The sequence below is a fragment of the Streptomyces sp. NPDC104831 genome, from assembly GCF_055583025.1.
Map to the genome: position 1 here is coordinate 56,998 of NZ_JBVJOT010000030.1, position 51,063 is coordinate 108,060.

Genomic DNA, 51,063 nt, shown 5'->3' on the forward strand with positions numbered 1-51,063 from the left:
ACGCCTGCCTCGCCGCGCACGGGCGTACCCCCGCCCGGCTGCTCGCCGACCACGGCGTCCTCGGGCCGCGCACCACCGGGGTGCACAACACCCACCTGACCGAGGAGGACGTCGCCCTGCTCGGCGGCTCGGGCACCGGCACCTGCATGTGCCCCACCACCGAGCGGGACCTGGCCGACGGCATCGGCCCGGCCGCCGCCCTCCAGCGGGCCGGCTCCCCGCTCTCCCTCGGCTCCGACAGCCACGCCGTGATCGACCTGTTCGAAGAGGCGCGCGCGATGGAGCTGAACGAGCGGCTGCGCACCCGCACCCGGGGCCACTGGACGGCCGCCGCCCTGCTGCGGGCCGCCACCGCCGACGGCCACGCCGCCCTCGGCTGGGACGACGCCGGCACCCTGGAGCCCGGCGCGCTCGCCGACTGGACGACGATCGCCCTGGACTCGGTCAGAACGGCGGGACCGCTGCCCCGGCTGGGCGCCGAGACGGCCGTGTTCGCGGCGACCGCGGCGGACGTGCGGCACACCGTCGTGGGCGGCCGGCAGGTCGTGCGCGACGGGGCGCACACGCTCGTCCCCGACGTGCCGCGAGCCCTCGCGCGCGCCGTCCAGGCCCTCCGCTCCTGACGATCACCCACGAGGACACCATGAGCAGCAGCACCGTCATCACCAACATCGCCACGCTGGTCACCAACGACCCCTCCCTCGGCGACCGCTCCCCGCTCGGTCTGGTCCGGGACGCGGCCGTCGTCCTCGACGGCGACCGGGTCGTGTGGACCGGTGCGGCCAGCAGGGCACCCGCTGCCGACCACCGGGTCGACGCGGGCGGCCGGGCGGTGCTGCCGGGCTTCGTCGACTCCCACTCCCACCTGGTCTTCGCCGGGGACCGGACCGAGGAGTTCAACGCCCGCATGTCCGGCCGCCCCTACAGCGCCGGCGGCATCCGCACCACGGTCGCGGCCACCCGCGCCGCGAGCGACGCGGAACTGGAGGCGAACCTCACCCGGTACCTCACCGAGGCCCTGCGCCAGGGCACGACCACGTGCGAGACCAAGTCGGGCTACGGCCTCACCGTCGAGGACGAGGCCCGCGCCCTGCGCCTCGCCGCCCGGCACACCGAGGAGGTGACGTACCTCGGCGCGCACATCGTCAGCCCCGACCACGCCGACGACCCGGCGGCCTACGTCGCCCTGGTCACCGGCGAGATGCTGGACGCCTGCGCGCCGCACGCCCGCTGGATCGACGTGTTCTGCGAGAAGGGCGCCTTCGACGGCGACCAGGCCCGTGCCGTCCTCACCGCGGGCAGGGCGAAGGGCCTGCACCCGCGGATCCACGCCAACCAGCTCTCGTACGGCCCCGGCGTGCAGCTGGCCGTGGAACTCGACGCGGCCAGCGCCGACCACTGCACCCACCTGACGGACGCGGACGTCGACGCCCTGGCCCAGGGCCGCACGGTCGCCACCCTGCTGCCCGGCGCCGAGTTCTCCACCCGCGCCGAGTGGCCCGACGCCCGCCGGCTGCTGGACGCGGGCGTGACGGTCGCCCTGTCCACCGACTGCAACCCGGGCTCGTCCTTCACCTCGTCCGTGCCCTTCTGCATCGCCCTGGCCGTGCGCGACATGGGGATGACCCCCGACGAGGCGGTGTGGTCGGCCACGGCGGGCGGTGCCGCCGCCCTGCGCCGCACCGACATCGGCAGGCTCGCCCCGGGAGCCCGCGCGGACCTGCTCCTGCTCGACGCCCCGAGCCACGTCCACCTCGCCTACCGCCCGGGCGTGCCGCTGGTCGCCGGGGTGTGGCGCGGGGGCGAACGCGTGGTCTGACCGGCGCGCGCAGGGGCCGCGCGCGGAGGGTCCGGCCGCACCGGCCGGACCCCCACCGCAGCGCGCGAGGTGTGGCGCGGAGGTCACTCCTCCAGGGTCAGTCCCTTGCGCAGCCGTACCAGCGTGCGCGACAGCAGCCGGGACACGTGCATCTGGGAGATGCCCAGTTCCTCGCCGATCTCCGACTGGGTCATGTTCGCCACGAAGCGCAGGGAGAGGATCTTCCGGTCCCGGGCCGGCAGCCCGGCGATCAGGGGCTTGAGCGACTCGATGTACTCGATGCCCTCCAGCCCGTGGTCCTCGTAGCCGATGCGGTCCGCGAGCGCGCCCTCGGTGTCGTCCTCCTCGGGCTGGGCGTCCAGGGAGGAGGCGGTGTAGGCGTTCGAGGCGGCCATGCCCTCGACGACCTCCTCGCAGGAGATGCCGAGGCGTTCGGCGAGTTCCGCGACGGTGGGCGCGCGGTCCAGCTGCTGCGCCAGCTCGTCGCCCGCCTTGGCCAGGTCCAGGCGCAGCTCCTGGAGCCGGCGCGGGACCCGCACGGACCACGAGGTGTCACGGAAGAATCGTTTGATCTCGCCGATGATGGTCGGCATCGCGAAAGTGGGGAACTCGACCCCTCGGGAGAGTTCGAAGCGGTCGATCGCCTTGATCAGGCCGATGGTGCCGACCTGGATGATGTCCTCCATCGGCTCGCTGCGGGAGCGGAAGCGGGAGGCGGCGAACTTGACGAGCGCGAGGTTCAGCTCGACGAGGGTGTTGCGGACGTACGCGTGCTCGTACGTCCCTTCCTCCAGCGACTCGAGGCGCTCGAAGAGGGTCTTGGACAGGGCCCGCGCGTCGACCGGGCCGATCTCGTCGTAAGGGGGGATCTCCGGGAGTCCCTCGAAGGGGTCGAGGGGGTCGATGGGATGATCCAGTTGAACCGGTGGGGGTGTCGACGTCGCGATCGGGGTAGGCGATGCGTCGAGCCGGGGTGACATGGGTGTCCTCCATCGTTCTCGGCATATGGCTGCCGAAGCCAGTCACGTGCACTGCGGTGTGCGGCGCCTCCGAAGCCGGCGTGTAGGAATGTGTGTCCTTACTAGCCCTACCCGCTCGACCGAGCGGGTCGCAAGTGCGCTTTGTTGCACTATGTCCGTTTCTGTGCAGAAGTTCGGGTGTCGTTGTGCGCGAGGAAGGCGTAATGTTCGAGGGCATCAGCAGCCACGACCTCGGGAGAGAGAGACGGCATGGACCACGGGACGGTCGGCAGCGCACAGTCGGGCCGGCTTCTGGTGGAAGTGCGGCAAGAGGGCTCCAGCGCCGTTGTGACACCGGCGGGTGAGCTCGACCACCACACCGCCGATCTTCTGCGCGAGCCCCTCGACGACCTGCTCGACAAGGGTTTCTCGCGGCTCGTGGTGGACTGCTCCCGCCTGGAGTTCTGCGACTCCACGGGGCTGAACGTCCTGCTCGGCGCCCGGCTGAAGGCGGACGCCGCCGGCGGTGGCGTCCATCTGGCCGGCATGCTGCCGGTGGTGGCCCGGGTGTTCGAGATCACCGGTGCCGAGACGGTCTTCACCGTCCACGACTCCGTGGAGGCCGCCTTGGCCGACGGTGCCGACTGATCGGCTCCGCCCTCCCCGCCGGACCGTTCCGGCACCCGGTTCCCGCGAGCGTTGCGCGGGTCACCCCGAACACGGGGGTGTTCCCCGGGATCGGTCGGGCAGGAGAGGGCAGAAGAAGACGGGGGACGGCCCGGCCGGCACGCGCACGGGACGCGCGTACGGCGGACGGGCGGCCGGCCCCCGGGTGGTGCGACGGCCGACGGGCCGGTGCCTATCGTCCGGTCTGCCGACCGGACCGCGGGCCGCAGTGTCGATCGGACCGCCGACCGGACTTTTGTAATCGTGAACTGGTGAATCGGTGAGGTGAAGCGCTGATGAGCACCACCCGGCCTTACTCGCCGGGCGACCGCGGCCCGGAGCCCAGCGGCGCTTCCGGGGCGTCCGAGGGGGCCGCGCCGGCTGTCGGCGCGTCCGCGGGGGCAGCCGCGCCGTCCGTGACGTCCAACGCGGCGGCCGCCGCGCCGTCCAATGCGACGGACGCCGCTCCGCGGGCCCATGAACGGCAGGTGCGTACGCTCCGCCTGGAAGGCGAGAGCGGGGTGGTCCCGCTCGCACGTGACTTCACCCGCCAGGCGCTGTACGCGTGGGGCTGGCTGCCCGCCGCCACCGCCGACCGGCGGGCCGCCGCCGACGACGTGCTGCTCGTCGTCTCCGAACTGGTCACCAACGCCTGCCTGCACGCCGAGGGCCCGGACGAGCTGCGGCTCACCTGTGACAACAAGGTGATCCGGATAGAGGTCTCCGACCGGGGCACCGGCCAGCCGGCCCCGCGCACCCCGCACCGGGCCGGCCGGCCCGGCGGCCACGGCATGTTCATCGTGCAGCGGCTGTGCCTGGACTGGGGCGTCGTCCGGGCCACCGGCACGCCGGGCAAGACGGTGTGGGCGGAACTGGGCGCGCCCGCCTGACCGCCGCGACCGCGGCGTGTGACGCGTCTCCTTCCCCACGGCCCCGGCGCGCCTCGGCGGCCGCGTCCGCTGTGCCACGAACGCATGGCGTGGACCGGCCGTGTCGTACCCGAACGGCGCGCCGATGAGGACGGCCGTCTCCCCACCACGGGCAATACCACCGGGCCACCGCGGCCCCGCCGGGACCGGCGTGAGTGGCCACGGCGCCCTGCGGGCCCCGGGCCTGGTGGCCGTCTCCCCTGCTCCGGGCATCACCGGGCAGCCGGGGCCCCGCGGCCTTGCCGGGACCGCGTGTGCGGCACGGCGCCCTGCGGGCCCTGCGGCCCCGCCGGGACCGGCGTGAGTGGCGTGAGTGGCCCCGGCGCCCTGTGGGCCTCGGGCCTGGTGGCCGTCTCCCCTGCTCCGGGCATCACTGGGCAGCCGGGGCCCCGCGGCCTTGCCGGGACCGCGTGAGCGGCACGGCACCCTGCGGGCCCTGCGGCCCCGCCGGGACCGGCGTGAGTGGCGTGAGTGGCCCCGGCGCCCTGTGGGCCTCGGGCCTGGTGGCCATCTCCCCTGCTCCGGGCATCACCGGGCAGCCGGGGCCCCGCGGCCTTGCCGGGGCCGCGTGAGCGGCACGGCACCCTGCGGGCCCGCGGCCTCGCCGGGACCGGCGTGAGCGGCCACGGCGCCCTGCGGGCCCCGGGCCCGGTGGCCGTCCCTCCTGCTCCGGGCATCACCGGGCAGCCGGGGCCCCGCGGCCTTGCCGGGGCCGCGTGAGCGGCACGGCGCCCTGCGGGCCCGCGGCCTCGCCGGGACCGGCGTGAGTGGCCACGGCGCCCTGTGGGCCTCGGGCCTGGTGGCCGTCTCCCCTACTTCGGGCATCACTGGGCAGCCGGGGCCCCGCGGCCCCGCCGGGACCGCGTGAGCGGCCACGGCACCCTGCGGGCCCCGGGCCTGGTGGCGGCAGGCATGGCGATCCTGCCCGGCGCCCCCGTTCCGCTTCCGACGCCCCGACGCCCCGACGCCCCGACGCGAAGACCCGGCAGTCCGCCCGCGGGGCCGCGGGGAACCACGCGACGAGCGGGCCCGGACCCGCACCACCGCCTCGCCGGCCCCCATAGGGCACCCCCGCACACGCGAGAGGGCCGCCGCGCCCATCAGGGTGCGGCGGCCCTCCCGGACCGGTGGCGACGACTAGTTGACGTTGCCCATCAGCTTCTTGACCTTGTTGCGGTACATCCACACCGCCACACCCGCGACCACCGCGAGCACGGCCTCCAGGGCGACGAAGCCCTTCTTGTCGAGGTTGACGCCCCCGACGGCCGGGTTCGACAGCAGGGCGGTGACGGAGTCACCCGCGGTCACCGCGAGGAACCACACGCCCATCATCTGCGAGGCGTACTTCTGCGGCGCCATCTTCGTCGTCACCGACAGACCCACCGGCGACAGCGTCAGCTCGCCGACGGTCTGCACGAAGTAGATCGCGACCAGCCACAGCGCCGCCGCCTTGTGGCCGCCCTCGGCGACCGACAGCGGGGCGAGGAAGACGAAGAAGGAGACACCGACCAGCACCAGACCGGAAGAGAACTTCACGATCGTGCTCGGCTCCTTGCCGCGACGGTTCAGCCACAGCCACAGCCAGGCGAAGACCGGGGCCAGCGCCATGATCAGGACCGGGTTGACCGACTGGTACCAGGAGACCGGGAAGTCCCAGCCGAGGACCGAGTTCTCGGCGCTGTCCTTGGCGAACAGCGACAGGGTCGAACCGCCCTGGTCGTAGATCATCCAGAAGACGGCCGCGGCGACGAAGAACCAGATGTACGCCGACACCTTCGAGCGCTCGCCCGCGTCCAGGTCCTTGTCCCGCATGATCCGGGCGATGACCAGGATCGGCACGATCAGGCCGATGACGGTGAGCGGGATCAGCGCCCAGTTCAGGGTGAAGTGACCGGTGCCGCCGACGACGCCGTAGAACACCGCGGCGACGGCCAGCCAGATCAGGCCCTTGCGCAGCGTGGCGGTCTTCTCCTCGGCGCTCAGCGGGGTCGGGACCTCGCTGCTCTTCGGGTTCAGGTGACGGCCGCCCATCAGGTACTGGGCCAGACCCAGCGCCATGCCGAGCGCGGCCAGCGCGAAGCCCAGGTGCCAGTTGACGTTCTCACCGATGGTGCCGATGACCAGCGGGGCGACGAAGGCACCCAGGTTGATGCCGATGTAGAAGAGCGTGAAGCCACCGTCCCGGCGCGGGTCCTCCGGGCCGTTGTAGAGGTGGCCGACCATCGTGGAGATGTTGGCCTTCAGCAGACCCGAACCGATGGCGACGAGCACCAGGCCGACGTAGAAGCTCGCGGCGAAGGGGACCGCCAGGCACAGGTGGCCCAGCATGATGACCGCGCCCGCGACGGCGACCGTCTTGCGGGGACCGAGCAGGCGGTCGGCGAACCAGCCGCCGGGCAGGGCGAGCAGGTACACGAGCGACAGGTACACCGCGTAGATCGCGCTCGCCGTGCCACCGCTGAGGTGCAGGCCACCCGGGGCCACCAGGTACAGCGGGAGCAGGGCCCTCATGCCGTAGTAGGAGAAGCGCTCCCACATCTCGGTCATGAAGAGAGTGGCCAGTCCGCGGGGGTGGCCGAAGAAGGTCTTCTCGGAACCGGGGGTGCCCGGTCGGACCGAGTCCTTCGTCAGGCTGGACGCCATGGTCGTTCCTTGCTGGTCGGGACGCGCGGCTGGAGCGTTGCGCGCCCGGTGGGGGTGCGGCCGGCACCGGCAGGTCGGTCGCCCACCCCCACGCCCATGGGGGAGCCCGCCTCCGGATCGCGGAAGCGGCGGACGGCGACCACCGGGATCCACGCCCCACACGCGTCGCTGCGCCCGGAGCCCGGCCAGAGGTCATTCCTTTCAAGGCTGATCCGATCAGCCCGTACACAAAAGAGACCTTCAGCGTCGACTGCTCGCCAAAGGTCCCCGGTGCGTACTACAGGCGTTCAGGTCACCATACGGCAGGACACCGCCGGAAATGGAAGGACTTGAGACGCGGATCACAGGTGTCGCGGGAACCGCGCGAGCGGTTTCGAAGGTCTCTCCTACGATCGCATCCCCAGGTCAATGGTTCGTACCAGTGGAGCGCGAAGGTAAGAAGCGGGGGGAGCGATCACGCCCCGGCACCGTACACGGGCGGACTACCATCACCTCATGACCCGTGTACTGCTCGCCGAGGACGACGCGTCCATCTCGGAGCCGCTGGCCCGCGCCCTGCGCCGGGAAGGTTACGAGGTCGAGGTGCGCGAGGACGGACCCGCCGCACTCGACGCCGGAATGCAGGGCGGCGTCGACCTGGTCGTGCTGGACCTGGGCCTGCCCGGCATGGACGGCCTGGAGGTCGCCCGCCGGCTGCGGGCCGACGGCCACGCCGTGCCGATCCTCATCCTGACCGCGCGGGCCGACGAGGTGGACACCGTCGTCGGCCTCGACGCGGGCGCCGACGACTACGTCACCAAGCCCTTCCGGCTCGCCGAACTGCTCGCCCGGGTGCGGGCGCTGCTCCGGCGCGGGTCCGCCGAGCCGCAGCAGCCGCCGGCCACCCACGGGGTGCGCATCGACGTCGAGTCGCACCGCGCGTGGATGGGCGACGAGGAGCTCCAGCTGACCGCCAAGGAGTTCGACCTGCTGCGGGTGCTGGTGCGCGACGCCGGCCGCGTGGTCACCCGCGACCAGCTGATGCGCGAGGTCTGGGACACCACCTGGTGGTCCTCCACCAAGACCCTCGACATGCACATCTCCTGGCTCCGCAAGAAGCTCGGCGACGACGCGGCGAACCCCCGCTACATCGCCACCGTGCGCGGCGTGGGCTTCCGCTTCGAGAAGAGCTGAGCCGGACCGGCGATCACCTCAGGTAACGGACCATGCGTCGACGTCTCATCCAGTCCACCCTCGCCGTCGTGCTGGTGGTGATCGCCGTCTTCGGCGTCTCGCTCGTCATCGTCGAGACCCGGACCATCGGCAACAGCGCCCAGGAGCGGGTGGAGTCGGAGGCGATGCGGCTGGCCAGCATCGTGGACAGCCGGATCCTCGCCGCGGAGAACGTCAACGCGCACGTGCTGCGCAACCCGGTCAGCGAGGACCAGTACGCGGTCATCCGCATGCCCGGCAAGAAGCCCATAGAGATCGGCAACAAGCCCGAGGGCGACACCATCCACTTCACGCAGCGGGGCGAGGAGGGCGAGACGGTCACCGTGCAGGAGCCCCGCTCCGCGGTGACCCGCGAGGTCGGCCGGACCCTGCTGATCATCGGGCTGGTCGCGCTGCTCGCGGTGGTCGCGGCCGTGCTGCTCGCCCTGCGCCAGGCGAACCGCCTCGCCTCCCCGCTGACCGACCTCGCCGAGACCGCCGAGCGCCTCGGTTCCGGCGACCCGCGCCCGAGGCACCGGCGGTACGGCGTGCCCGAGCTGGACCGGGTCGCCGACGTGCTGGACTCCTCCGCGGAGCGGATCGCGCGCATGCTGACCGCCGAGCGGCGTCTCGCGGCCGACGCCTCGCACCAGCTGCGCACCCCGCTCACCGCCCTGTCCATGCGGCTGGAGGAGATCACCCTCACCGACGACCCGGAGACGGTGAAGGAGGAGGCCACCATCGCGCTGACGCAGGTGGAGCGGCTGACCGACGTGGTGGAGCGGCTGCTGACCAACTCGCGCGACCCGCGCACCGGCTCCGCGGTCGCCTTCGACCTGGACGAGGTCATCCAGCAGCAGCTCGCCGAGTGGCGGCCCGCCTACCGCAGCGCCGGCCGGGCCGTCGTCAGCTCCGGCAAGCGGCACCTGACGGCGGTGGGCACGCCGGGCGCGGTCGCCCAGGTGCTGGCCGCGCTGATCGAGAACTCGCTGATGCACGGCGGCGGCACGGTCGCGCTGCGCACCCGGGTCACCGGCAACCAGGTCGTGATCGAGGTGACCGACGAGGGGCCGGGGGTGCCGGCCGACCTCGGCGCGCGGATCTTCGAGCGGACGATCAGCGGGCGGAACTCCACGGGGATCGGCCTGGCCGTGGCGCGGGACCTCGCGGAGGCCGACGGCGGCCGGCTGGAGCTGCTCCAGGCGCAGCCCCCGGTCTTCGGCCTGTTCCTCTCCCGCACGCCCCCGGCGCGCAAGGCGGAGGAGGACGAGCCGACGGTCCGCTGACGGGCGCCGGGAACTCCGGGCAAGCCGGTCGGGCGGCCGGCCCCGGGCAGCGTTACGGAACCCGCTGCCGGGGCGCGGGCCGCCGCGGCTCCTGCTTCAGAATCGATTCGGCACCCGCCACGGCCTCCGCGGCCGGCAGCGTCCGGAACACCCAGGTGCGGTACGACCAGAACCGGAACAGCGTCGCCACGCCGATGCCGACGAACTTGAAGACGTTGCTCTGCAGCGGGGTGTCCCAGCCGAAGCCGTACGTCGCCAGGTACAGCAGGCCGTTCTCGATCACCAGGCCGGCCGCGCTGAACAGCAGGAACAGCGTCAGCTCCCGGGTGCGCCCGCTCTTGTCGCGGTCCCGGTAGGTCCAGTAGCGGAAACCGACGTAGTTGAAGACGATGGCCACGATGGTCGCGATGACGCTGGCGCGCACCACCGGCAGGTCCGAGGCGTGCCGGACCAGGTTGAACACACCGAGGTTGACCAGCACCCCGGCCCCGCCGACGGCGCCGAATCTGATCAACTCGCGTACGAGCCGTTGCACCCCCGAGGAACGAGGTTCCATGGCTGTGCAGCTCCCGTCGGTAGGGTTCGTCAACCCCGCCATGCTAGCCGTGCGGGCCCTCCGCCGCCCGGGGACCGGGCCAGGCCCGGGAAACGGGCCGGAAAGAGGCGGGAAAGCGCCGGGTAAGAGTTCGGCGGAGGGAGGCGATCCGGCCGCCCCGGATGGCCGATACGCTAGGGGCGTGACGTTCCCGGTAGTCGGCATGGTCGGCGGGGGGCAGCTCGCGCGTATGACGCACGAGGCGGGCATCCCGTTGGGCATCAGGTTCAAGCTTCTCAGTGACACCCCTCAGGATTCCGCGGCGCAGGTCGTGAGCGATGTCGTCATCGGCGACTACCGCGACCTCGACACCCTGCGGGAATTCGCGCGCGGGTGCGATGTGATCACCTTCGATCACGAACACGTACCGACCGAGCACCTCCGGGCTCTCGAGGCAGACGGCATCCCCGTCCGTCCGGGGCCCGACGCGCTGGTGCACGCCCAGGACAAGGGCGTGATGCGCGCGAGGCTCGACGCGATCGGCATCCCGTGCCCCCGGCACCGGATCGTGGCCGACCCGCAGGACGTGGTCAGGTTCGCGGAGGAGGGCGAGGGCTTCCCCGTCGTCCTCAAGACGGTCCGCGGCGGCTACGACGGCAAGGGCGTGTGGGTCGTGGAGAACGCCGGGGAGGCGGCCGAGCCGTTCCGCGCCGGCGTCCCCGTCCTCGCCGAGGAGAAGGTCGACTACGTCCGCGAGCTGGCCGCCAACGTCGTCCGCTCCCCGCACGGCCAGGCCGTCGCCTACCCGGTCGTGGAGTCCCGGCAGGTGAACGGCGTCTGCGACACCGTGATCGCACCCGCCCCGGACCTGTCCGAGGACCTGGCCCTGCACGCCGAGCGGCTCGCCCTGACCATCGCCAAGGAGCTGGACGTCGTCGGCCACCTCGCCGTCGAGCTGTTCCAGACCCGCGACGGCCGCATCCTGGTCAACGAACTCGCGATGCGCCCGCACAACTCCGGCCACTGGTCCATGGACGGCGCGATCACCTCCCAGTTCGCCAACCACGTCCGCGCGGTCCTGGACCTGCCGCTGGGCGACCCCCGCCCGCGCGCCCCGTGGACGGTCATGGTCAACGTCCTGGGCGGCGACTACCCCGACATGTACTCCGCGTACTTGCACTGCATGGCCCGCGACCCCAAGCTCAAGATCCACATGTACGGCAAGGACGTGAAGCCCGGCCGCAAGGTCGGACACGTCAACACCTACGGCGACGACCTGGACGACGTGCTGGAACGCGCCCGTCACGCAGCCGGCTACCTGAGAGGCACGATCACCGAATGAGCCCCCGCACCTCCCCTCTGGTGGGCATCGTCATGGGGTCCGACTCGGACTGGCCCGTCATGGAGGCCGCCGCGAAGGCCCTGGACGAGTTCGAGATCGCCTACGAGGTCGACGTCGTCTCCGCGCACCGCATGCCCCGCGAGATGATCACCTACGGCGAGCAGGCCGCCGACCGCGGGCTGAAGGCGATCATCGCGGGCGCCGGCGGCGCCGCCCACCTGCCCGGCATGCTCGCCTCCGTCACCCCGCTGCCGGTCATCGGCGTGCCCGTGCCGCTGAAGTACCTGGACGGCATGGACTCCCTGCTGTCCATCGTGCAGATGCCGGCCGGCGTCCCGGTCGCCACGGTCTCCGTCGCCGGTGCCCGCAACGCCGGGCTGCTCGCGGCCCGGATGCTCGCCGCGCACGACGAGGAGCTGCTGCACCGGATGCGCGACTTCCAGCAGGAGCTGAACGACCAGGCCACCGAGAAGGGCAAGCGGCTGCGCGCCAAGGCCGAGGGCGCGAGCGGCTTCGGCTTCGGGAAGTGACCGGCATGGGCGCGCTGGAGGAGGCCCGGGAACTGCTGCGCGAGTTCCCGGTCGTCGACGGCCACAACGACCTGCCGTGGGCGCTGCGCGAGCAGGTCCGCTACGACCTCGACGCCCTGGACATCGCCGGGGACCGCCGCGACCGGCTGCACACCGACCTGCCGCGGCTGCGCGCGGGCGGCGTCGGCGCCCAGTACTGGTCGGTGTACGTGCCGGCCGAGCAGCCCGAGCCGGTCGCGGCCACCCTGGAGCAGATCGACTGCGTCCGGCGGATGCTGGAGCGCTACCCGGCGGACCTGGCGCCGGCACGGACCGCGGCCGACCTGGAGGCGGCCCGCGCCGAGGGCCGGATCGCCTCCCTCATGGGCGCCGAGGGCGGCCACTCCATCGCCAACTCCCTCGGCACCCTGCGCGCCCTGTACGCGCTCGGCGTGCGCTACATGACCCTCACCCACAACTCCAACGTGGACTGGGCGGACTCCGCGACCGACGAGCCGAGGGCCCAGGGCCTGACCGCCTTCGGCCGCGAGGTGGTCCGGGAGATGAACCGGCTCGGCATGCTGGTCGACCTCTCGCACGTGGCGGCCACGACCATGCGGGACGCGCTGGACGCCGCCGCCGCGCCGGTGATCTTCTCGCACTCCTCCGCCCGCGCGGTCTGCGACCACCCGCGCAACATCCCCGACGACGTCCTGGAGCGGCTGCCCGCCAACGGCGGCGTGGCGATGGTGACGTTCGTGCCCAAGTTCGTGCTCCAGGCCGCCGTCGACTGGACGGCCGCCGCCGACGAGAACCTGCGCGCCCACGGGCTGCACCACCTGGACACCAGCCCCGAGGCGATGCGGCTGCACCGCGCGTTCGAGGAGCGCCACCCGCGCCCGGTCGCCACGGTGTCCACGGTGGCCGACCACCTGGACCACATGCGCGAGGTGGCCGGCATCGACCACCTGGGCATCGGCGGCGACTACGACGGCACCGCGTTCACCCCGGACGGCCTGGACGACGTGTCCGGCTACCCCAACCTCCTCGCCGAGCTGCTGGACCGCGGCTGGTCCCGCACCGACCTCGCCAAGCTGACCTGGCGCAACGCGGTACGGGTGCTGGGCGCGGCCGAGGACGTCGCCCGCGACCTCCGGGCCACCCGCGGCCCGTCCCTCGCCACCATCGGGGAGCTGGACGGCACACCGGGCGGGAGCTGACCGGGTTACCCCCGAACGCCTCGCCCACCAGGAGGTCTTCCGCGCTCCGTGCGACCGTGTCGGTACGCCAGCCACAGCACGCCGTAGGCGACGAGGACGTACGGAGCCCGCCATGGCCGACCTCCAGGACGACATCCCCCGCACGACCGAGGTCGGCGAGGACGACGGCCTGCCGGACGACCCGTTCCTCCGGCCGGCCGGGGAGCTGCTGGAGCGGGCCCGCGCCCTGCTCGCCGGGCACCCGGTCGCCGACGGCTACAGCGGCCTGTCCTGGGCCCTGCGCCATCTGCCCGGCCACGACCTCCAGCTCGGCGAGGCCGCCGTCGACACGGACGTGCCCCGGATGCGGGCCGGGCACGTCGGCGCGCTGTTCTGGTCGCTGCACCTGCCCGAGGAGCCGGCCGGCGAGCGCCCGGTGGCGGCGACCCTGGAACAGCTGGACCTGGTGCGCTCGGTCGTGGAGGCGCATCCCGAGGGGCTGCGGCTGGTGCGGACCGCCGGGCAGGTCATCGACGCCCGCAACCGCGGCCGGATCGCCGTGGTGCTGGGCCCCGCGCACGGTGCCGCGCTGGACGGCTCCCTCGCCGTCCTGCGCGTGCTCCAGGCCCTCGGTGTGCGCGTCCTCACCCTCGCGGGCACCGCGTGGGCCGGGGAGGACGGGCTCACCCGGTTCGGGGAGGAGGTGGTGCGCGAGATGAACCGGCTCGGCGTGCTCGCCGACGTCACCGGCGCCCCGCCGGCCACCGTCCGGCGCACCCTCGCCCTGTCCAAGGCCCCGGTGCTGTGCACCCGCTCGGCCGCCCATGCCCTGCGAGCGCACCCGGCCAATCTGCCCGACGACCTGCTGGCCGCCCTCGGCGGGGCGAAGGGCCTGTGCATGGTGCCGCTGACCGCCGAGCAGACCGGCCCGGGCGTCCCGGACGTCGCCGACCACCTCGACCACGTCCGCGACGTGGCCGGTCCCGAGTGCGTCGGCCTGTCCGGCACCTACGACTCCGGAGCCGCCCACCCCCGCGAACTCGCGGACGCCTCCCGCTACCCGCACCTGATCGCCGAGCTGCTCAGGCGCGGCTGGTCCGAGACCGAGCTGTCCCTGCTGACCTGGGGAAACGTCCAGCGGGTGCTGCGCGGCGCGGACTTCACGGCCCGGGCCGCCCAGCACCGCCGGGAGGCCCCGGCACCGCGGATGACCGATCTGGATCCGCCCTAGGGCCCCCGGCCCCCCGCGGCCGCCCTACGACCGCTCGATCCGGCACAGGCAGAACGGATGCCCGGCCGGGTCGGCGTACACCTGGAAGTCCTTCTTCTCGCGGTCCTCCAGGTCCAGCGGGCGGGCGCCGAGCGCGAGCACCCGTTCGTGGGCGGCGTCGATGTCGGCCCAGGTCGGGCCCGCGTCGAAGTCGAGGTGCAGCTGCTGGCCGTTGTGGTCGGCGCGCGGCCACTCGGGCGGGGTGTGGCCCTCGGCCCGCTGGAAGGCCATCCGGGGGCCGTCCGGCACCCGGAGCACGACCCAGTCGTCGTCCTCCGGCTCCGGGGTGCCGCCGGCCACGGCCGCGTAGAAGGCGGCCAGCGCGTGCGGGTCGGGGCAGTCGAGCACGACGTTGCGGAAACGGGCCACGGACGCCATGGTGTCCTCCGGTTTCTCGTTCGGGGCGGACTCAGCCGGCACAGAGGCAGAACGGGTGCCCCGCCGGGTCGGCGTAGACACGGAAGGACCGGGACCGGTCGGCGGTGTCCAGCGGTGTGGCGCCCAGCTCCAGCACGCCCTTCTCGGCCGCGTCCAGGTCCGGCACGGTCAGGTCCAGGTGGAACTGCTGGGAGCGGTCCGCCGCCGGCCACTCGGGCGGCACGAACCCGGCCGCCCGCTGGAAGGCCAGGTCCGGCCCGCCGGGCACCTTCAGCGTCACCCACTCCTCGTCCCCCTCCGCCGCGCCGCCCAGCACACCGGCGTAGAACCCGGCCAGCGCACGGGGATCGGGACAGTCCAGCACCACGACGTCGAGCTTGGCGAGAGCCATGACCACCTCCTCGTGGTTACCCGTAGAGGCGGGTAACCGGTAACGGTGACCGCATACTCCCCCAGGAGCGGTAACGTCGCAAGCATGAGCGAGAGATCCGCCGCGCCGGGCGGCCTGGCGCTGGTCGAGTCGCTGGTGAACACGCTCGACATGGAGGCGGGCACCGACGCGCTGGACACCCTGGAGGGCCGCGTCCGGCTGGGGATCGCCGAGGACGGCCTCGACGAGGCCCGCGAGCTGCGCGAGTCGCTGCGGGCCGCGCTGCTCGCCCACGCCGGCCATCCGCCGCACCGCGCCGTGACCCCGCTCGGCACGCTGCTGGCCCGGGCCCCGCTGTACGTCGCCGTGGACGACCGCGACGGCTCCGCCCGGCTGGCGCCCGCCGAGGAGGGCCCGCTGCTCGCCCGGGTCGCCGCCGCCGTCGCCGAGGCGCTCGTCGCCGGCACCTGGGCCAGGCTCAAGGCGTGCGAGTCCGGCACCTGCCACTGGGCGTACTACGACCGCAGCCCCGCCGGGCGCGGACGCTGGTGCCTGATGCGGACGTGCGGGGCCCGCGCCAAGATGCGCCGCTACCGCGCGAAGGACCCCTGAGGCGCGCCGGGGTGGTGCAGAATGCCCACAGACCCCGGTTCGGCCGACTGAGCCTCGGCCGAACCGGCGTCGGCCGGGTCACCCGGCCCGGTGCTAAGCCGTGGGCCGGCCCATCGCCCGGTACGTCCACCCGGCCCGTCGCCACAGCTGCGGGTCGAGGGTGTTGCGGCCGTCGAGCAGGACCCGCTCCGCCGCGACCTCGCCGAGCGCCGCCGGGTCCAGCTCGCCGAACTCCCGCCACTCGGTCAGGTGCAGCACGACATGGGCGCCCCGGACGGCCTCCTCCGCGCTGTCGGCGTAGCCGAGGGTCGGGAACACCTTGCGGGCGTTGGCCATGCCCTTCGGGTCGTACACCGTCACCTGGCCGCCCTGGAGGTGGATCTGCCCGGCCACGTTCAGCGCGGGCGAGTCGCGCACGTCGTCCGAGTCGGGCTTGAAGGTGGCGCCGAGCACCGCCACCCGCTTGCCGAGGAAGGAGCCGCCGCCCAGCGCCTCCCGGGCCATCTCCACCATCTGGCCGCGCCGGCGCATGTTGATGGAGTCGATCTCGCGCAGGAAGGTCAGCGCCTGGTCGGCGCCCAGCTCGCCCGCGCGGGCCATGAACGCCCGGATGTCCTTGGGCAGGCAGCCGCCGCCGAAGCCGATCCCGGCGCGCAGGAACTTGCGGCCGATCCGGTCGTCGTACCCGATGGCCTCCGCCAGCGCGGCCACGTCGCCGCCGGCCGCCTCGCACACCTCCGCCATCGCGTTGATGAAGGAGATCTTGGTGGCGAGGAAGGAGTTCGCGGCCGTCTTCACCAGTTCGGCGGTCGGGAAGTCGGTGACGACGAACGGAGTGCCGTCGGCCACCGGCGTCGCGTACACCTCGCGCAGCAGCTTCTCGGCGCGCTCGCCGCGCACGCCGACCACGATCCGGTCCGGGTGCAGGGTGTCCTCGACGGCGAATCCCTCGCGCAGGAACTCCGGGTTCCAGGCCAGCTCGGCGTCCGCGCCCGCCGGGGCGTGCTCGGCGAGGTAGGCCGCCAGCCGCTCGGCGGAGCCCACCGGCACGGTCGACTTGCCCACGACCAGGGCCGGGCCGCGCAGGTGCGGGGCGAGGGAGGCGATCGCGGAGTCGACGTAGGACATGTCGCAGGCGAACTCGCCGTGCTTCTGCGGGGTGTTGACGCACACGAAGTGCACGTCCCCGAAGGCGCCGGCCTCCGCCCAGTCCATGGTGAAGCGCAGCCGCCCGGTCGACCCCTCGATCCCGGCGACGTGCCTGCGCAGCAACTCCTCGAGCCCCGGCTCGTACATCGGGGTCTCGCCGCGCTCCAGCAGGGCGATCTTCTCGGGCACGACGTCCAGGCCCAGCACCTCGAAGCCCAGCTCGGCCATGGCCGCGGCGTGCGTGGCGCCGAGGTAGCCGGTGCCGATCACGGTGATCTTCAGGCTCATGGGTGCTCCAGCTCGGGTCCGTCGGTCGTGCGCGGTCATGCGGGCCCGAGCATATCCGGGCCCGTGGCCGGGCAGTTTTCCGCTGTCGCGTAGCTCACGTAGGCGGGTGGGGGCGGGACCTCTAAAATTTGAGTTACTTAACGGTAATTAGCGTCAGTATCACTGCGTCTTTGGAGCGTGAGAGCCGTGGCCGGATCGGCTGACTTCGACCTGTACCGCCCGTCCGAGGAGCACGACATGCTCCGGGACGCCGTCCGTTCGCTGGTCGAGGCGAAGATCGCGCCGTACGCCGCGGCGGTGGACGAGGAGGCCCGCTTCCCGCAGGAGGCCCTCGACGCCCTGGTGGCCAACGACCTGCACGCCGTGCACGTCCCCGAGGAGTACGGCGGCTCCGGCGCCGACGCGCTCGCCACGGTCATCGTGATCGAGGAGGTGGCCCGCGCCTGCGTCTCCTCCTCGCTCATCCCCGCGGTGAACAAGCTGGGCTCGCTCCCGGTGATCCTCTCCGGCTCCGAGGAGCTGAAGAAGAAGTACCTGGGCCCGCTGGCCAAGGGCGACGTGATGTTCTCGTACTGCCTGTCCGAGCCGGAGGCGGGCTCGGACGCGGCCGGCATGAAGACCAAGGCCGTCCGCGACGGCGACCACTGGGTGCTCAACGGCGTCAAGCGCTGGATCACCAACGCGGGCGTCTCCGAGTACTACACGGTGATGGCCGTGACGGACCCCTCGAAGCGCTCCAAGGGCATCTCCGCCTTCGTGGTCGAGAAGTCCGACGAGGGCGTCTCCTTCGGCGCGCCGGAGAAGAAGCTCGGCATCAAGGGCTCCCCGACCCGCGAGGTCTACTTCGACAACGTCCGCATCCCCGCCGACCGCATGATCGGCGAGGAGGGCACCGGCTTCATGACGGCCATGAAGACCCTGGACCACACCCGCATCACCATCGCCGCCCAGGCCCTCGGCGTCGCCCAGGGCGCCCTCGACTACGCCAAGGGCTACGTCCAGGAGCGCAAGCAGTTCGGCAAGCCGATCGCCGACTTCCAGGGCATCCAGTTCATGCTCGCCGACATGTCCATGAAGATCTCGGCGGCCCGCGCCCTCACCTACCAGGCCGCCGCCGCCTCCGAGCGCGGCGACGCCGACCTCACCTACCTGGGCGCCGCCGCCAAGTGCTTCGCCTCGGACGTCGCCATGGAGGTCACCACCGACGCCGTCCAGCTCCTCGGCGGTTACGGCTACACCCGCGACTACCCGGTGGAGCGCATGATGCGCGACGCCAAGATCACCCAGATCTACGAGGGCACGAACCAGGTCCAGCGGATCGTCATGGCGCGCAACCTCCCGTAACCCCCGAGGTCTCGCGTTTGTGCGGAAGGCGTCCGTCCGGGCGCCTTCTTCTTTATTTTGGTGCGCGTTCCGATCGATGATCACTTCCGAAGGAGACCCGCGCCCATGGCCCTGTCCGACCACACCGCGACCACCGGCGACGAAGGCGTCGCACGCATGGCCCGGCTGCGCACCGACGTCTCCCACTCGGCCCGCATCTGGAACTACTGGCTCGGCGGCAAGGACCACTACCCGGTGGACGAGCAGGTCGGCGAGCAGATCCTCGGCTTCGTCCCGGCGCTGCCCCGCTCGGCCGTCGCCGACCGGGCGTTCCTGGCCCGCGCGGTGCGGCACCTGGCCGGCACCGAGGGGATCCGGCAGTTCCTGGACATCGGCACCGGACTGCCCACCGCCGACAACACCCACGAGGTCGCCCAGCGCGTCGACCCGTCCTGCCGGATCGTCTACGCCGACAACGACCCCCTCGTCCTCACCCACGCCCACGCGCTGCTGACCAGCACCCCCGAGGGCGCCACGGACTACATCGAGGCCGACGTCCACGACCCGGAGGCCCTGCTGCGCGGCGCTGCCCGGACCCTGGACCTGGACCGCCCGGTCGCCCTCACCCTGCTCGGCATCCTCAACTTCGTCATGGACACCGACGAGGCCGTGTCCATCGTGCACCGGCTGCTGGACGCGGTGCCCTCCGGCAGCTTCCTGGTGATCTCCCACCCCACCACCGAGGTCGACGGCGAGGCGATGACCCGGGCCGTGGAGTACTGGAACGGCCAGGGCTCCGCGCCCATGACCCTGCGCACCCGCGCCGAACTGACCCGGCTCTTCGACCGGGTCGAGCTGCTGGAGCCGGGCCTCGTCTCCTGCTCGCGCTGGCGGCCCGCGGCCGGGGACCCGGAGCCGGCCGAGGTCACCCACTTCGGCGCGGTGGGCCGCAAGCCGTAGACCGGCCGGGGCGGGCGCGGCGGGGGCCGACATGCGGGGCGGCGGCACCGGACGTAGGACGGAAGCACACGGGGTCCGCCCCGGGCCCCCGCCTCCCCAGGAGGAGCCATGACCCAGTCACCGGCGATGCCCGCCCTGACCCGGCAGATGCAGGAGTGCATCGAGGCCTGCATGAACTGCCACGGCATCTGCGAGGAGACCATGAGCTCCTGCATGCAGAAGGGCGGCCAGCAGCAGATGCGGATCATGCGGGCGCTCATGGACTGCTCCGAGACCACCCGGATGTGCGCCGACATGATGATGCGCCGCTCGCCCATGCACACCGACATGTGCGCGCTGTGCGCCAAGGCGTGCGACATGTGCGCCGAGGCGTGTACCACCATGCCGGAGGACCAGCTGCTGATGCGCTGCGCCGAGGCGTGCCGCCGCTGTGCCGACACCTGCCGGGCGATGGCGGGCGCCGGCCACATGTGAGCCCCGCCCCGCTCCGGCCGGGGGCGCCCCGCCGGGTGCCCCCGGCCCCGCCGCCTAGTTCCCGGAGACGGTGACCTTCTCGTCGTTGTTCAGCTCGTCCACCAGCGTCTTCACCTTGGCCTTGTCCCAGACCAGGTTGCCGCCCACCGAACCGGAGATCGGCATGTTCATCGAGGTGCCGTCACCGCCGCTGACGCCCTTCATCGCCCAGAACATCGACGCCAGGTCCCACAGCGACATGTCCTTGTCGACGATCAGCGAGTCCAGGCCCGCGCCCATGGTCGGGTAGAGCTTGAAGGGGTTCAGGACCGTCGAGGGGGTCGCCACCTGGTGCGCCAGGGCGGCGAGGAACTTCTGCTGGTTCTTGGTGCGCTGGAGGTCGGAGGCGGCGAACGCGTGCCGGGTGCGCACGAAGGCGAGGGCCTCCTGACCGTTCAGGGTCTGCTTGCCCGCCTCGAAGTCGGCGCCGGACCACTTGTCCTTGAAGCCCTTGTCGATGGTGATCTCGACCCCGCCCACCGCGTCCACGATGCTCGCGAAGCCCTGGAAGCCGATCTCCACGTAGTGGTCGATACGCAGACCGGTGTTGGCCTCGATCGCGCGGACCAGCAGCGTCGGCCCGTCCTCGGCGTAGGTGGCGTTCAGCTTGGCGTGCCGGCCCTGCGCCGGGAAGACCTTCCCGGACGTCGACCCCTGGTACGAGGGCACCACCACGTCCGAGTCGCGCGGCAGCGAGATCAGCGTGTCGCCGTTGTCGCCGACGTGCAGGATCATCATCGAGTCGGTGCGCTTGCCCTCGGCGCCGCCGGTGTGCAGCTTCTTCTCGTCCTCCCGGGACATGCCCTCCCGGCTGTCCGAGCCGACGATCAGGTAGTTCGTGCCGTCGCCGCCCTCCGGCCGCTCGATGACCTTGGACAGGTCCACTTCGCGGCGCAGCTTGCCGTCGGCCCAGAAGTAGGTCGCGACCGACGTGACGACCACCACGGACGCCACCGTGATCGCCGTCCACTTGATCCGCCGCCGCCAGTCGGGCGCGGGCCGCGGGCCGCGGGCGGAGGAGCCCGCCGGACCGCCCGGGCCGCGGCCGCCGGGGGAGCCGTAGACCTGGCCGGTGTTGTAGCCGCTGTCGTACCCCGGCTCGTGGCCCTGGCCGTCCACGTACGACGGCTGCTGCGGCACACCGGCCGCGTGCGGCGGCGCCGCCGCGCCGGAGCCGTCGTACCCCGAGCGCGGACCGGGCGGTACCGCCGGGCCGCGCCGCACCTGACGCATCACGCGGGCGCTCTCCGGCCGCGCGCCGGCACTGCCGCGTCCGTAACGCGGGCCGCGGTTGTCGTCGGACCATCCCTCGGGCCAGTCATTCATGCGCACCAGTGTGCCGGGCGCCGCGGTGTGCCGGACAAGGGCTGTCGGAAAATCAGGGCCCCGCTGTTGCGAAGCCGACACAAATTCCGCGAATGCGCCGTCGGCATAAGGTGGAGGGCATGACAGACCAGGCCACGGAAGTGGAACCGGAGATCCCGGGTAAGCCCACCTCCGCCTCCCGCACCACCCTCAGCCACATCATGACCCACAGCGACACCAACCTGCTGGGGACGGTGCACGGCGGAGTGATCATGAAACTGGTCGACGACGCCGCGGGCGCCGTGGCCGGCCGGCACTCCGGCGGCCCCGCCGTCACCGCGTCCATGGACGAGATGGCGTTCCTGGAGCCGGTCCGCGTCGGCGACCTGGTCCACGTGAAGGCACAGGTGAACTGGACCGGCCGGACCTCCATGGAGGTCGGCGTCCGGGTCCTCGCCGAGCGCTGGAACGAGTCCGCCCCGCCCACCCAGGTCGGCTCCGCCTACCTGGTCTTCGCCGCGGTGGACGCCGACGGCAAGCCGCGCCGGGTGCCGCCGGTCATACCCGAGACCGACCGCGACCGCCGCCGCTACCAGGAGGCCCAGATCCGCCGCACCCACCGGCTGGCCCGCCGCCGCGCGATCCGCGAGCTGCGCGAACAGCGGGCGGCGGAGGGCTTCGAGGACTGAGCGTCCCGCAGCGCGCTCAGCACACCACCTCGTCGCCGCGCAGCACGTTCTGCTCCGGCCGCCCCGGGTCGTCGAACCGCACCCGGCGGACGTCCTTGAGGTCGGCGCCGGCCGTCACCTTCAGCAGCGGTCCCTGTCCCGGCACCGCGCGCAGTTCGCTGCCCGGCAGGGCCGCGGCCAGGGAACGGGCCGAGCGGTCCCAGCGGGGGTCGTAGAAGACCAGCGTGCGCGGCACCCGGGCGGGCGCCGTCACCGGCCGGCGGGTGGTGGCGAAGCCCGTCGCCGCCAGCGCCGCGTCGACCCGCTTGCCGAGCCCCGCCGTGCCCGTGCCGTTCGCCACCTGCACCCGGATCGTCCCCGGTGCCACCTCCACCGGCACCGGGGCCGGCGCCCCGGAGCGGCGCGCGCGGTCCTGGGCCAGCGGCTTGTCGTCGCGCACCGCGGCGAACAGCTTCTCCGCCTTCGCCGGGTCCCACTTCAGCGTCGAGCCGATGCCCTTGACCGGGTAGTCCAGCTGCCCGATGGGCACCGTGGTGAACTCCGAGGAGGACGGCGAGAAGTCCCGCATCGCACGGCCGAGGTCCAGCAGCTCGTCGGTGCCGAAGCCCGCGTCCGCGCGGACCGAGCCCAGCACCGCCCGGGTCACGTCCCGGAACCGCATCGGGTTCAGCAGCACCCCGGAGGAGGTCGTCTTCTCGATCAGCGCGGCCAGGAACCGCTGCTGCCGCTTCATCCGGCCCAGGTCGCTGGCCCCGTCGACGTGCCGGGCGCGCACGTACTGCAGCGCCCGCCCGCCCCGCAGGGTGTGCGTGCCGGGCGTGAGGTCGAGGCCGGTGTACCGGTCCTTCAGCGGGGTCGGGGTGCAGACCTCCACCCCGCCGAGCACGTCCACGGTCCGCATGAAGCTGGTGAAGTCGACCTCCAGATAGTGGTCGATCTTCACGTGGGTCATCTTCTCGACCGTGCGGATGGTCAGCTGCGGCCCGCCCTCGGCGTAGGCCGCGTTGAGCCGGACCGGGTGCGGGCCGTGCCGCCGCCCCGAGTTCTGGTCGGTGTGCGCGGGCATCTCGGCGTAGGAGTCGCGCGGCAGGCTCACCACGGTGGCCCGCCCCCGGTCCTCCGCGATGTGCACGATCATCATGGTGTCGGTGCAGTGACAGGGCTGGCCGCCCAGCCGGAAGGCGCGCCGGTCCCGCTCGCCGATCTTGTCGCGGCCGTCGGTGCCGACCAGCAGCACGTTCATGCCGTGCCCGGCCCGGGGCCGGTTCTTCATGTCCTTGAAGGCGTCGATCCGGGCGATGCCCGCGTCCAGGCTGCTCACCACCGCGTGGCCGATCCCGGCGGAGGCGAGCACCACGACCGACAGGGTGGTGACCGCCCGCATGGCCCAGCGGGGCCGCCCGGGCGGCCGGACGGGCGCCGCCGCCCGCTCGGGCGGGCGCGGCACACGGCGGGGCGGCTGCGGGCGGCGCTGCGGCGGCGCCGGGGACCGGGGCGGGCTGGGCAAGGGGGACACCTCCGGACGAGGCCGTACGCGGGATCCGGGAGCACAGTAGGCCGATACGATCTCCAGCCCGCGCCGCGGCCCCGGCGGCGCGCACCCGTGTCCCCCGTTCGCGGTAACGTGAGGCCCCTATGAACGCCAAGCCCGACGTGCGGCTCCCCGCAGTGTCCGTGATCATGCCCGTCCTCAACGAGGAACGGCATCTGCGCGGAGCCGTCGAAGCGATCCTCGCGCAGGAGTACGCCGGCGAGATGGAGGTCGTGATCGCCCTCGGTCCGTCCACGGACCGCACGGACGAGATCGCCGCCGAGCTGGTCCGCGCGGACCCCCGCGTGCACACCGTGCCCAACCCGACCGGCCGCACCCCGGCCGCGCTGAACGCGGCGATCAAGGCGTCCCGGCATCCGATCGTGGTCCGCGTGGACGGCCACGGCATGCTCTCGCCGAACTACATCGCCACCGCCGTGCGCTTGCTGGAGGAGACCGGCGCGCAGAACGTCGGCGGCATCATGCACGCCGAGGGCGAGAACGCCTGGGAGCACGCGGTGGCCGCCGCGATGACGTCGAAGATCGGCGTCGGCAACGCGGCGTTCCACACCGGTGGCCGGGCCGGCCCCGCCGAGACCGTCTACCTCGGCGTGTTCCGGCGCGAGGCGCTGGAGCAGCAGGGCGGCTACAACGAGGAGTTCATCCGCGCCCAGGACTGGGAGCTGAACTTCCGGATCCGCGAGGCGGGCGGCCTGATCTGGTTCTCGCCCGAACTGCGGGTGTCGTACCGGCCGCGGCCGTCGGTGCGCGCGCTGGCCAAGCAGTACAAGGACTACGGCCGCTGGCGGCACGTCGTCGCCCGCTACCACTCCGGCTCCATCAACCTGCGCTACCTCGCCCCGCCGGTGGCGGTGTGCGCGATCGCGGCGGGCCTGGTCGCCGGCGTCGCGCTGACCCCCTGGGGCCTGGTGGTTCCCGGCGGCTACCTGGCCGCGATCGTCGCGGGCTCGGTCCCGGCCGGCAAGGGGCTGCCGGCGAAGGCCCGGCTGCGCATACCCGTGGCCCTGGCCACCATGCACATGTCGTGGGGCTGGGGCTTCCTGACCAGCCCGAAGTCGCTGGCGCGCAGGGTCATCGCCTCCCGCCGGCCCGCGGTCCACGCCTGATGCCGCGCCGGGGCCCCCGTGCGGGGGCCCCGGGCGCCGGTCCGCCGGCCGCTACCAGCGGTAGGGGGCGTACACGTCCATGCACTTGGAGGTGTCCGAGCCGTTGACGGCGTCGGAGTTCTCCGGCAGGTCGCCGGCCTTGGGCTCGGACTTCTTCGGGTAGGCCGCCCCGGAGCGCCAGTCCGCGCCGACGACGACCGTGACCCCCGAGACGTCGGTCGACTTCTGCACCTGGGCCACCGGGATGCCGAGCGCCCGGGCCACCGCCTGGGCGTCGCCCTCCAGGTCCGCGCTCGGATAGCGCACCAGCGTCTTGTCCTCGGCCAGGCTGCCCGAGGTGTCGGCCTGCGCCCGGGCGTAGCCCTTGCCCACCAGCACCTGGCCGACCGCCGAGGCGCGCTGCGGCACCGCGGCGTCGGTGGAGGTCCGGGTGGCGTTGCGCACCAGCACCCCGAGCCGGGCCGGGTCCAGCGAGGGCTTCTTGTCCGGCTTCGCGGCCGCCTTCTTCTTCCCGTCCGACTTCCCGCCGTTCTTGTCGAACGGCACGTCGTCCCGGAGCATCCGCCACATCTTGTCGGCGTTCTCCTCGTCGGGGACGACGTGGTTCTCGTTCTGCGGGTCCTTCAGGTTGGGCATGGTCACGGAGGTGATGCGGTCGGTCGGCACCGACTTCATCTGCATGCCGAGGTCGTAGAGCTTCTTGACCGTGGTGATCTCCTCGGACACGTGCAGCGACTTGATGGCCGCGTCCGCCAGGTCCATCAGCCGGCCGGTGTCGGTGAACGCGTTCTGCTGCTTGAGCGTGCGGATCATCGAGTTCAGGTACATGTGCTGGGCGCGGGCCCGCATCAGGTCGTCGCCCCAGGCGTGCCGGGTGCGCAGCCACTGCAGGGCCTGCTTTCCCTTCACCTTGTGCGTGCCCTTGGTCAGCCTCAGCCCGGACCCGCCGTGCACGGTGGGCGTCGAATGGTCCGACACGTTCTGGTTCACGCAGACGTCGACGCCGCCGATCGCGTCCGCCATCCGCACCACGCCCGCGAAGTCGATCGTCATCCAGTGGTCGATATAGACCCCGGTGAGGTTCTCCCAGGTCAGCAGCGTGCAGCCGGCCCCGCCACGGGCCAGGGTGACATTGATGATGTCGTTCGTCGGCGGATACTCCTTGCCGGTGTCGGGGTCCGTGCACGCGGGGATGTCCACCCGGGTGTCGCGCGGGATGCTGATCATCGCGGCGCTCTTGCGGTCCGCCGAGAGGTGGATGAGCATCTGCACGTCCGCCAGCGGCGGGTCGCCGACGTGGTCCCTGCTGCCGCCGAGCTTCAGGTTCTCCTTGGAGTTCCGGCTGTCGGAGCCGATCAGCAGGATGTTCAGCGGAGTCTGGCCCGCCGCGTTCGGCGCGGTCCGGTGCGCCTTGGAGTCGTCGCCGTTGGCGCGCCGCCCCTTCTGGAGGCTGTCGTTGAGATGCTGGTAGTAGAGATATCCGGCACCCGCGGTGCCGAGTATCACCACCGCCAGCACCGTCGCCGACCAGCGCAGCACCCGCCTTCTGCGCCGCCGCCGGTCGGTCTGCGCACCGCCCGAACGCCGCCTGCCCCCTCGCCGTCCCGGACCCGCCGGCGCGCCCGGGGTCCGGGGCGCGCGCGCCGCCGCCTCCTCGACCGCCGGAGCCTTCCCGCGCACCTCGCTCTGCGCCAAATTCCCTGCCCTCCCCACCCTTGCGCCAAGCAGCGGGCCCGTCCCGCGTCCGGTTAGACGCACGACGGGCCCCATGGGTTACCTACGAGGCGCACTTCACCTTGTCCGCCGTGGACTTGTCGACCGCCGGCGCCTTCGTCGGAGGTGTCAGGGAGATCCCCGCTCCCTTGAAGTCCTTGCCCAGGGTCAGCGTCATCGCCGGCAGCCCCTGCGCGTTGGTCACGCTCTCGCCCGGCTTCATCGCGGCCCCGGACAGGCCCATGACCGCGGCCAGCCGGCGGGCCTGGGCCGCCTGGTCGGGCGCGTACTCCAGCGTTGTCCTGGCCAGCTTCGCGGGGGCGTTGCCGCCGTTCTCCGACTTGGTGACGCCCTCGTCGTTCTGCAGCCAGGCGAGCACCGCCTGGGCGCTGCCGGTCTCCGCCCCGCCGTTGAGGACGCGCACCCGCACGTCGGAGGCGGGCGCCTGGGTGCCCTTCAGCCGGGCGGCCTGGGCGTCCTTCGCCGCCTTCTGCTTCTTCTTCACCTCGGTGAAGGAGACGTCGTTCTGGATGGCCTCGAACACCTGCGGGGCCATCGCCGTATCGACGATCACCGTCTTGTGCACGGTGCCGTCGGCCGGGTTGTCCTTGACCGGCAGCGTGGTGAAGGTCAGGTTCTTCGGGTTGAGCTTGCCCAGCTCCAGCCCCAGGTCCTTCAGCCGGTTGATGTCGTCCAGCTTGTCGTCCACGGTCAGCGCCTTGGTGCCGGCCTCGGCCAGCTTCACCATCTTCGTCGGGCTGGTCAGCGTGGAGTTGCCCTTCAGCTTGCGCATCAGCGCGCCGAGGAACTGCTGCTGGAGACCGATCCGGCTCAGGTCGCCGCCGAAGCCGACGGAGTGCCGGGTGCGCACGAACGCCAGCGCCTGCTCACCGGAGATCGTGTGCGTGCCCTTGGGCAGCTTCAGGTGCGAGTCCGGGTCGTCGATGTCCTTGGCCAGGCAGACCTCGACGCCGTCGACCGCCTCGGTCAGCGTCTTGACCGCGTTGAAGTCGGCCACCATGAAGTCGTCCGGCTTGATCCCGGTCAGCTCGGTCACCGTGCGCATGGTGCAGCTCGGCGTCCGGTCGTCCTGCCCGAGGCTGGTGTTGAAGCGGACGCGCTCGGAGCCCGGGATGATCTTCTGGGTGCCGTCCTCCTGCTCGGTCGGGCAGTCCGGGACGTCGACGATCAGGTCGCGCGGGATGCTCAGCGCGGTGGCGTTGGACCGGTCCTTGGAGACGTGCAGCAGGATCGTGGTGTCGGCGTGGCCGGCGCTGCCCGCGTCGCCGTAGCCCTCGTTGCCCTTGCCGGTGCGCTTGTCGGTGCCGATCAGCAGGATGTTGATCGCCTCGTCCTTGCGGAAGCCACCGGTGCTGGCACCGTCGTCGGACACGGACGTGATGTTGTCGTTGAGGTGCTTGATGTAGAGGTAGCCGGCGGCCGACACGGCGACCAGCACGAACGCCATGGACCCGCCGGTCCACAGCAGCACCTTCTTCGCCCGCGACTTCTTCTTCGGCGGACGCCGGGACGCGCGCCGGCCCTGCGACGCCTCCGGCTCCGCGCCCCGGCGCCGGGCCGAGCGGGGCGCCGGCACCTCGGAGGCGCGCTCGGCCCGGGACGACTGCCGGCCTTCCTTGTCCGGCTGCGGGTTCTCCCCGCCCTGCCGCCGGGCACGGCGGCCCGCCGCGCCACCGTCCGGTGCGGACGGTTTGCGCGGTCCGGGAACCGGCGGCTGCGCTGCGGAAGGGCTCAGTCGCAGTTCGTATTCGCCGGTGTCCGGATTGAGCACCCACTGGTCTGCGGGGTCGATGTTGTCCGCCCGCCCACGGCCTTGCGCGTCCACGGTTGTCCGAATCCTCCGTCGGGGCCACGCGGCGCCTTCCCCCTCCAAGGCGCTCGGGTCTCGGTGAAACAGTGCACGACCCAGGACGGACCTCGCGGCCAGGTGCACCGGATCGCTCACACTATCCGCCCAGTTCAGCGTCGGGCGACGCCGGTGACAAATTCGACGTTCCTACAACCGGGCAATCCCCCTCATTTTCCGAACCGGAGTGCGCCGTTTCCGGTGGACGGCTCACTCACAGGTGTGTTCGGCGGCGGTGTACCCGCGGAACGTCGGGGCGGGCGCGGGGCCGTCCGGGCCGCCCGCGCCCGTGTCCTGCCGGGGAACTTCCGGTGAATTCTCCGGGGTCACCGCCACCGGCCGGTCGGCCCGCAGCCGCGCGAACAGTTTCTCCGCCTCCGGCTCCACGAGCTGGTCGCGATTGGCGTCGTAGACGTACGACGTCCTCGGGACCGTCAGGAACCGCACCTGTTCGGCGGGGATGTCGCGCAGTCCGCGTGCCAGCTGGTACAGCCCGCGCAGGCTCGCCAGCCCCGGGTCGGTGGTCAGCGCCGAGGTCGCCGCGTCCAGCAGCGGATACAGCTTCACCGGATTGAGCAGTACGGCGTCGCCACGCACCTTGTCGACGAGCGCGCCGAGGAACCGCTGCTGGCGTTTCATCCGGTCGGTGTCGCTGCCGTCGCCGAGCGACTTGCGGGCGCGCACGTACCCGAGCGCCTGCTCCCCGTCCAGCGTGATGCGCCCGGCGGGCAGCCGCAGCTTCGCCGCCTTGTCGTCCACCGGTTCGCTCAGGCACACCTCCACGCCGTCGACGGCGTCCACCATCTCCTTGAAGCCGGCGAAGTCCAGCACCATGTGGTGGTCGACGCGGATGCCCGTGAGCTTCTCCACGGTCCGGATCGTGCACGCCGAACCCCCCACCTCGTAGGCGTGGTTGAACATCGCGAACACCGGATCGCCGCGCGTGCCGTCCTCCCGCCGGCAGGAGGGGATGTCCACCATCAGGTCCCGGGGCAGCGAGACGGCGGTGGCGCTGGTCCGGTCCGCGGCCAGGTGCAGCAGGATCGTGGTGTCCGAACGCTGGCCGACGACGCCCTTGCCGTACCCGCGGTTGGCGTCCCCGGCCCGGGTGTCGGACCCGATCACCAGGATGTTCTGCGCGTCGCGCACCAGCGCGGTGGGCCGCTCCCGTTCATAGCGGGCCAGTTCGGCGGCGGCGGCCTCGTCGGGGGTGATGTTGGCGCTGAGTCGGGCGTAACCGGCCCAGCCGGCGCCGGCGGCGGCGAGGAGGAGGACCGCCGCCCCCAGCGCCGAGTTCCGCAGCCGGCGCCGCCGCCGACGCCGTATCAGCCCGTCGCCGGTGGCCGAGGCCCCGGAACCGGTACCGAGGGAGGTGCCTGCGGTGTCGGTCACGATGGGCCGTCCCCTCATGCCGTACGAGCGTCACGTGCTGCACTTACGACGATGGCGGGGCAGGGGAGGGGGAGCGCCCTTTGCTGCGCCGAACGGGTGACGCGGAGTTCCGGGGCGCGGCGGCCGGGGGTCGCGGACCGCCTCAGCGGCGGACCGCGGTGACCCGCTCGCTCTCGACGCGCTTGGCGAGGGCCTCCTCGTCCAGCCGGCCGAGGTTCCGGCACAGCACCACGGACCCGCCGACGGCCAGCGGCGCGTACAGCCCCGCGCTCAGCCCCTCCCAGGTGTCGTACGGCAGCCCCGACAGCAGCCGCGAGCCGGGTCCGGTCAGCTCCAGCGCGGGCGCCTCGGCCGCGGCCCGCTCGACCGCTTCCGCTCCGGTGAACTCCCGCCCGGCGACGACGAGCGCCGGCTCCCGCGGGTCCACCGGGGCGAACGGGGTGAACCGGTCGCCCTGGCCCGGCGCCTCCACGGCGTAGTCGAGGAACCCCTCGGGCGGCTGCGGGAACCGCCCGCCCAGGGGCCGCAGCGCCAGCGCCACCCGCTCGCCCCGGCAGGCCCGCGCGGCCTCCAGCGTGTCGGGACCGCTCACCACGACGTCGGCCGCCGCCGGGTCCCCGCCGACGTCCGCGACCACGCCCACCGAGGAGCAGGCCAGCAGCCACACCGCCGTCTGCCAGTGCGCGGGCAGCAGCAGCGCGACACGGTCGCCGGGCCCGGCGGCGAGGTCGCCCTGGAGCAGGTTGGCGGTCTTGGCCACCCAATTGGCGAAGGTGGCCACGGACAGTTCGACACGCTCGCCCGTGGCGTCGTCGTAGAAGGTCACCAGCGGGCGGCCGGGGTCCGCGGCGAGCGCGGAAGTCAGCAGGTCGGCGGGGGTGCGATCGGTGGCGTTCACGCGGGACAGGGTACGCGCGGCCGGGCGCGCGCAGGGAGGAACGGGCCACCGGTTCGGCGGAGCGCCGTCCGACGGTCCGTCAGTTGACCTATGGACAGATTTACATGGTTATGTCCAAGATCGGGCGCATGCGTGGATTCCTCACTTCCCCTTCCGGCGTCTCCCCGCTCGTCGTCCGCTCGGCCGGCACCGCCTGCGCGGCGGTCCTCGCCCTCGCCCTCGTCCCGGCCCCGCCCGCCGCGGCCGAGGGCGGACGGGCCGGGGACGCGGTCGCGGGCAGCACGCGCTCGCTGCCGCTCGTCCCGCTCGACCGTGAGCGCGCCCCCGACGCGCCCCCGGACCAGGGGCTGCGCCGCACCGGCCTCGCCCGGTTCGCGCTGGTCGGCGTGGTCTGGGACGACCCCGGCAGCGAGCTGCGCGGCCGGGTGCGGGTGCGTACCCGGTCCGCCCTGACGGGGGCGTGGACCGGCTGGCAGGACGTCGGGACGCACACCGCCGACCACGGCGCCGACCCGGGCACGGCGGAACGCGCCGCCCGGGGCGTGCGCGGGGCGACCGCGCCGCTGTGGGTGGGTCCCTCGGACGGCGTGGACGTACGGGTGCGGGCCGACGGGCCGGGCGGCGACGGGCGCGCGGGGAACGGGCACGGGGCGCTGCCGCAGGGGCTGCGCGTGGAACTGGTCGACCCGGGGCAGGACCCGGGGAGGACGGCGGCGGGGCCGGGCGCGCGGGGGCGGGCGGGGACGCCCGTCGACGACCCGCCGCACACCGGGCTGGACACGGAGGCCGCGATCGCCGCCTCGGGCGCCAACGCCGGCATCGCCGCCTTCGGCACCACCGAGATCCCGGCACTCGACGGGCCGGCCACCGTGGCGGAGCTGACGAGGCTTCAGGGGCCGGTGCGGGGCAAGCCGTACATCGGGCCGCGTCCGAACATCGTCACGCGGCGGGGCTGGGGCGCCGACGAGTCACTGCGCGAACGCGGGTTCGTCTACACGAAGAAGATCAAGGCGGCCTTCGTGCACCACACGGCCTCGGGCAACAAGTACACCTGCGCCCAGGCCCCCGCCGTCATCCGCGGCATCTACCGCTACCACGTCAAGAGCCTGGGCTGGCGGGACATCGGCTACAACTTCCTCGTCGACAAGTGCGGCACCCTCTACGAGGGCCGGGCCGGGGGCGTGGCCAAGGCGGTGCTCGGCGCGCACACCCTCGGGTTCAACACCGACAGCATGGGCGTGGCCGTGCTCGGCACCTACGGCACGACCAAGCCGGCGGGCGCCGCGGTGACGGCCGTCGCCCGGCTGGCCGCGTGGAAGCTCGGCCTGCACGGCGTCGACCCGAGGGCGAAGACCTACCTCACGTCCGGCGGCGGCAACCTCTACCCCAAGGGGAAGAAGGTACGGCTGAACGTGCTGTCCGGGCACCGGGACGGGTTCGCCACCGAGTGCCCCGGCAAGCAGCTGTACGCCAAGCTGGGCACGGTCCGCACCGGCGCGGCGCGCTACCAGGGGCGCTGAGGCGCGGCGGACGGGGGAAACCGCGCGCCGATCCCGTGGGACACCGCGCGGCCGGCGCGGACGCCGCCGGCCGATCTGCCTACACTGACCGGCCGAAACGAGTGAGACGAGCAGTTCGGGCGGGCCCGGCGGGAAGCAGAGACGACAGGTGACAGAAGCGATCCTCCTGGTCGGCGGCAAGGGCACCCGGCTGCGACCGCTCACGGTGCACACGCCCAAGCCGATGGTCCCGGCCGCCGGGGTGCCGTTCCTCACCCACCAGCTGGCGCGGGCGCGCGCGGCGGGCGTGGAGCACGTCGTCCTCGCCACCAGCTATCTGGCCGAGGTCTTCGAGCCGTACTTCGGCGACGGCTCCGCGCTCGGCCTGCACATCGAATACGTCACCGAGGAGGAGCCCCTCGGCACGGGCGGCGCCATCCGCAACGTCGCCGGGCGGCTGCGCTCCGGCCCCGACGACCCGGTGCTCGTCTTCAACGGGGACATCCTGACGGGCCTGGACATCAGGGCGCTGGTGGACACCCACGAGACGGCGGGCGCGGACGTCTCGCTGCACCTGACCCAGGTCACGGACCCGAGGGCCTACGGCCTGGTCCCCACCGACCCCACCGGCCGGGTGCTGGCCTTCCTGGAGAAGCCGCAGACGCCGGAGGAGATCGTCACCGACCAGATCAACGCGGGGGCGTACGTCTTCAGGCGGTCGGTCATCGACACGATCCCGGCGGGCCGGCCGGTCTCCGTGGAGCGCGAGACCTTCCCCGACCTGCTGGCGGCCGGGGCCCACCTCCAGGGCATGGTCGACTCCACGTACTGGCTGGACCTCGGCACCCCGGCCGCGTTCGTGCGCGGCTCGGCCGACCTGGTGCTCGGCCGCGCGCCCTCCCCGGCGGTGCCCGGACGCCGCGGCGACCGTCTCGTCCTGCCCACGGCCACGGTGGCGCCGGACGCCAAGGTGACCGGCGGCACGGTGGTGGGCGAGGGCGCGTTCGTGGCCCAGGGGGCGCGGGTCTCCGGCTCCGCCATCCTGCCCGGCGCCGTCATCGAGCCCGGCGCGGTCGTCACCGACTCCCTCGTCGGCAGCCGCGCCCGCGTCGGCGCCCGCACCGTCCTCACCGGCACGGTCATCGGCGACGGCGCGGTCGTGGGCGCCGACAACGAACTCCGCGAGGGCGTACGGGTATGGTGCGACGCCCGCATCCCGGCGGGAGCACTCCGCTTCTCGTCCGACCAGTAGTCCGGCCCCGGCACGCCCGGACCGTCGACCCGGCGCACCGCCCGCGGGATCACCCCAGGGGCCCGGCGGCCCCGCGGCGGCTCCATCACCGCGGCTGCGGCATCACAGCAACCCGATGTCCACCCGGGGCATCTTCGGCTTGCGCCGGGCCGGGACGCGGCCGCTCAGCAGGATCAGGCGGGCCGCCCGGTGCCGCTGCCCGGCGTACGGCTCCAGCAGGCGCAGCATCTCCGTGTCGTCGGCCTCCCGGTCCCCCGCCAGCGCCCACCCCACGATGCCCGGCAGATGCAGATCCCCGACGGTCACCTCGTCCGCCGCCCCATGACTGCGCTGCACCACTTCCGCGGAGGTCCACGGCCCCACCCCGGGCACGACCTCCAGCCGCGCCCGGGCCTCGGCCGCCGGCATCCCCGCCGCCTGCTCCAGCCGCGCGGCGACCCGTACGGCCCGCAGGATCGTGGACGCCCGCTTGTCGTCCACCCCGGCCCGGTGCCACTCCCAGGAGGGGACCAGCGCCCACGTCCGTGCCGCCGGCATGACGTACATCGGCCGTTCGCCCGCCCCCGCGGGCCCCGGCGCCGGCTCCCCGAACCGCCGTACCAGCAGCCGCCACGCCCGGTACGCCTCGTCGGTCGTGACCTTCTGCTCCAGCACCGAGGGGATCAGCGACTCCAGCACCAGCCCGGTCCGGACCAGCCGCAGGCCCGGCCGGCGGTGCCGGGCCAGCGCCACCACCCGGTGCCGGGGCACGAACGCCCCGGGATCGTCGTCGGCGCCGAGCAGCCGGGGCAACCGCTCCAGCAGCCACTCCGCCCCCGGCCCCCACGCCTCGCCGGTCACCTCACCGCCGTCCACGCGCACGCGCACCGTGCCCGGCCCGGCGGGCGTACGGCTGGCCCGCCACACGGATCCGTCCGCGGTGGCCCGGAACGTCGGGTCGGCGGGCCCGCGCCGCAGCGGCCCGAGGGTCAGCCCGAGGTCCAGCGGACCCTCCGGCACCCACCGCCGCGCCCGCGCGGGCGCCGCCGCCTGCCGGGGGACCCCCGCGGGCACGGCGACCTGCCCGCCGCGCACGGTCGTACGCGTGGGCCGCTGGGGAAAGCGTCCTGCCACGAGGAGTCCTAGAGGGGCCGGCCGGGATGTTCCGGAGGGGTCTGTTCCGCTTTACGAGGGTAGGTGCTCAGCGCACCTCCACGAACGCCTCCGCGTCCCGCGCCGGCCGGGGCCTCGGGTCCTCCGCCGGCCGGCCGACCGCCACCGCGCCCATCGGGTCCCAGTCCGCCGGCAGCCCCAGCACCTCGCGCACCACGTCCCGGCAGAACATCGTGGACGACACCCACGCCGAGCCCAGCTGCTCCCCGGCCAGCGCGACCAGCAGGTTCTGCACGCCCGCACCCATCGCGACCACGAACATCTCCCGCTCGGCACCGTCGCGCCGGGCGTCCCCGTAGGTGTGCGAGCCGTCCATGACGAGGCACGGCACGATCAGGTACGGCGCGTGGCGCAGCACGTCACCGCGCCGGATCCGCTTCGCGACGGACTCCTCGCTCTTGCCGTCCCGGCGCAGATCGGCGATCCAGGCGTCCCGCATCGCGTCGAGCAGCCGGGCCCGCGACTCCGCCGACTCCAGCAGCACGAACCGCCAGGGGGTGGTGTGGTGCGGGGCGGGCGCGGTGACCGCCGCGGCCACCGCGCGGCGGACGGCGCCGGGATCCACGGGGGCGTCGGTGAACGCCCGCACGGTGCGGCGCTGGGTGACGGCCTCCCGGACCGCCTCGGAGGTGCCGAGCCGGAACATGTCGTCCCGGGCGGTGCGCACCAGCGCCCGCGCGCCCTCGTCCGCCGCACCGGCGGCTCCGGGTTCCACGACGTGGGGCAGCCCGCGCACGACGGCCACCGGGCGGCCCGCCGCCTTGCCCTTGACCAGGTCGCCGGCGGCGGCCAGCTCGTCCGCCGTGGCGACGACGGTCGCGCTCAGCGGATTGCCGTACGCGTCCGTGCCGCCGCGCAGATCGTCCAGCACGCGCACCCCGGCGGCGCCGATCGCCACGTCCGTGAGGCCCGAGCGCCAAGGTCGCCCGAACGTGTCGGTGACGAGCACCCCGACGTTGACGCCGAGGGCCTCGCGCAGCCCGGTCCGGATGGCGCGCGCGGAGGCGTCCGGGTCCTCGGGCAGCAGCAGTACGGTCCCGGCGGGGGTGTTGGAGGCGTCGACCCCGGCGGCGGCCATCACCAGGCCCTGCCGGTTCTCCACGATGCGCAGCGTGCCGCGCCGGGCCACCACCCGGACCGTCTCGGCGTCGATCGCGGACTCCCGGTCGGCGGCCCGCACGATCCGGCCCTCCGCCTTGGAGACGATCTTGGAGGTGACGATCACCACGTCCCCGTCGGCCAGACCGGGCCCGGCCTCGGCGATCAGCTTGGCGATGTCGTCGCCCGGCCGCACCTCGGGGATGCCGGGCAGGGCCCAGACGCGGAATTCCGGCCGCTCGTCCGCCGCGGCGGACGCCGTCGTGCTCACGCCGCGCGCACCTCCTCGGCCAGCGCGAGCGCCTCCCGCGCCATCTGCGCGGCGGCCTCCACGTCGGTCATCATCAGCGGCACGGCGCGGCAGCGGATGCCGTCCGCCTGGACCCGCTCCACCGCGCCCGCGTCCACGGCGTCGACCAGCCAGCCGTCCAGCAGCCCGGAGCCGTAGTGCTCGGCGACGGCGGCGGCCGTGGCCTCCACGCCGACCGCGGCGAGCACCTTGTCGGCCATGCCGCGCACGGGCGCGTCCCCGACGATGGGGGAGAGGCCGACCACGGGCACGCCCGCGTCCGCGATGGCCTCGCGGATGCCGGGCACGGCGAGGATCGTGCCGATGGACACCACCGGGTTGGACGGCGGGAAGAGGATCACGTCCGCCTGGGCGACGGCCTCCAGGACGCCCGGGGCCGGCTTGGCCTGCTCGGCGCCGACCGGGACGACCGCCCGGGCCGGGACGGAGGCGCGCAGCTTCACCCAGTACTCCTGGAAGTGGACCGCCTTGCGCTCGCCGTCCAGCTCGACGGCCACGTGGGTCTCGACGCGGTCGTCGGTCATCGGGATCAGCCGCACGCCCGGCCGCCAGCGGTCGCACAGCGCCTCGGTGACCGCGCTGAGCGGGTAACCGGCACCGAGCATCTGCGTCCGCACGATGTGCGTGGCGAAGTCCCGGTCGCCGAGCCCGAACCACTCCGGTCCGACGCCGTAGGCCGCCAGTTCCTCCTTGACGTGGAAGCTCTCGTCCGTCCGCCCCCAGCCCTGTTCCTCGTTGATGCCGCCGCCCAGCGTGTACATCACCGTGTCCAGGTCCGGGCAGACCTTCAGACCGAAGAGGTGGATGTCGTCGCCGGTGTTGCCGATGACCGTGATGTCCGCGTCCGGCGCGGCCCGCTTCAGACCACGCAGGAAACGGGCACCGCCGATGCCGCCTGCCAGAACCACAATGCGCATGGGGCAAGTCTTGCAGGCGGATACGACACCGCGTCAGGCGGTCACCGCGCGCGCCGCGCAGTGCGGGGAGGCGTGCATGGGCATCTCGGTCAGCCCGGGGTGGTAGACGTGCAGACTGACCGCCGGCTCCAGCGCGTCGTTGACGACCTCGTGGACGTACCCCGGCGCGAACACCCGCTGGGCACCCGCCCCCAGCGCGCGCGTGCCGCGCACGGTGTGCTCCGTGAGCGCGCCCTCCAGGACCGTGAGCACCCCCGAGGAGCGGCCGTGGTCGTGCCGTCCGCTGCCCTGCCCGGGCAGCCAGGACAGCAGCCAGACCTCGTAGCCGGGGCCGGTGCGCAGCCGGTGGTACCAGCGGGTGGTGGCGTCGAAGCGGACCAGGTGCGCCCATTGGTCCCGGTCGGCGGCGATCGAGCGGGCGAGCCCCACGAACTCGGCGACGGTGGCCGGGTGTTCGCGCGGCGGCTGGAGCAGGTGCGGGACTTCGAGGATGTCGCCGGCGATCTGGAGGTCGTTGTCGCTGTTCATGGGGGTGCGGTGGTCCTCGGCGGAAGAGTGGGGGCCGGAGCTGGGGTGACGCGTGCGGTCCGCCCGGGTCGCGGGCGGGCGGGATGCCCCGGATGAGGGGGATCAGGCAAGGCGGGACGCGGCCGAGCCGGGATGGGCTCGGGAACAGCCGGAGCGGGCGTGGCTCAACAGCTGGGACAGCAGCAACAGCTACAGCGCGCGCGGGCGGCACCGAGGGACCCGCGGGTGCGGGTCGAGGTGGGTGCCAAGTTCGCGAGCATGCCCACTAGGACATCGGTTCACACGCGCAGTGTCAACTCTGCGCCCGGTATGTGGGACATGTTTCACCTCATCCGGTTTATTTCCCAGGCGAAAGGTTTGCTCATCGGGGTCTCGGGACACATGGGGCACATCCGAGCGCTCGAGCCTCGCGGAACGGCATCGAACACGGAGACGTCCTTCTCCGTACAGGGGATCTGTACGGAGAAGGACGTCTCCGTGGGTCCGGCTGCGTGTCAAGGTTTATGCCGATTTGAACACTTTCCGCATGGCCTTGGTTCCGCAGAGTGAATAACGGGCCCAATAGCAGATCTCGGCTTGACTCGCCCGGAGCAGCACACTTGTAATTTCACTCGTGTCGTTCAGCCGAAATCGGTGACGGCTACGCACGGGGACGCGAGACAGACGAGGGGCGCACATGACCGAGCTGGTGCAGCAACTGCTGGTCGACGACGCGGACGAGGAACTCGGCTGGCAGGAGCGCGCACTGTGCGCCCAGACCGACCCCGAGTCCTTCTTCCCCGAGAAGGGCGGCTCCACCAGAGAGGCCAAGAAGGTCTGCCTCGCCTGCGAGGTCCGCTCCGAGTGCCTGGAATACGCCCTCGCCAACGACGAGCGCTTCGGCATCTGGGGCGGCCTGTCCGAGCGCGAGCGCCGCCGGCTGAAGAAGGCCGCCGTGTGACCGTACGCGCGACCCCGAAGGGACCGGACGCGCGACCGCGAAGGGCACGAACGGCCCGTCGCACGTGGGTTGTCCACAGGCGGCGGGCCGTCGTCGTGCCCAGCCGATAGTGTGGGCGCTCGTCCGAGACGCCCCGCTGTCCCTCGGCCACGAGAAGACGCGGGTGTCCACCGCAGTCCATCGAACCGGGGCCCGTACCTCGATGTCCGTGCACAGCCATGCGGCAGCCCAATACCGCGCCGCGCCCGCCGGGTCTGACCCGTCCCGCCCACCCGAGTTCCCGCGCCACGTGGTGACCGCGGTCCTCGTCTCCCACGACGGCGCCCGCTGGCTGCCCGACGCGCTCGCCGGGCTGCTCGGCCAGGAGCGCCCCGTCCAGCACGCGGTGGCCGCCGACACCGGCAGCGCGGACGACTCCGCCCGGCTGCTCACCGAGGCACTCGGCGAGGCCGGCGTGCTGCACCTGGCCCGCCGCACCGGCTTCGGCCAGGCCGTGGAGGAGGCGAGCCGCACCGCGCCCGTCCTCACCCCCGAGGACCTGCCGTACCTCAAGCGCCCCAGCGGCTGGGACCCCGCCACCCGCACCTGGCGCGACGACGCGTACGACCTGCCGGAACTGCCGCACGGCGAACCCGTCCAGTGGCTGTGGCTGCTGCACGACGACTGCGCCCCCGAACCCGGCGCCCTCGCCCAGCTGCTGCGGGTCGTCGACAACGAACTCGAACTCGGCCGGGACGACGTCGCGGTCGTCGGCCCCAAGCTGCGCGGCTGGTACGACCGCCGCCAACTGCTGGAGGTCGGCGTCTCCATCGCCAACTCCGGCCGCCGCTGGACCGGTCTGGACCGCCGCGAACAGGACCAGGGGCAGCACGACCACGTCCGCGACGTGCTGTCCGTGTCCACCGCCGGCATGCTCGTCCGCCGCGACGTCTTCGAACAGCTCGGCGGCTTCGACCGCCGGCTGCCCCTCATGCGCGACGACGTCGACCTGTGCTGGCGCGCCCACACCGCCGGCCACCGCGTCCTGATCGCCCCCGACGCCGTCGTCCGGCACGCCGAGGCCGCCTCCCGCGAGCGCCGCGCCGTCGACTGCGCGGGCCGCACCACCGCCTCCCCGCACAAGGTCGACAAGGCCGGCGCCGTCTACACCCTGCTCGTCAACGCCCGTACGGCCGCGCTGCCCTGGGTGCTGTTCCGGCTGGTCCTCGGCACCGTCCTGCGCACCCTCGCCTACCTCGTCGGCAAGGTTCCCGGCCAGGCCCTGGACGAGATCCGCGGCCTGCTGAGCACCTTGCTGCGGCCCGAGCGGATCATCGCGGCCCGGCGCCGCCGCGGCCCCTCCCGCATCGACAAGGCCGAACTGCGCCGGCTGTTCCCGCCGCCCGGCGCCACCGTCCGGGCCACCGTGGAGCAGATCGCCAGCAACCTCACCGGCGGCTCCGACACCGACACCTCCTCGGCCGGCCGGCACGGCGGCGCCGTGGAATCCGGGCCCGGCGGCGACGACGCCGACTTCCTGGAGGTCGAGCAGTTCGCCCGGCTCAAGCGGATCGCCCGCCGGCCCGGCCCTGTCCTCTTCCTCGCGCTGCTGCTCGTCTCCCTCGCCGCCTGCCGCGCCCTGCTCGGCGGCGGCGCCCTCGCCGGCGGCGCCCTGCTGCCCGCCCCGGCCGGCGCGACCGACCTGTGGTCGCGCTACCTGGACGCCTGGCACCCGACGGGCACCGGCGGCACCCCCGCCGCACCGCCCTACCTGGCCCTCGTCGCCACCCTCGCCTCCCTCCTGTTCGGCTCCACCAACCTCGCCGTCACCGCCCTGCTGGTGTGCTCCGTGCCGCTCGCCGGCTGCACCGCCTACCTCGCCTCCCGGCCCCTGGTCCCCTCCCGGCTGCTGCGCGCCTGGGCCGCCGTCGCCTACGCCTTCCTGCCCGCCACCACCGGCGCCCTGGCCGGCGGCCGCGTCGGCACCGCCGTCCTCGCCGTGCTGCTGCCGCTCCTCGCGCGCGCGGGCATCGCCGCGAGCGGCCTGGCGGCCCGCGCCGGCACCCGCGGCAGCTGGCGCGCCACCTGGGCGTACGCGCTGCTGCTGACCATCGCCACCGCCTTCACGCCGATCGTCTGGCCGCTCGCGCTGCTGCTCGGCCTCGGCGTCCTGGTGCTGCGCCGCCGCGACCTGCTCGGCTACGGACCGCGCCTCCTCGCCCAGCTCGGCACCCCGCTGCTGGTCCTCGCCCCCTGGTCGCTGACCCTGCTGCCGACCGGCTTCTTCCGCGAGGCGGGCCTGGCATACGGCCCCTCGGCCGCCTCCGCGTCCGACCTGCTCGGCGCCGCCCCCGGCGGCCCCGGCACCGTGAACGGCCTGCTGCTCCTCGGCATCGTCCTCGCCGCGCTCGCCGCCCTGCTGCGCTCCGAACGGCGGCTCGGCATCCGCACCGCCTGGGCCGTCGCCCTGGCCGGCCTCGTCTTCGCGGTGCTGTCCAACCGGTCCGCCTGGGCCGGACCGGCGACCCTCGTCTACGGCATCGCCCTGCTGGCCGCCGCCGTCCTCGGCGCCGACGGCGCCCGCGCGCGCGTGGCCGAGCAGAGCTTCGGCTGGCGCCAGCCCGTCGCCGCCCTGATCGCCCTCGCCTCGGCCGCCGGCCCGCTGCTCGTCGCCGGCGGCTGGATGATCCGCGGCGCCGACGGCCCCCTGGAGCGCCGCGACCCGGCCCAGGTGCCCGCGTTCGTCGCCGAGGACTCCACCGGCGGCGACCAGGCCCGCACCCTGATCCTGGACAGCGACTCCCCCGCCCGCGTGCGCTACAGCCTGGTCCGCGGCTCCGGCGCCCGCATGGGAGACGCCGAGTTCACCGCCGCCACCGGCGCGAACAGCCGCCTGGACCAGACCGTCGCCCACCTGGTGGCCGGTTCCGGCGCCGACCAGGCCACCGAACTCGGCGGCTTCGCCGTGCGCTACGTCCTCGTCCACCAGGGCGCCCCCCGCGAGATCACCCGCGTCCTCGACGCCACCCCCGGCCTGACCCGGCTCAGCCAGCAGAACGGCGCCGCCCTGTGGCGCGTCGACCAGGAGGTCTCCCGCGCGGCCATCGTGCCCGCCGGCGGCTCCGGCAAGGCCCGGCCGGTCACCGCCGGACCGGTGGAGGTGCACACCACCGTCCCCGCCGGCTCCGACGGCCGCGTCCTGCGCCTGGCCGACGCCGCCGACGACGGCTGGACCGCCACCCTCGACGGCAAGCCGCTCACCCGCACCACGGTCGACGGCTGGGCCCAGGGCTTCCGGCTCCCCGCCCAGGGCGGCCGGCTCGACGTCACCTACGACACCCCGCTCGGCCACACCGCCTGGCTCTGGGCGCAGGGCCTGCTCGCCGTCGTCCTGGTCGTCCTCGCCCTGCCCGGCCGGCGCCGCGACGTCGACGACGACCTGCCCGAGGAGCAGCCGCCGCCCGCCCAGGCCGTCGCGGGCGAGGGCCGCCGCGCACGCCGCCTGCGCGCCCAGGCCGAGGAATCGCCCGCCGGGGAGCCGCCCGCCGGGGAGCCGCCCGGCACCCCGCCGCCCCCGGCCGCCGTACCCCGGCAGCAGCCGTATGAGGAGTACGACCCGGCCGCGTACGCGAACACCGGATACGCCGGCTACGGCACGGACCCGTACCCCGCCGCGACCGGCTACGACCAGCAGCCGTACCCGCAGCCCGACCCCTACCAGCCGGCGGCCCCCTACGACCCGTACGGCTACGGCGGCACCGACGGCCAGCCGTCCTACGACCCGACGGCCTACCGGCACCAGGGCTACGACCCGGCGTACGACCCCGCGCCGCAGGGCTACGACCCGGCCCAGCACCCCCACGGCACCGGCAGCCAGCGCCCCGACGGGAGCCAGCAGTGAACCGCACCACCCTGTCCCTGATCGCCGGCACGGCCGCGCTGGCCGCCGTCACCGCGTTCGCCGCGGTCGACTCGCCCTCCGCGTCCGGCGCCGCTCCCCGGGCCGCCGCGCGGCTGCCCGTGGAGCGCACCGGCCTGGTGTGCCCGGCACCCAGCACCTCGGACCTCGCCGAGACGACGTACACCTCGTTCACGCCCGTCACCAAGGGCGCCGCGAGCGGCGGCGCGGCCCGGCTGCGGGCGGCCGGCGAGCAGTCGGCGGACGACGGCTCCGGCGAGGACAAGGGGGGCAAGGGAGACAAGGGGGGCAAGGGCAGCAAGAAGGGCGAGGGCAAGAAGGCCGGGCAGCCGGTGCTCACGCCGAAGGCGCCGGGCACGCCGGCCACCGGCGACACCTCCGGCGGGGACGCCCCCGCGCTCGTCGGCACCGCGGACGGCGCCTTCGCGCCCGGCTGGACCGTCCAGGAGACGACCGAGGTCGCCGCCGGCACCGGCCGCGGCCTCCTCGGCGTCACCTGCGCCGGCGCGGACACCGAGTTCTGGTTGCCGGGGGCGAGCACGGCCGCCGGCCGCACCGACTACGTCCACCTGACCAACCCCGACGACTCCGCCGCCGTGGTCGACATCGAGCTGTACGGCAAGGACGGCGAGGTCAAGACCCCGCTGGGCGAGAACCTCACCATCGCCCCGGGAGCGAGCGACGCGATCCTGCTCCCCACGCTCACCGAGGAGCGGCAGACCGACCTGACCGTGCACGTCAGCGTGCGCGGCGGCCGGGTCGGCGCGGCCGTGCGGGCCCTGGACGACAAGGCGGGCGGCGACTGGCTGGCCCCCGCCGCCGACCCGGCTGCCGACCTGGTCCTGCCCGGCATCCCCAAGGACGCCACCGACGTCCGCCTGATCGCCTTCGCCCCCGGCGACGACGACGCCGACCTGAGGATCCGGCTGGCCACGCCCGACGGCCTGATCACCCCGGCCGGGCACGAGACCGCGCACGTCAAGTCCGGCATGACGGCGGCGGTCGACCTCGGCGACGTCACCCGCGGCGAGGCCGGCTCCCTGGTCCTCACCCCGACCGGCCGGGCCGTCCCGGTCGTCGCGGCGCTCCAGGTGGTGCGGGGCAAGGGCGACCAGCGGGAGACGGCGTTCATCCCGGCCACCGCCGCCGTCGGCACGCGCGCGACCTCGGCGGGCAACGGCGCGAAGGGCACGACGCTCGCCCTGACGGCGCCCGGGGGCACCGCCACGGTCAAGGTCACCGCCTCGGCGGGCAGCGAGGGCGGCACCCCGGCGGCCAGGACGTTCACGATCAAGTCGGGCACCACGCAGAACGTGGACGCCCCCGTTCCGACGGGCCTGAAGGGCACCTACGCCCTCACCGTCGAACCCGTCTCCGGCGGGCCCGTCTACGCCTCCCGCACCCTCACCGCCCCCACCCGCTCCACCGCCGCCTTCACCGTCCAGACTCTCCCCACCGACCGCGGCCTGGTGCCGGTGCCGGAGACGGAGCAGGACTTGTCGATCCTGCAGAAGTAGCGGGCCGGGGAGGCCCGGGGAGCGTGTGCGCCGGCGCCCTAGTCCTCCCCGTACCGGGGATCCACGGTCTCCGGGGTCAGTCCCAGCAGCTCCGCCACCTGCTCCACGACCACCTCGTGCACCAGCGCGGCCCGCTCGTCGCGCCCCTTGGTCCGGATCTCCACCGGCCGCCGGTACACGACCACCCGGGCCCGCCGCCCGTCCCGCGCCGGCACCACCCCGCCGAGCGGCACGGCCTCGTCCTCCCACACCGGTCCGTCGCCCCGCCCGTCCAGCCGGGGCACCTCCAGCACGAGGAAGTCGATGTCGGCCAGCTGCGGCCAGCGCCGCTCCAGGCGGTCCACGGAGTCCTGCACCAGATCCGCGAACACCTCGGCCCGGCTGGCGGCCAACGGCACCTGCGGCGGCGCGATCGGCCCCCGCATGCCCCGCCCGTGACGATCACGGCGACGGGGCCCGGGGCCGCTGGCACGGGGCGGTACACGGTTGTCCATCACCGGTGAAGCGTAGTCCCCGCACCCTGCGCGCGTCCGGCTCCACACGGCAACCCGCCCCCGTCGCCCCTGTCGCAGGATGACCATTCAGGCCAACGTCTGGCTCGTTTCCGTAACTTTCCGAGACCACCGAACTCAAGGCAATTGACGCTGTTTGTGCCGACTCCTGACCGGACGCGTCTCCTCCGGTCCCGCGCCGCGATGCCGTCCACGCAGGTCAGCACAGTCCCCCCGAAGGGGTGTGTGGGGCGTTTCACACCACGACACGGTGGAGTGACCTGGTGGGGAGTCGTCGCGGCCCGCTCAAGAGTGCGGTACCGTCCAACATCGTGAGCCCTGTACGTCGCTGTTCGCGCACCGCCTGCGGCCGACCCGCCGTCGCGACGCTGACGTACGTCTACGCCGACTCGACCGCGGTCCTCGGCCCGCTCGCCACCTACGCCGAACCCCACTGCTACGACCTGTGCGCCGAGCACTCCGAGCGCCTCACCGCCCCGCGCGGCTGGGAGGTCGTACGACTCCTCGACGGCTCCGCGCCCGCGCGGCCCAGCGGCGACGACCTCGAAGCGCTCGCCAACGCCGTGCGCGAGGCGGCCCGCCCCCAGGAGCGCGCGGCCGAGGCGGGCGGCGGCGGAGCCCGCGCCGTGGACCCCATGGAGGTCGCCCGCCGCGGCCACCTGAGGGTCCTGCGGTCCCCGGACAACTGACCGCGTCCCCGGACGGCCGGCCACACCGCGCGACGTTCCGGGGCCTCCACCCGGTGTCCGCACGCCTCCCTCCGTCCCGCGACGGGTAGTTTTGGGCACCCACCAGGACTTTCAGGAGGATGGCCGTGACTGCTGATCTGTCACAGATCGTGAAGGCGTACGACGTGCGCGGAGTGGTCCCGGACCAGTGGGACGAGGCACTGGCCGCACTCTTCGGCGCCGCCTTCGCGGACGTGACAGCGGCGGCGGCCGTCGTCGTCGGCCACGACATGCGCCCCTCGTCCCCCGGCCTCTCCCGCGCCTTCGCGCGCGGCGCGGCGGACCGCGGCGCGGACGTCGTGGAGATCGGCCTGTGCTCCACCGACCAGCTGTACTACGCCTCGGGCGCGCTGAACCTGCCGGGCGCGATGTTCACGGCCTCGCACAACCCGGCCCGGTACAACGGCATCAAGATGTGCCGCGCGGGCGCCGCCCCCGTCGGCCAGGACACCGGCCTCGCGCAGATCCGCGAGCTGGTCGAGCACTGGCTCGCCGAAGGCGCCCCGGAACCCGCGGCCCGGCCGGGCGCCCTCTCCCGCCGCGAGACCCTGGAGGAGTACGCGGCGCACCTGCGTTCCCTGGTCGACCTCGCCTCCCTGCGCCCCCTGAAGGTCGTGGTGGACGCCGGCAACGGCATGGGCGGCCACACGGTCCCGCCGGTCTTCGCCGGCCTGCCCCTGACCCTCGTCCCGATGTACTTCGAACTGGACGGCACCTTCCCGAACCACGAGGCCAACCCGCTCGACCCGGCCAACCTCGTGGACCTGAGCAAGCGGGTCCCCGCGGAGGGCGCCGACCTCGGCATCGCCTTCGACGGCGACGCCGACCGCTGCTTCGTCGTGGACGAGAACGGCGACCCCGTCTCCCCGTCCGCGATCACCGCGCTGGTCGCCGCCCGCGAACTGGCCCGCAACGGCGGCAAGGGCACCGTCATCCACAACCTGATCACCTCCCGCACGGTCCCGGAGGTCGTCCGGGAGAACGGCGGCACCCCGGTCCGCACCCGGGTCGGCCACTCCTTCATCAAGGCCGAGATGGCCCGCACCGGCGCCATCTTCGGCGGCGAGCACTCGGCGCACTACTACTTCAAGGACTTCTGGAACGCCGACACCGGCATGCTCGCCGCCCTGCACGTCCTCGCGGCCCTCGGCGGCCAGGACGGCCCGCTGTCCGCCCTGGTCGCGCAGTACGACCGCTACCGCGGCTCCGGCGAGATCAACTCCACCGTCGCCGACCAGTCCGCGCGCCTCGCCGCGGTCCGCGCCGCGTACGAGGGCCGCGCCGACGTCACCCTCGACGACCTCGACGGCCTCACGGTCGCCGCCGCCGACTGGTGGTTCAACGTCCGCCCGTCCAACACCGAGCCGCTGCTGCGCCTGAACGCCGAGGCGAAGGACGAGGCGACGATGGCCAAGATCCGCGACGAGGCCCTGGCGATCATCAGGGGCTGAGCGGCCCGCCCGACGGCGGTACGCTGACCGGGCATATCCACCGACACCCATCCGCCCCCCGAAGGGACACCCCATGGCGCTCGAAGCCGGCCTCCTGGAGATCCTCGCCTGCCCGGCCTGCCACGCCCCCCTGAAGGAGCAGGACGCCGAGCTGATCTGCACCGGTGTGGACTGCGGCCTCGCCTACCCGGTGCGCGACGGCATCCCGGTCCTGCTGGTCGACGAGGCCCGCCGCCCCGCGTGACCGGGCACCCCACCGCCCGCGAGAGCGCCGGCGCCGCCCGGTTCGACCGACGGCGCCGCGTGCCGGTGCCCGTCACCTCCTAGCACCCCAGGATCCCCGGCGACCGGAGGCTGCCGCCCATGCTGGACGAATCGCTGCTCGACACCCCGGAGGGCCTCGCCGAGGCCGACCACCGAGGCCTGCTGCGCGGCGCGGCGGAGGCCGGCGCCCGCGTCCGCACCGCCGCCCGGAACGCCGCCGAGGCCGGTGTCGGCGGCCTGAAGCCCGACGGCCGCCCCCGCGCGGTCCTCATCGCGGGCCCCGGAGCCGCCGCCACCCACACCGCCGACCTGCTCGGCACGCTGGCCGGCCCGGGCAGCCCCGTCGTCCGGCTCGCCCCGGCGGGCGTCGCCCCGGCCGCGGGCGCCCTGCGCTGGGAACTGCCGGGCTGGGCCGGCGCCGTGGACCTGCTGCTGATCGCCACACCGGACGGCACCGAACCGAGCCTGTCCCTCCTCGCCGAACAGGCCTACCGCCGCGGCTGCTCCGTCGTCGGCGTCGCCCCGCCGCAGACCCCGCTCGCCGAGGCGGTCACCGGGGCGCACGGCCTGTTCCTGCCGATGGAGACGGCACCGTACGACCAGGAGGAACCGCTCGCCGCGTCCTCCCCCGGAGTGCTCTGGGCGCTGCTGACCCCGCTGCTGGCGCTCCTGGACCGGGTCGGCCTGATCGACGCCCCGCCGGAGGCCCTGGAGAAGGTCGCCGACCGCCTGGACCTCGTCGCCGAGCGCTGTGGACCCGCCATCGCGACCTACAGCAACCCGGCCAAGACCCTCGCCGCCGAGCTGGCCGACGCGCTGCCCGTGGTGTGGACGGAGGGCACCTCGGCCGGCCCGGCGGGCCGCAGGTTCGCCGCCGCCCTCGCCGAACTCGCCGGCCGCCCGGCCCTGGTCGCCGAACTGCCCGAGGCGCTCGCCGCGCACAGCGCCCTGCTGGCCGGCCCGCTCGCCGCCAGCGCCGACCCGGACGACTTCTTCCGCGACCGCGTGGAGGAACCGCCCGCGCTGCACGCGCGCGTGGTGCTGCTGCGCGACCGCCCGATCAGCGGTCTCACCGCCGCCCCCGCCGCCCGCGACGTGGCCCTCAGCCACGACACGCCGGTCAGCGAACTCGAACCGGAGGAGGGCGGCGAACTGGAGACCCTCGCGGAACTGATCGCCGTCACGGATTTCGCCGCCGTTTACCTGGCGCTCGCTTCGGGGGCCTGATCTGGCTCCGGCCCACCGCCCGCACCCGCCGCCGGCCCGGACCTCCCGCCGAGCGCGCGGGCGGATCCGGCGGCGCCCGGAGCGGACGCGACGGCGCCGGCCGAGCAGCGCACGTACGGAGACAGAGAAGACACATGGACCGCCTCGACAACACCATCCGCCCCTACGCCTGGGGCTCCCCGACCGCCATCCCGCACCTCCTGGGCGTCGAGCCGACCGGCGAACCCCAGGCGGAGATGTGGATGGGCGCGCACCCCGGCGCCCCGTCGCGCACCCCGCGCGGCACCCTCGCCGAGGTCGTCGAGGCCGACCCGGAGCGGGAACTCGGCGCCCGCGCGGTCGCCAGGTTCGGCCCCCGGCTGCCGTTCCTGCTCAAGATCCTCGCCGCCGGCGCGCCCCTGTCCCTCCAGGTGCACCCGGACCTGGCGCAGGCCCGGGAGGGATACGCGGAGGAGGAGCGCCGGGGCGTCCCGGCCGACGCCCCGCACCGCAACTACAAGGACGCCAACCACAAGCCCGAACTGATCTGCGCGCTCACCGAGTTCGACGGGCTGTGCGGCTTCCGCGACCCCGTGCGGGCCGCCGGTCTGCTCGACGGGCTCGGCGTCGGCTCCCTCAAGCCCTACGCCGACCTGCTGCACGCCCGTCCCGAGGACGCGGCCCTGCGCGAGGTCCTCACCGCGGTCCTCACCGCCGACCCGCGGGAGATGGCCCGGACGGTCGCCGAGGCCACCGCCGCCTGCGTCCGCCTCGGCGGCGCCTACGCCCCCTACGCCGGCATCGCCCACCACTACCCCGGCGACCCCGGCGTGATCGCGGCCATGCTCCTCAACCCCGTGCGCCTGCAGCCGGGCGAGGCCCTGTACCTCGGCGCCGGCATCCCGCACGCCTACCTCGGCGGCCTGGGCGTGGAGATCATGGCCAACTCCGACAACGTCCTGCGCTGCGGCCTGACCCCCAAGCACGTCGACGTCCCCGAGCTGCTGCGGATCGTCCGCTTCGAGCCGAGCGACCCCGCAGTGCTGCGCCCCGAGGCCTCCCCGGACGGCGAGGAGGTCTACGAGACGCCGATCGACGAGTTCCGGCTCTCCCGCTACGTCCTGCCCGAGGGCGGCCCCGCCCGCGACGTCACCCGCGACACCCCGCAGATCCTGCTCTGCACGGCCGGCACCGTCCGGGCGGGCGAGCAGGAGCTGCGCCCCGGCCGGTCGGTCTTCGTCCCGGCCGGCGAGACGGCGGAGATCTCGGGCGCGGGCACGGTCTTCCGCGCCACCGTGATCGTATGACCGGGGGTTGTGGGTAGACGGGCGTTCATATGACCGGGGCTGTGGACACCTGACGCACCGGCGCCCGGCCGGGCTGTAAGAATGACCCACCGGCAAAGGCCGGGCAAAGCCGGGCACCTGCCCGGACGGACGCACGAGGCCGACACAGGCGAAGGGACACCGCGAACACATGAGCGCGTCAGGCGGTACGAAGGCGATCGTGGCGGCACTGGGCGCCAATCTCGCGATCGCGGCATCGAAGTTCGTGGCGTTCGCGTTCAGCGGCTCCTCCTCGATGCTCGCCGAGGGCGTCCACTCGCTCGCCGACTCCGGCAACCAGTTCCTGCTGCTCGTCGGCGGCAAGAAGGCGCAACGCCAGGCCACCCCCCAGCACCCCTTCGGCTACGGCCGCGAGCGGTTCATCTACGCCTTCCTGGTCTCCATCGTCCTCTTCTCCATCGGCGGCATGTTCGCCGTCTACGAGGGCTACGAGAAGATCCGCCACCCGCACGATCTGGAGAACTGGTACTGGCCGGTCGCCGTCCTGGTCTTCGCGATCCTCGCCGAGGGCTTCTCCTTCCGCACGGCGATCAAGGAGTCCAACGCACTGCGCGGCAAGCTCTCCTGGAAGGAGTTCATCCGCCGCGCCAAGGCGCCCGAGCTGCCCGTCGTCCTCCTGGAGGACTTCGGCGCGCTCATCGGTCTGGTCCTCGCCCTCGGCGGCGTCGGCCTCTCCCTGCTCACCGGCGACGGCGTCTGGGACGGCGTCGGCACCCTCTGCATCGGCATCCTGCTCGTCCTGATCGCGCTGGTCCTGGCCGCCGAGACCAAGTCGCTGCTGCTCGGCGAGGCCGCGGGCGCCGAGGACGTCAAGAAGATCGAGGCCGCGATCGTCGACGGCGACACGGTCACCCGCGTCATCCACATGCGCACGCTGCACCTCGGCCCCGAGGAACTGCTGGTCGCCGCCAAGATCGCCGTCCGGCACGACGACACGGCCACCGAGATCGCCACCGCCATAGACGCCGCCGAGGCCCGCGTCCGCGCCGCCGTCCCCATCGCCCGCGTCATCTACCTGGAACCGGACATCTACAGCGAGGCCGAGGCCGCCAAGGGCCCGGACCCGGAGGCCACCCCGGGCGGCCCCACCCCGCACGCCGCCGGCCACTGACGACGCCCGGTACGGCGGCCGGCCTCAGGGGTACCGCACCGGCCAGGGCGCCGGCACCACCGGCGCCCTCCGCCGCCGTACCACGAGGAAGGCGCCCCCCAGCCCGCCACCGGTGAGCACCAGCGCGCCGGCCGGGCGGAGCCACCCCGCCCGCCTCGACGGAACGGACGGACGGGACCCCGTCCACCGCTCCAGGCGGCGCCGGACCCGCGCGACGCCGTCCCGGCCGCCCCGCGAGCGGAACCGGACGGCCCGGCCGCCCGCGTCCCGCACCGCTCCACCCCCGGTGCGCCCCCGGAACCCCACCCGGCCGACCTCGGGAAGACGCGACGAATCCGGACGCGGACTGGGGGCGACCCGGTCGACCGGTGTAGCTTGGGACGGAGCCAGACGTCGCTGCTGATGGCGGTCGGGCGGCCCACACGGGCCGACCGAGGGAGAGAGGGCCTCCGACGGACTGCGCTGCGCGCACGCGGGCATGCCTGTGTCCTCTTCTCGGGCACCCCTGTGTCCGCCGCCGCGCAGACCAGCCGTACCCACCTCGCCCCAACCCCGAGGAGCAGCTCGTAATGACGACTGTCGACAACCGACAGGACTTCAAGGTCGCCGATCTTTCGCTGGCCGAGTTCGGCCGTAAGGAGATCACTCTCGCCGAGCATGAGATGCCCGGTCTGATGGCGATCCGCAAGGAGTACGCCGAGGCGCAGCCGCTGGCCGGTGCGCGGATCACGGGTTCGCTGCACATGACGGTGCAGACGGCCGTGCTGATCGAGACGCTGGTCGCTCTGGGCGCGCGGGTGCGCTGGGCGTCCTGCAACATCTTCTCCACCCAGGATCACGCGGCCGCGGCGATCGCGGTGGGCCCGCAGGG

Annotated in this window: 45 protein-coding genes (1 of these 45 only partly in view); 28 read left to right on the plus strand and 17 right to left on the minus strand. The window is 73.7% G+C overall.

What is annotated here, in order from left to right; translation table 11 throughout:
• Both ACZ63H_RS21270 and hutI read left to right on the plus strand, forming a co-directional pair.
• Positions 1-623, plus strand: the end of a protein-coding gene (locus ACZ63H_RS21270; protein WP_469867218.1) for a formimidoylglutamate deiminase. Its footprint begins 715 nt before the window's first position; 623 of the gene's 1,338 nt are visible here — the last part of the coding sequence; the start codon falls outside the window, past its left edge; it ends in the stop codon at positions 621-623.
• Positions 624-643: 20 nt separating this feature from the next.
• Complete coding sequence (gene hutI / locus ACZ63H_RS21275) at positions 644-1,819, plus strand: imidazolonepropionase (protein WP_469867220.1); 1,176 nt, start codon at positions 644-646, stop codon at positions 1,817-1,819.
• 83 nt (positions 1,820-1,902) lie between these two features.
• On the opposite strand, the gene ACZ63H_RS21280 is transcribed toward hutI, so the two are convergent.
• On the minus strand, positions 1,903-2,799 hold the full coding sequence (locus tag ACZ63H_RS21280) for an RNA polymerase sigma factor SigF (protein ID WP_469867222.1): 897 nt from the start codon (positions 2,797-2,799) through the stop codon (positions 1,903-1,905).
• Positions 2,800-3,048: 249 nt separating this feature from the next.
• On the opposite strand from ACZ63H_RS21280, the gene ACZ63H_RS21285 reads away from it, so the two are divergent.
• Together ACZ63H_RS21285 and ACZ63H_RS21290 are read left to right on the plus strand one after the other, a co-directional pair.
• Positions 3,049-3,426 (plus strand): STAS domain-containing protein, encoded by a 378-nt coding sequence (locus tag ACZ63H_RS21285; RefSeq protein ID WP_358689288.1) that lies wholly within the window; start codon positions 3,049-3,051, stop codon positions 3,424-3,426.
• 314 nt (positions 3,427-3,740) lie between these two features.
• Positions 3,741-4,334 (plus strand): ATP-binding protein, encoded by a 594-nt coding sequence (locus tag ACZ63H_RS21290; protein ID WP_469867224.1) that lies wholly within the window; start codon positions 3,741-3,743, stop codon positions 4,332-4,334.
• A gap of 1,176 nt (positions 4,335-5,510) precedes the next feature.
• On the opposite strand, the gene ACZ63H_RS21295 is transcribed toward ACZ63H_RS21290, so the two are convergent.
• A complete protein-coding gene (locus ACZ63H_RS21295) occupies positions 5,511-7,016 on the minus strand; it encodes a peptide MFS transporter (protein WP_469867226.1) in 1,506 nt (501 codons plus the stop codon).
• Between the two features lie 495 nt (positions 7,017-7,511).
• Here ACZ63H_RS21295 and ACZ63H_RS21300 point away from each other — a divergent pair, with 495 nt between their 5' ends.
• A complete protein-coding gene (locus tag ACZ63H_RS21300) occupies positions 7,512-8,189 on the plus strand; it encodes a response regulator transcription factor (protein ID WP_469867228.1) in 678 nt (225 codons plus the stop codon).
• Positions 8,190-8,221: 32 nt separating this feature from the next.
• Positions 8,222-9,493 carry an ATP-binding protein gene (locus tag ACZ63H_RS21305; protein WP_469867230.1) on the plus strand — a complete coding sequence of 424 codons (1,272 nt, stop codon included), beginning with the start codon at positions 8,222-8,224 and terminating at the stop codon, positions 9,491-9,493.
• A 52-nt stretch (positions 9,494-9,545) separates the two neighbouring features.
• Here ACZ63H_RS21305 and ACZ63H_RS21310 read toward each other — a convergent pair whose 3' ends face one another.
• Entirely contained in the window at positions 9,546-10,049 is a 504-nt protein-coding gene (locus ACZ63H_RS21310) for a GtrA family protein (protein WP_469867232.1), read from the minus strand.
• Positions 10,050-10,230: 181 nt separating this feature from the next.
• Here ACZ63H_RS21310 and ACZ63H_RS21315 point away from each other — a divergent pair, with 181 nt between their 5' ends.
• From ACZ63H_RS21315 to ACZ63H_RS21330, 4 genes are all read left to right on the plus strand, one after another.
• A complete protein-coding gene (locus ACZ63H_RS21315) occupies positions 10,231-11,370 on the plus strand; it encodes a 5-(carboxyamino)imidazole ribonucleotide synthase (protein ID WP_469867234.1) in 1,140 nt (379 codons plus the stop codon).
• Positions 11,367-11,900: a 5-(carboxyamino)imidazole ribonucleotide mutase gene (gene purE, locus ACZ63H_RS21320; RefSeq protein ID WP_467942844.1), complete on the plus strand. Its 534-nt coding sequence runs from the start codon at positions 11,367-11,369 to the stop codon at positions 11,898-11,900. The genes ACZ63H_RS21315 and purE overlap by 4 nt, the downstream gene beginning before the upstream one ends.
• Before the next feature lie 5 nt (positions 11,901-11,905).
• Positions 11,906-13,099: a dipeptidase gene (locus ACZ63H_RS21325; RefSeq protein WP_469867288.1), complete on the plus strand. Its 1,194-nt coding sequence runs from the start codon at positions 11,906-11,908 to the stop codon at positions 13,097-13,099.
• Positions 13,100-13,211: 112 nt separating this feature from the next.
• Positions 13,212-14,309 carry a dipeptidase gene (locus tag ACZ63H_RS21330; RefSeq protein WP_469867236.1) on the plus strand — a complete coding sequence of 366 codons (1,098 nt, stop codon included), beginning with the start codon at positions 13,212-13,214 and terminating at the stop codon, positions 14,307-14,309.
• Between the two features lie 24 nt (positions 14,310-14,333).
• Here ACZ63H_RS21330 and ACZ63H_RS21335 read toward each other — a convergent pair whose 3' ends face one another.
• Together ACZ63H_RS21335 and ACZ63H_RS21340 are read right to left on the minus strand one after the other, a co-directional pair.
• Complete coding sequence (locus tag ACZ63H_RS21335; RefSeq protein ID WP_469867290.1) at positions 14,334-14,726, minus strand: VOC family protein; 393 nt, start codon at positions 14,724-14,726, stop codon at positions 14,334-14,336.
• 31 nt (positions 14,727-14,757) lie between these two features.
• Positions 14,758-15,117, minus strand: coding sequence for a VOC family protein (locus ACZ63H_RS21340; RefSeq protein WP_469867237.1), 360 nt, complete (start codon positions 15,115-15,117; stop codon positions 14,758-14,760).
• Between the two features lie 84 nt (positions 15,118-15,201).
• On the opposite strand from ACZ63H_RS21340, the gene ACZ63H_RS21345 reads away from it, so the two are divergent.
• The gene (locus ACZ63H_RS21345) at positions 15,202-15,708 is read left to right on the plus strand and encodes a CGNR zinc finger domain-containing protein (RefSeq protein ID WP_469867239.1); all 507 of its coding nucleotides are present in this window, start codon (positions 15,202-15,204) and stop codon (positions 15,706-15,708) included.
• Positions 15,709-15,801: 93 nt separating this feature from the next.
• On the opposite strand, the gene ACZ63H_RS21350 is transcribed toward ACZ63H_RS21345, so the two are convergent.
• The gene (locus tag ACZ63H_RS21350) at positions 15,802-17,145 is read right to left on the minus strand and encodes a UDP-glucose dehydrogenase family protein (protein ID WP_469867240.1); all 1,344 of its coding nucleotides are present in this window, start codon (positions 17,143-17,145) and stop codon (positions 15,802-15,804) included.
• 177 nt (positions 17,146-17,322) lie between these two features.
• On the opposite strand from ACZ63H_RS21350, the gene ACZ63H_RS21355 reads away from it, so the two are divergent.
• The 3 genes from ACZ63H_RS21355 to ACZ63H_RS21365 all read left to right on the plus strand — a co-directional run bounded on the left by ACZ63H_RS21355 (position 17,323) and on the right by ACZ63H_RS21365 (position 19,902).
• Positions 17,323-18,489: an acyl-CoA dehydrogenase gene (locus ACZ63H_RS21355; RefSeq protein ID WP_469867242.1), complete on the plus strand. Its 1,167-nt coding sequence runs from the start codon at positions 17,323-17,325 to the stop codon at positions 18,487-18,489.
• Between the two features lie 156 nt (positions 18,490-18,645).
• Complete coding sequence (locus ACZ63H_RS21360) at positions 18,646-19,428, plus strand: SAM-dependent methyltransferase (protein ID WP_469867292.1); 783 nt, start codon at positions 18,646-18,648, stop codon at positions 19,426-19,428.
• A 108-nt stretch (positions 19,429-19,536) separates the two neighbouring features.
• Positions 19,537-19,902 (plus strand): four-helix bundle copper-binding protein, encoded by a 366-nt coding sequence (locus tag ACZ63H_RS21365; protein WP_469867244.1) that lies wholly within the window; start codon positions 19,537-19,539, stop codon positions 19,900-19,902.
• Positions 19,903-19,956: 54 nt separating this feature from the next.
• On the opposite strand, the gene ACZ63H_RS21370 is transcribed toward ACZ63H_RS21365, so the two are convergent.
• Positions 19,957-21,267 carry an LCP family protein gene (locus ACZ63H_RS21370; RefSeq protein ID WP_469867246.1) on the minus strand — a complete coding sequence of 437 codons (1,311 nt, stop codon included), beginning with the start codon at positions 21,265-21,267 and terminating at the stop codon, positions 19,957-19,959.
• Positions 21,268-21,359: 92 nt separating this feature from the next.
• On the opposite strand from ACZ63H_RS21370, the gene ACZ63H_RS21375 reads away from it, so the two are divergent.
• Positions 21,360-21,935, plus strand: a complete 576-nt coding sequence (locus tag ACZ63H_RS21375; RefSeq protein WP_189991928.1) for an acyl-CoA thioesterase — start codon at positions 21,360-21,362, stop codon at positions 21,933-21,935.
• A 16-nt stretch (positions 21,936-21,951) separates the two neighbouring features.
• On the opposite strand, the gene ACZ63H_RS21380 is transcribed toward ACZ63H_RS21375, so the two are convergent.
• A complete protein-coding gene (locus ACZ63H_RS21380; protein ID WP_469867248.1) occupies positions 21,952-23,442 on the minus strand; it encodes an LCP family protein in 1,491 nt (496 codons plus the stop codon).
• Positions 23,443-23,570: 128 nt separating this feature from the next.
• On the opposite strand from ACZ63H_RS21380, the gene ACZ63H_RS21385 reads away from it, so the two are divergent.
• Positions 23,571-24,593: a glycosyltransferase family 2 protein gene (locus ACZ63H_RS21385; RefSeq protein WP_469867250.1), complete on the plus strand. Its 1,023-nt coding sequence runs from the start codon at positions 23,571-23,573 to the stop codon at positions 24,591-24,593.
• A 51-nt stretch (positions 24,594-24,644) separates the two neighbouring features.
• On the opposite strand, the gene ACZ63H_RS21390 is transcribed toward ACZ63H_RS21385, so the two are convergent.
• From ACZ63H_RS21390 to ACZ63H_RS21405, 4 genes are all read right to left on the minus strand, one after another.
• Positions 24,645-26,132 (minus strand): LCP family protein, encoded by a 1,488-nt coding sequence (locus ACZ63H_RS21390; RefSeq protein WP_469867252.1) that lies wholly within the window; start codon positions 26,130-26,132, stop codon positions 24,645-24,647.
• Positions 26,133-26,370: 238 nt separating this feature from the next.
• Complete coding sequence (locus ACZ63H_RS21395; RefSeq protein WP_469867254.1) at positions 26,371-28,152, minus strand: LCP family protein; 1,782 nt, start codon at positions 28,150-28,152, stop codon at positions 26,371-26,373.
• 231 nt (positions 28,153-28,383) lie between these two features.
• Positions 28,384-29,565 carry an LCP family protein gene (locus ACZ63H_RS21400; protein WP_469867256.1) on the minus strand — a complete coding sequence of 394 codons (1,182 nt, stop codon included), beginning with the start codon at positions 29,563-29,565 and terminating at the stop codon, positions 28,384-28,386.
• Positions 29,566-29,707: 142 nt separating this feature from the next.
• The gene (locus ACZ63H_RS21405; RefSeq protein WP_469867257.1) at positions 29,708-30,463 is read right to left on the minus strand and encodes a TIGR03089 family protein; all 756 of its coding nucleotides are present in this window, start codon (positions 30,461-30,463) and stop codon (positions 29,708-29,710) included.
• Between the two features lie 110 nt (positions 30,464-30,573).
• Between ACZ63H_RS21405 and ACZ63H_RS21410 the strand changes: the two genes are divergently transcribed.
• Both ACZ63H_RS21410 and manB read left to right on the plus strand, forming a co-directional pair.
• A complete protein-coding gene (locus ACZ63H_RS21410; protein ID WP_469867294.1) occupies positions 30,574-31,983 on the plus strand; it encodes a peptidoglycan recognition protein family protein in 1,410 nt (469 codons plus the stop codon).
• Between the two features lie 148 nt (positions 31,984-32,131).
• Complete coding sequence (gene manB / locus ACZ63H_RS21415) at positions 32,132-33,214, plus strand: mannose-1-phosphate guanylyltransferase (protein ID WP_469867259.1); 1,083 nt, start codon at positions 32,132-32,134, stop codon at positions 33,212-33,214.
• A gap of 102 nt (positions 33,215-33,316) precedes the next feature.
• Here the strand turns inward: manB and ACZ63H_RS21420 are convergent, their stop codons facing one another.
• The 4 genes from ACZ63H_RS21420 to ACZ63H_RS21435 form a co-directional block, all read right to left on the minus strand.
• Positions 33,317-34,327 (minus strand): DNA-3-methyladenine glycosylase family protein, encoded by a 1,011-nt coding sequence (locus tag ACZ63H_RS21420; RefSeq protein ID WP_469867261.1) that lies wholly within the window; start codon positions 34,325-34,327, stop codon positions 33,317-33,319.
• A 67-nt stretch (positions 34,328-34,394) separates the two neighbouring features.
• Entirely contained in the window at positions 34,395-35,735 is a 1,341-nt protein-coding gene (locus tag ACZ63H_RS21425) for a coenzyme F420-0:L-glutamate ligase (RefSeq protein WP_469867263.1), read from the minus strand.
• A complete protein-coding gene (cofD, locus tag ACZ63H_RS21430; protein ID WP_469867265.1) occupies positions 35,732-36,691 on the minus strand; it encodes a 2-phospho-L-lactate transferase in 960 nt (319 codons plus the stop codon). The genes ACZ63H_RS21425 and cofD overlap by 4 nt, the downstream gene beginning before the upstream one ends.
• Positions 36,692-36,724: 33 nt before the next feature.
• Entirely contained in the window at positions 36,725-37,219 is a 495-nt protein-coding gene (locus tag ACZ63H_RS21435) for a cysteine dioxygenase (protein ID WP_469867267.1), read from the minus strand.
• Between the two features lie 676 nt (positions 37,220-37,895).
• Between ACZ63H_RS21435 and ACZ63H_RS21440 the strand changes: the two genes are divergently transcribed.
• The 3 genes from ACZ63H_RS21440 to ACZ63H_RS21450 all read left to right on the plus strand — a co-directional run bounded on the left by ACZ63H_RS21440 (position 37,896) and on the right by ACZ63H_RS21450 (position 43,574).
• On the plus strand, positions 37,896-38,159 hold the full coding sequence (locus ACZ63H_RS21440) for a WhiB family transcriptional regulator (protein ID WP_003975777.1): 264 nt from the start codon (positions 37,896-37,898) through the stop codon (positions 38,157-38,159).
• 202 nt (positions 38,160-38,361) lie between these two features.
• Positions 38,362-42,039, plus strand: coding sequence for a glycosyltransferase family 2 protein (locus ACZ63H_RS21445; protein ID WP_469867296.1), 3,678 nt, complete (start codon positions 38,362-38,364; stop codon positions 42,037-42,039).
• Positions 42,036-43,574, plus strand: coding sequence for a DUF5719 family protein (locus ACZ63H_RS21450; protein WP_469867269.1), 1,539 nt, complete (start codon positions 42,036-42,038; stop codon positions 43,572-43,574). Before ACZ63H_RS21445 ends, ACZ63H_RS21450 begins: the two co-directional genes overlap by 4 nt.
• Before the next feature lie 38 nt (positions 43,575-43,612).
• Here ACZ63H_RS21450 and ACZ63H_RS21455 read toward each other — a convergent pair whose 3' ends face one another.
• A complete protein-coding gene (locus tag ACZ63H_RS21455; protein ID WP_344349841.1) occupies positions 43,613-43,999 on the minus strand; it encodes a metallopeptidase family protein in 387 nt (128 codons plus the stop codon).
• A gap of 350 nt (positions 44,000-44,349) precedes the next feature.
• Here ACZ63H_RS21455 and ACZ63H_RS21460 point away from each other — a divergent pair, with 350 nt between their 5' ends.
• From ACZ63H_RS21460 to ACZ63H_RS21490, 7 genes are all read left to right on the plus strand, one after another.
• Positions 44,350-44,775, plus strand: coding sequence for a DUF3499 domain-containing protein (locus ACZ63H_RS21460; protein WP_469867271.1), 426 nt, complete (start codon positions 44,350-44,352; stop codon positions 44,773-44,775).
• A gap of 125 nt (positions 44,776-44,900) precedes the next feature.
• Positions 44,901-46,265: a phosphomannomutase/phosphoglucomutase gene (locus tag ACZ63H_RS21465; RefSeq protein ID WP_469867273.1), complete on the plus strand. Its 1,365-nt coding sequence runs from the start codon at positions 44,901-44,903 to the stop codon at positions 46,263-46,265.
• Between the two features lie 73 nt (positions 46,266-46,338).
• Positions 46,339-46,509 (plus strand): Trm112 family protein, encoded by a 171-nt coding sequence (locus ACZ63H_RS21470; protein ID WP_469867275.1) that lies wholly within the window; start codon positions 46,339-46,341, stop codon positions 46,507-46,509.
• A gap of 119 nt (positions 46,510-46,628) precedes the next feature.
• On the plus strand, positions 46,629-47,756 hold the full coding sequence (locus tag ACZ63H_RS21475) for an SIS domain-containing protein (RefSeq protein ID WP_469867277.1): 1,128 nt from the start codon (positions 46,629-46,631) through the stop codon (positions 47,754-47,756).
• A gap of 134 nt (positions 47,757-47,890) precedes the next feature.
• Positions 47,891-49,042, plus strand: coding sequence for a mannose-6-phosphate isomerase, class I (gene manA / locus ACZ63H_RS21480; RefSeq protein ID WP_469867278.1), 1,152 nt, complete (start codon positions 47,891-47,893; stop codon positions 49,040-49,042).
• Between the two features lie 169 nt (positions 49,043-49,211).
• A complete protein-coding gene (locus tag ACZ63H_RS21485) occupies positions 49,212-50,192 on the plus strand; it encodes a cation diffusion facilitator family transporter (RefSeq protein ID WP_469867280.1) in 981 nt (326 codons plus the stop codon).
• 569 nt (positions 50,193-50,761) lie between these two features.
• Positions 50,762-51,063 (plus strand): adenosylhomocysteinase (locus ACZ63H_RS21490; protein ID WP_469867282.1); only part of this gene is annotated, 302 nt, incomplete at its 3' end.

What these genes read in the sequence shown, in the direction of transcription:
- hutI (WP_469867220.1), top strand. Translation starts at nt 644, where the DNA reads ATGAGCAGCAGCACCGTCATCACCAACATCGCCACGCTGGTCACCAAC.
- ACZ63H_RS21280 (WP_469867222.1), bottom strand. Translation starts at nt 2,799, where the DNA reads ATGTCACCCCGGCTCGACGCATCGCCTACCCCGATCGCGACGTCGACA.
- ACZ63H_RS21285 (WP_358689288.1), top strand. Translation starts at nt 3,049, where the DNA reads ATGGACCACGGGACGGTCGGCAGCGCACAGTCGGGCCGGCTTCTGGTG.
- ACZ63H_RS21290 (WP_469867224.1), top strand. Translation starts at nt 3,741, where the DNA reads ATGAGCACCACCCGGCCTTACTCGCCGGGCGACCGCGGCCCGGAGCCC.
- ACZ63H_RS21295 (WP_469867226.1), bottom strand. Translation starts at nt 7,016, where the DNA reads ATGGCGTCCAGCCTGACGAAGGACTCGGTCCGACCGGGCACCCCCGGT.
- ACZ63H_RS21300 (WP_469867228.1), top strand. Translation starts at nt 7,512, where the DNA reads ATGACCCGTGTACTGCTCGCCGAGGACGACGCGTCCATCTCGGAGCCG.
- ACZ63H_RS21305 (WP_469867230.1), top strand. Translation starts at nt 8,222, where the DNA reads ATGCGTCGACGTCTCATCCAGTCCACCCTCGCCGTCGTGCTGGTGGTG.
- ACZ63H_RS21310 (WP_469867232.1), bottom strand. Translation starts at nt 10,049, where the DNA reads ATGGAACCTCGTTCCTCGGGGGTGCAACGGCTCGTACGCGAGTTGATC.
- purE (WP_467942844.1), top strand. Translation starts at nt 11,367, where the DNA reads ATGAGCCCCCGCACCTCCCCTCTGGTGGGCATCGTCATGGGGTCCGAC.
- ACZ63H_RS21325 (WP_469867288.1), top strand. Translation starts at nt 11,906, where the DNA reads ATGGGCGCGCTGGAGGAGGCCCGGGAACTGCTGCGCGAGTTCCCGGTC.
- ACZ63H_RS21330 (WP_469867236.1), top strand. Translation starts at nt 13,212, where the DNA reads ATGGCCGACCTCCAGGACGACATCCCCCGCACGACCGAGGTCGGCGAG.
- ACZ63H_RS21335 (WP_469867290.1), bottom strand. Translation starts at nt 14,726, where the DNA reads ATGGCGTCCGTGGCCCGTTTCCGCAACGTCGTGCTCGACTGCCCCGAC.
- ACZ63H_RS21340 (WP_469867237.1), bottom strand. Translation starts at nt 15,117, where the DNA reads ATGGCTCTCGCCAAGCTCGACGTCGTGGTGCTGGACTGTCCCGATCCC.
- ACZ63H_RS21345 (WP_469867239.1), top strand. Translation starts at nt 15,202, where the DNA reads ATGAGCGAGAGATCCGCCGCGCCGGGCGGCCTGGCGCTGGTCGAGTCG.
- ACZ63H_RS21350 (WP_469867240.1), bottom strand. Translation starts at nt 17,145, where the DNA reads ATGAGCCTGAAGATCACCGTGATCGGCACCGGCTACCTCGGCGCCACG.
- ACZ63H_RS21360 (WP_469867292.1), top strand. Translation starts at nt 18,646, where the DNA reads ATGGCCCGGCTGCGCACCGACGTCTCCCACTCGGCCCGCATCTGGAAC.
- ACZ63H_RS21365 (WP_469867244.1), top strand. Translation starts at nt 19,537, where the DNA reads ATGACCCAGTCACCGGCGATGCCCGCCCTGACCCGGCAGATGCAGGAG.
- ACZ63H_RS21370 (WP_469867246.1), bottom strand. Translation starts at nt 21,267, where the DNA reads ATGAATGACTGGCCCGAGGGATGGTCCGACGACAACCGCGGCCCGCGT.
- ACZ63H_RS21375 (WP_189991928.1), top strand. Translation starts at nt 21,360, where the DNA reads ATGCGCCGTCGGCATAAGGTGGAGGGCATGACAGACCAGGCCACGGAA.
- ACZ63H_RS21385 (WP_469867250.1), top strand. Translation starts at nt 23,571, where the DNA reads ATGAACGCCAAGCCCGACGTGCGGCTCCCCGCAGTGTCCGTGATCATG.
- ACZ63H_RS21410 (WP_469867294.1), top strand. Translation starts at nt 30,574, where the DNA reads ATGTCCAAGATCGGGCGCATGCGTGGATTCCTCACTTCCCCTTCCGGC.
- cofD (WP_469867265.1), bottom strand. Translation starts at nt 36,691, where the DNA reads ATGCGCATTGTGGTTCTGGCAGGCGGCATCGGCGGTGCCCGTTTCCTG.
- ACZ63H_RS21435 (WP_469867267.1), bottom strand. Translation starts at nt 37,219, where the DNA reads ATGAACAGCGACAACGACCTCCAGATCGCCGGCGACATCCTCGAAGTC.
- ACZ63H_RS21440 (WP_003975777.1), top strand. Translation starts at nt 37,896, where the DNA reads ATGACCGAGCTGGTGCAGCAACTGCTGGTCGACGACGCGGACGAGGAA.
- ACZ63H_RS21445 (WP_469867296.1), top strand. Translation starts at nt 38,362, where the DNA reads ATGTCCGTGCACAGCCATGCGGCAGCCCAATACCGCGCCGCGCCCGCC.
- ACZ63H_RS21455 (WP_344349841.1), bottom strand. Translation starts at nt 43,999, where the DNA reads ATGCGGGGGCCGATCGCGCCGCCGCAGGTGCCGTTGGCCGCCAGCCGG.
- ACZ63H_RS21470 (WP_469867275.1), top strand. Translation starts at nt 46,339, where the DNA reads ATGGCGCTCGAAGCCGGCCTCCTGGAGATCCTCGCCTGCCCGGCCTGC.
- ACZ63H_RS21475 (WP_469867277.1), top strand. Translation starts at nt 46,629, where the DNA reads ATGCTGGACGAATCGCTGCTCGACACCCCGGAGGGCCTCGCCGAGGCC.
- manA (WP_469867278.1), top strand. Translation starts at nt 47,891, where the DNA reads ATGGACCGCCTCGACAACACCATCCGCCCCTACGCCTGGGGCTCCCCG.
- ACZ63H_RS21485 (WP_469867280.1), top strand. Translation starts at nt 49,212, where the DNA reads ATGAGCGCGTCAGGCGGTACGAAGGCGATCGTGGCGGCACTGGGCGCC.